54 protein-coding genes are annotated in these 46,549 nt (G+C 68.0%); 17 read left to right on the top strand and 37 right to left on the bottom strand.

The window, feature by feature from the left end; genetic code table 11:
• Both ABFS34_05220 and ABFS34_05215 read right to left on the bottom strand, forming a co-directional pair.
• Positions 1-389: hypothetical protein (locus tag ABFS34_05220; GenBank protein ID MEN8374830.1), on the bottom strand; the 389-nt coding region annotated here is incomplete at its 3' end.
• Entirely contained in the window at positions 386-781 is a 396-nt protein-coding gene (locus tag ABFS34_05215) for a hypothetical protein (GenBank protein MEN8374829.1), read from the bottom strand. The genes ABFS34_05220 and ABFS34_05215, both read right to left, overlap by 4 nt.
• A 28-nt stretch (positions 782-809) precedes the next feature.
• On the opposite strand from ABFS34_05215, the gene ABFS34_05210 reads away from it, so the two are divergent.
• Complete coding sequence (locus ABFS34_05210; GenBank protein MEN8374828.1) at positions 810-1,724, top strand: M23 family metallopeptidase; 915 nt, start codon at positions 810-812, stop codon at positions 1,722-1,724.
• Between the two features lie 36 nt (positions 1,725-1,760).
• On the opposite strand, the gene ABFS34_05205 is transcribed toward ABFS34_05210, so the two are convergent.
• The 3 genes from ABFS34_05205 to ABFS34_05195 all read right to left on the bottom strand — a co-directional run bounded on the left by ABFS34_05205 (position 1,761) and on the right by ABFS34_05195 (position 4,415).
• Positions 1,761-2,708, bottom strand: coding sequence for a glycoside hydrolase family 18 protein (locus tag ABFS34_05205; protein ID MEN8374827.1), 948 nt, complete (start codon positions 2,706-2,708; stop codon positions 1,761-1,763).
• A gap of 122 nt (positions 2,709-2,830) precedes the next feature.
• Complete coding sequence (locus ABFS34_05200) at positions 2,831-3,295, bottom strand: CAP domain-containing protein (protein MEN8374826.1); 465 nt, start codon at positions 3,293-3,295, stop codon at positions 2,831-2,833.
• Positions 3,296-3,452: 157 nt separating this feature from the next.
• A complete protein-coding gene (locus ABFS34_05195; protein ID MEN8374825.1) occupies positions 3,453-4,415 on the bottom strand; it encodes a 2-dehydropantoate 2-reductase in 963 nt (320 codons plus the stop codon).
• Between the two features lie 252 nt (positions 4,416-4,667).
• On the opposite strand from ABFS34_05195, the gene ABFS34_05190 reads away from it, so the two are divergent.
• From ABFS34_05190 to ABFS34_05165, 6 genes are all read left to right on the top strand, one after another.
• Entirely contained in the window at positions 4,668-5,054 is a 387-nt protein-coding gene (locus ABFS34_05190) for a BlaI/MecI/CopY family transcriptional regulator (GenBank protein ID MEN8374824.1), read from the top strand.
• The gene (locus ABFS34_05185) at positions 5,051-6,703 is read left to right on the top strand and encodes a M56 family metallopeptidase (GenBank protein MEN8374823.1); all 1,653 of its coding nucleotides are present in this window, start codon (positions 5,051-5,053) and stop codon (positions 6,701-6,703) included. Before ABFS34_05190 ends, ABFS34_05185 begins: the two co-directional genes overlap by 4 nt.
• 78 nt (positions 6,704-6,781) lie before the next feature.
• A complete protein-coding gene (locus ABFS34_05180) occupies positions 6,782-8,992 on the top strand; it encodes a prolyl oligopeptidase family serine peptidase (GenBank protein MEN8374822.1) in 2,211 nt (736 codons plus the stop codon).
• Positions 8,993-9,166: 174 nt separating this feature from the next.
• Positions 9,167-9,640: a nuclear transport factor 2 family protein gene (locus ABFS34_05175; protein MEN8374821.1), complete on the top strand. Its 474-nt coding sequence runs from the start codon at positions 9,167-9,169 to the stop codon at positions 9,638-9,640.
• 112 nt (positions 9,641-9,752) lie between these two features.
• On the top strand, positions 9,753-10,301 hold the full coding sequence (locus tag ABFS34_05170; GenBank protein MEN8374820.1) for a PadR family transcriptional regulator: 549 nt from the start codon (positions 9,753-9,755) through the stop codon (positions 10,299-10,301).
• A 101-nt stretch (positions 10,302-10,402) separates the two neighbouring features.
• Entirely contained in the window at positions 10,403-11,302 is a 900-nt protein-coding gene (locus tag ABFS34_05165) for a hypothetical protein (protein ID MEN8374819.1), read from the top strand.
• On the opposite strand, the gene ABFS34_05160 is transcribed toward ABFS34_05165, so the two are convergent.
• From ABFS34_05160 to ABFS34_05140, 5 genes are all read right to left on the bottom strand, one after another.
• Positions 11,235-12,635 carry a serine hydrolase domain-containing protein gene (locus ABFS34_05160; GenBank protein MEN8374818.1) on the bottom strand — a complete coding sequence of 467 codons (1,401 nt, stop codon included), beginning with the start codon at positions 12,633-12,635 and terminating at the stop codon, positions 11,235-11,237. The genes ABFS34_05165 and ABFS34_05160 overlap by 68 nt on opposite strands.
• A 180-nt stretch (positions 12,636-12,815) precedes the next feature.
• Entirely contained in the window at positions 12,816-13,859 is a 1,044-nt protein-coding gene (locus ABFS34_05155; protein MEN8374817.1) for an SMP-30/gluconolactonase/LRE family protein, read from the bottom strand.
• The gene (locus tag ABFS34_05150; protein MEN8374816.1) at positions 13,856-14,902 is read right to left on the bottom strand and encodes a GntR family transcriptional regulator; all 1,047 of its coding nucleotides are present in this window, start codon (positions 14,900-14,902) and stop codon (positions 13,856-13,858) included. Before ABFS34_05150 ends, ABFS34_05155 begins: the two co-directional genes overlap by 4 nt.
• Positions 14,903-15,039: 137 nt before the next feature.
• Positions 15,040-15,972, bottom strand: a complete 933-nt coding sequence (locus tag ABFS34_05145; protein MEN8374815.1) for a pyridoxamine 5'-phosphate oxidase family protein — start codon at positions 15,970-15,972, stop codon at positions 15,040-15,042.
• Positions 15,973-15,984: 12 nt separating this feature from the next.
• Positions 15,985-16,437, bottom strand: coding sequence for a VOC family protein (locus tag ABFS34_05140; protein MEN8374814.1), 453 nt, complete (start codon positions 16,435-16,437; stop codon positions 15,985-15,987).
• 124 nt (positions 16,438-16,561) lie between these two features.
• Between ABFS34_05140 and ABFS34_05135 the strand changes: the two genes are divergently transcribed.
• On the top strand, positions 16,562-17,164 hold the full coding sequence (locus ABFS34_05135; GenBank protein MEN8374813.1) for an ABATE domain-containing protein: 603 nt from the start codon (positions 16,562-16,564) through the stop codon (positions 17,162-17,164).
• A gap of 5 nt (positions 17,165-17,169) precedes the next feature.
• Here the strand turns inward: ABFS34_05135 and ABFS34_05130 are convergent, their stop codons facing one another.
• Both ABFS34_05130 and ABFS34_05125 read right to left on the bottom strand, forming a co-directional pair.
• Positions 17,170-17,871 (bottom strand): hypothetical protein, encoded by a 702-nt coding sequence (locus tag ABFS34_05130; protein MEN8374812.1) that lies wholly within the window; start codon positions 17,869-17,871, stop codon positions 17,170-17,172.
• Positions 17,872-17,892: 21 nt separating this feature from the next.
• Positions 17,893-18,444 carry a hypothetical protein gene (locus tag ABFS34_05125; protein MEN8374811.1) on the bottom strand — a complete coding sequence of 184 codons (552 nt, stop codon included), beginning with the start codon at positions 18,442-18,444 and terminating at the stop codon, positions 17,893-17,895.
• Positions 18,445-18,511: 67 nt separating this feature from the next.
• Between ABFS34_05125 and ABFS34_05120 the strand changes: the two genes are divergently transcribed.
• A complete protein-coding gene (locus tag ABFS34_05120) occupies positions 18,512-18,817 on the top strand; it encodes a hypothetical protein (protein ID MEN8374810.1) in 306 nt (101 codons plus the stop codon).
• Positions 18,818-18,824: 7 nt separating this feature from the next.
• Here ABFS34_05120 and ABFS34_05115 read toward each other — a convergent pair whose 3' ends face one another.
• Genes ABFS34_05115 through ABFS34_05045 form a run of 15 tightly spaced genes read right to left on the bottom strand, consistent with a single transcriptional unit; the run spans position 18,825 to position 27,779 of the window.
• A complete protein-coding gene (locus tag ABFS34_05115; GenBank protein ID MEN8374809.1) occupies positions 18,825-19,508 on the bottom strand; it encodes a hypothetical protein in 684 nt (227 codons plus the stop codon).
• A gap of 22 nt (positions 19,509-19,530) precedes the next feature.
• On the bottom strand, positions 19,531-20,256 hold the full coding sequence (locus ABFS34_05110) for an ATP-binding protein (GenBank protein ID MEN8374808.1): 726 nt from the start codon (positions 20,254-20,256) through the stop codon (positions 19,531-19,533).
• Between the two features lie 4 nt (positions 20,257-20,260).
• Positions 20,261-20,668, bottom strand: coding sequence for a nuclear transport factor 2 family protein (locus tag ABFS34_05105; GenBank protein MEN8374807.1), 408 nt, complete (start codon positions 20,666-20,668; stop codon positions 20,261-20,263).
• Entirely contained in the window at positions 20,665-20,976 is a 312-nt protein-coding gene (locus tag ABFS34_05100) for a hypothetical protein (GenBank protein MEN8374806.1), read from the bottom strand. Before ABFS34_05100 ends, ABFS34_05105 begins: the two co-directional genes overlap by 4 nt.
• Positions 20,977-21,023: 47 nt before the next feature.
• Positions 21,024-22,076: a hypothetical protein gene (locus tag ABFS34_05095; protein MEN8374805.1), complete on the bottom strand. Its 1,053-nt coding sequence runs from the start codon at positions 22,074-22,076 to the stop codon at positions 21,024-21,026.
• 31 nt (positions 22,077-22,107) lie between these two features.
• Complete coding sequence (locus ABFS34_05090; protein ID MEN8374804.1) at positions 22,108-22,350, bottom strand: hypothetical protein; 243 nt, start codon at positions 22,348-22,350, stop codon at positions 22,108-22,110.
• A gap of 9 nt (positions 22,351-22,359) precedes the next feature.
• Complete coding sequence (locus ABFS34_05085) at positions 22,360-22,860, bottom strand: hypothetical protein (protein ID MEN8374803.1); 501 nt, start codon at positions 22,858-22,860, stop codon at positions 22,360-22,362.
• Positions 22,853-23,350 (bottom strand): hypothetical protein, encoded by a 498-nt coding sequence (locus tag ABFS34_05080; GenBank protein ID MEN8374802.1) that lies wholly within the window; start codon positions 23,348-23,350, stop codon positions 22,853-22,855. Before ABFS34_05080 ends, ABFS34_05085 begins: the two co-directional genes overlap by 8 nt.
• A 10-nt stretch (positions 23,351-23,360) precedes the next feature.
• A complete protein-coding gene (locus tag ABFS34_05075) occupies positions 23,361-23,936 on the bottom strand; it encodes a hypothetical protein (protein MEN8374801.1) in 576 nt (191 codons plus the stop codon).
• Complete coding sequence (locus tag ABFS34_05070; protein ID MEN8374800.1) at positions 23,933-24,913, bottom strand: aminoglycoside phosphotransferase family protein; 981 nt, start codon at positions 24,911-24,913, stop codon at positions 23,933-23,935. Before ABFS34_05070 ends, ABFS34_05075 begins: the two co-directional genes overlap by 4 nt.
• On the bottom strand, positions 24,910-25,362 hold the full coding sequence (locus ABFS34_05065; GenBank protein ID MEN8374799.1) for a MaoC family dehydratase: 453 nt from the start codon (positions 25,360-25,362) through the stop codon (positions 24,910-24,912). Before ABFS34_05065 ends, ABFS34_05070 begins: the two co-directional genes overlap by 4 nt.
• The gene (locus tag ABFS34_05060) at positions 25,359-26,189 is read right to left on the bottom strand and encodes a prenyltransferase (GenBank protein ID MEN8374798.1); all 831 of its coding nucleotides are present in this window, start codon (positions 26,187-26,189) and stop codon (positions 25,359-25,361) included. Before ABFS34_05060 ends, ABFS34_05065 begins: the two co-directional genes overlap by 4 nt.
• 5 nt (positions 26,190-26,194) lie before the next feature.
• Positions 26,195-26,929 carry a class I SAM-dependent methyltransferase gene (locus tag ABFS34_05055; GenBank protein MEN8374797.1) on the bottom strand — a complete coding sequence of 245 codons (735 nt, stop codon included), beginning with the start codon at positions 26,927-26,929 and terminating at the stop codon, positions 26,195-26,197.
• Positions 26,922-27,413 (bottom strand): DUF3291 domain-containing protein, encoded by a 492-nt coding sequence (locus ABFS34_05050; protein MEN8374796.1) that lies wholly within the window; start codon positions 27,411-27,413, stop codon positions 26,922-26,924. The genes ABFS34_05055 and ABFS34_05050 overlap by 8 nt, the downstream gene beginning before the upstream one ends.
• Before the next feature lie 3 nt (positions 27,414-27,416).
• The gene (locus tag ABFS34_05045) at positions 27,417-27,779 is read right to left on the bottom strand and encodes a DUF805 domain-containing protein (protein ID MEN8374795.1); all 363 of its coding nucleotides are present in this window, start codon (positions 27,777-27,779) and stop codon (positions 27,417-27,419) included.
• Positions 27,780-27,949: 170 nt separating this feature from the next.
• Here ABFS34_05045 and ABFS34_05040 point away from each other — a divergent pair, with 170 nt between their 5' ends.
• Positions 27,950-28,537: an HD domain-containing protein gene (locus ABFS34_05040; protein MEN8374794.1), complete on the top strand. Its 588-nt coding sequence runs from the start codon at positions 27,950-27,952 to the stop codon at positions 28,535-28,537.
• On the opposite strand, the gene ABFS34_05035 is transcribed toward ABFS34_05040, so the two are convergent.
• Positions 28,521-29,237, bottom strand: coding sequence for a class I SAM-dependent methyltransferase (locus ABFS34_05035; protein MEN8374793.1), 717 nt, complete (start codon positions 29,235-29,237; stop codon positions 28,521-28,523). The two genes, ABFS34_05040 and ABFS34_05035, sit on opposite strands and share 17 nt — an antisense overlap.
• Before the next feature lie 347 nt (positions 29,238-29,584).
• A complete protein-coding gene (locus tag ABFS34_05030; protein MEN8374792.1) occupies positions 29,585-31,234 on the bottom strand; it encodes an aminotransferase class V-fold PLP-dependent enzyme in 1,650 nt (549 codons plus the stop codon).
• 140 nt (positions 31,235-31,374) lie between these two features.
• On the opposite strand from ABFS34_05030, the gene ABFS34_05025 reads away from it, so the two are divergent.
• Positions 31,375-31,956, top strand: a complete 582-nt coding sequence (locus ABFS34_05025; GenBank protein MEN8374791.1) for a TetR/AcrR family transcriptional regulator — start codon at positions 31,375-31,377, stop codon at positions 31,954-31,956.
• 72 nt (positions 31,957-32,028) lie between these two features.
• Positions 32,029-32,418 carry an SRPBCC family protein gene (locus tag ABFS34_05020; GenBank protein ID MEN8374790.1) on the top strand — a complete coding sequence of 130 codons (390 nt, stop codon included), beginning with the start codon at positions 32,029-32,031 and terminating at the stop codon, positions 32,416-32,418.
• 291 nt (positions 32,419-32,709) lie between these two features.
• Here ABFS34_05020 and ABFS34_05015 read toward each other — a convergent pair whose 3' ends face one another.
• Both ABFS34_05015 and ABFS34_05010 read right to left on the bottom strand, forming a co-directional pair.
• On the bottom strand, positions 32,710-33,315 hold the full coding sequence (locus tag ABFS34_05015) for a hypothetical protein (protein MEN8374789.1): 606 nt from the start codon (positions 33,313-33,315) through the stop codon (positions 32,710-32,712).
• Positions 33,316-33,384: 69 nt separating this feature from the next.
• Positions 33,385-34,503: a hypothetical protein gene (locus ABFS34_05010; protein ID MEN8374788.1), complete on the bottom strand. Its 1,119-nt coding sequence runs from the start codon at positions 34,501-34,503 to the stop codon at positions 33,385-33,387.
• Positions 34,504-34,512: 9 nt separating this feature from the next.
• Here ABFS34_05010 and ABFS34_05005 point away from each other — a divergent pair, with 9 nt between their 5' ends.
• From ABFS34_05005 to ABFS34_04995, 3 genes are read left to right on the top strand one after another with little or no spacing between them, the layout of a single operon-like run.
• Entirely contained in the window at positions 34,513-36,258 is a 1,746-nt protein-coding gene (locus ABFS34_05005; GenBank protein ID MEN8374787.1) for a M20/M25/M40 family metallo-hydrolase, read from the top strand.
• A gap of 32 nt (positions 36,259-36,290) precedes the next feature.
• Complete coding sequence (locus ABFS34_05000) at positions 36,291-37,490, top strand: alkaline phosphatase family protein (GenBank protein ID MEN8374786.1); 1,200 nt, start codon at positions 36,291-36,293, stop codon at positions 37,488-37,490.
• Positions 37,487-38,476 carry a lysylphosphatidylglycerol synthase transmembrane domain-containing protein gene (locus tag ABFS34_04995; GenBank protein MEN8374785.1) on the top strand — a complete coding sequence of 330 codons (990 nt, stop codon included), beginning with the start codon at positions 37,487-37,489 and terminating at the stop codon, positions 38,474-38,476. Before ABFS34_05000 ends, ABFS34_04995 begins: the two co-directional genes overlap by 4 nt.
• A gap of 145 nt (positions 38,477-38,621) precedes the next feature.
• Here ABFS34_04995 and ABFS34_04990 read toward each other — a convergent pair whose 3' ends face one another.
• Entirely contained in the window at positions 38,622-39,590 is a 969-nt protein-coding gene (locus ABFS34_04990; GenBank protein ID MEN8374784.1) for a hypothetical protein, read from the bottom strand.
• Positions 39,587-40,546, bottom strand: a complete 960-nt coding sequence (locus tag ABFS34_04985) for a homocysteine S-methyltransferase family protein (protein ID MEN8374783.1) — start codon at positions 40,544-40,546, stop codon at positions 39,587-39,589. The genes ABFS34_04990 and ABFS34_04985 overlap by 4 nt, the downstream gene beginning before the upstream one ends.
• Positions 40,547-40,730: 184 nt before the next feature.
• Here ABFS34_04985 and ABFS34_04980 point away from each other — a divergent pair, with 184 nt between their 5' ends.
• Entirely contained in the window at positions 40,731-43,328 is a 2,598-nt protein-coding gene (locus tag ABFS34_04980; protein MEN8374782.1) for a zinc-dependent metalloprotease, read from the top strand.
• Between the two features lie 70 nt (positions 43,329-43,398).
• On the opposite strand, the gene ABFS34_04975 is transcribed toward ABFS34_04980, so the two are convergent.
• The 4 genes from ABFS34_04975 to ABFS34_04960 all read right to left on the bottom strand — a co-directional run bounded on the left by ABFS34_04975 (position 43,399) and on the right by ABFS34_04960 (position 46,122).
• Entirely contained in the window at positions 43,399-43,665 is a 267-nt protein-coding gene (locus ABFS34_04975) for a hypothetical protein (protein MEN8374781.1), read from the bottom strand.
• A 3-nt stretch (positions 43,666-43,668) separates the two neighbouring features.
• Positions 43,669-44,139: a hypothetical protein gene (locus ABFS34_04970; protein ID MEN8374780.1), complete on the bottom strand. Its 471-nt coding sequence runs from the start codon at positions 44,137-44,139 to the stop codon at positions 43,669-43,671.
• A gap of 115 nt (positions 44,140-44,254) precedes the next feature.
• Complete coding sequence (locus ABFS34_04965) at positions 44,255-45,235, bottom strand: hypothetical protein (GenBank protein ID MEN8374779.1); 981 nt, start codon at positions 45,233-45,235, stop codon at positions 44,255-44,257.
• Positions 45,232-46,122: a VOC family protein gene (locus ABFS34_04960; GenBank protein ID MEN8374778.1), complete on the bottom strand. Its 891-nt coding sequence runs from the start codon at positions 46,120-46,122 to the stop codon at positions 45,232-45,234. Before ABFS34_04960 ends, ABFS34_04965 begins: the two co-directional genes overlap by 4 nt.
• Positions 46,123-46,337: 215 nt before the next feature.
• On the opposite strand from ABFS34_04960, the gene ABFS34_04955 reads away from it, so the two are divergent.
• Positions 46,338-46,549: hypothetical protein (locus ABFS34_04955; GenBank protein MEN8374777.1), on the top strand; the 212-nt coding region annotated here is incomplete at its 3' end.

Genomic DNA, 46,549 nt, shown 5'->3' with positions numbered 1-46,549 from the left:
ACCCGCAGGATGAGCTCTCCGGGATGATCGAGCTTCAAGCCGTCGGGGCCGGCCATTCCTTCGAACGCCTTGAGGTCGGCTGCGCGCAGAACGAGGCGTGGGCCGGAGAATGCCTGCCACCAGCGCCGGCGCACCTCTCCACCGGCCACCGATGCAAGCGGGATTTCCATCTCGCGGACGTCCTCGACCTCGCGGTCCGTGCGCACGCCCGTTGCGCCCAGGTGCTCGGTCTTGCGCGCCAGGCGCCACTGGAGGATCAGCGATGAGCGGTGCAGCCTGGCCACGCCGTGCACGGTCTCGGTGGTCGTGGACAGCGAAGCCGCCCCGAGTTCCTCGCTGCTCCGCTTGAAAATGAACGGGACCGCGGCGATCGGAGGCGCGCCCGTCATGAGACCGCCACCACCGCGTACGCGCTCGCGTCCAGCGTGGCGCGGCCCTCACGCACCGCGGCCAGGAACGGCGCGGTAGTCGGCATCTCGTCCCACCGGGGATCGTCGATGCACGCGTCGTAGGCGGCCTCGTCCCGCCAGCGCAGGTACTGCAGCAAGCGCCCGCCATCCCGCGTTACGTGCAGAGCTCCCCCCAGAAAGCCATCGCACTCGCGGAAGCGGGCGAGCCCGGCGCGCGCGTGCTCCGCCATCTCGCCCAGGAGCGCCTCCGGAGCGTCCACCGTCACGACCACGGTGTGCTCAGCGTTACTTGTCGTAACGATGAGAGTTTTCGGTTCGGCGGGCTCATTCGGACGCGTCCGCTCGATCGCCCCGGAATCGTCAGTAGCCATCGGTTTCTTCCACGCGAGGATGGATCCCATGCAGCGTGCCAAGGCGCCCGCCACCGCCTTGTGGGCATTTGCCGCGGCCACCGCCGTTGCCTGCGGGAGCGAAGCGACAGCCCCAGGCAATGACGAGGACAACCCCGGGCAGGCTCCCACGTTCACGTCAACGCCGGTGACCTTCGTCGACCACAACCGGGTCTACCTATACAACGTGACGGCCACGGGCGCCGACCAGCTATCGGCCACGACTCCGGCCTGGCTCAACTTCAACGCGGCCACGGGGGCCCTGACTGGCGCCGCGGGCTGGGACAACGCGGAGGCTTCCTTCGCCGTCGCGATAATCGCCACCAACTCGGTGGGCACCAACACGCAGAACTTCTCGGTCGGCGTCGGGCGCGGCGAGATCATCTGCGACGAAGGCTTCGACGACCAGGCCACGTCTCCGTACGTGCTGCCCTACGCCGTGGGCGAGTTGTTCGGCGTCATGCAGGGCAACTGCTTCGCCAACGGCGGCCACAACCTGACCTTCGCCTACGATTTCAACACGGCCATCGGCGATACGATCAGGGCCGCGCGCGCCGGCGTCGTGTTTTCCGTGCAGGAGAGCTTCGTGGACGGCGACAACGCGTCGGGGAACGAGAACAACGTGTTCATCGAGCACGCGGACGGCACCGCCGTGCGCTACACGCACCTGATGCTCAACGGGGCGCTCGTGCAGGTCGGGGACGTGGTCACGCAGGGCCAGCCCATCGCCCTCAGCGGCAACACCGGCGCGACCGGCGGCGTGCCCCACCTGCACTTCGCGGTGTACCGCGCTCCGGGCAACTACACGCGCAAGTTCTCTCTGCCGGTGAACTTCCGAAACGCCATCGGCAACCTCGGCGCTCGCGGCGAGCCGCTCGGGGGTCAGTCCTACGAGGCCGGGGCGTTCACGCCGGACGGCAGGTAAGCGGGCGAGCCACGTCGTTCGGGGCGCGGCCCCGCCTCAGGAGCCGTCCGCTCGGCCCACGAGTACCCCCAGGAGCGCGTCGACTCCGGTGGCGTCCGCCGTGAGGTCCCAGGCGATCAGCCCGCCGAGGCCTTCTTCGTCTACGAGGCGGGCCTTTCGCAGCAGCGTCTCGCGCCCGTTGTAGTAGAACATCCCGACGCTGTCGCGCGTCGCGGCGTCGGGTTCCTGGGCCAGGATCTCCCGATAGAGCATCGTCTCACCTGCGGAAGAGAGGCCGTAGAAAGGCACCCCGAGGAACAGCTTTTCCGCCGGAGCGCCCATGTCCAGGTAGAGGTCGATAGCGCTGCGCGCGTAGCGGAAGGACGAATGGTGCCGTCCGTAGCCGCCCGCGTACGCCATCACGTGCACGCGATCAACGTGGTCGAAGACCTCCGGCCGGACGCCGCCCCCGCCCCAGGCCCAGGATCCGGCCACGGCCACCGCGAGCCCGATGCCGGCCGGCCGCAGCGCCTCGTCCAGGGTCCGCACCAGCGCCAGGTAGTGCGCGGCAGACGGCCCCAGGTCGGGGTGCTCCCAGTCGATCTCCACGCCGGCGAGGCCGTAATCGCGGGCCGCGTCAGCCAGCGCGCGCGCGAATCTCTCCCGGGCCGCCGAGTCCGCGGCCAGAGTCTCGAACGCGGTGTCATCGCCGTCGTTCCAGCCGCCGACCGTCAGGTGCACGCCGAATCCCTCGTCGCCCCCGCGGGCCACCAGCGCGCGCAGGCGGTCCGGGCGCGGGATGGAGTCCAGGCCGCCGTCGGGGGTGGGCAGCGCGAAGGCGTAGAACACGTCGCTCACGCCGTCGAAGGCGACCGAGTCGGGGTGCGCGCGCCAGCTCGCGAACCAGCCGGAGACGGCGGGTCTATCGGCGGTCGGTGGCGCGCAGGCCGCGTGCGCGAGCGCGGACACCAGCGCGGCGCACAGGACCGGGCCCCGCGGATTCACGCGCTGGCGGCCAGCTTGTGCGGGTTGCGGTTCGGGCAGGATCGACAAGAGAAGCGCCTCGAATTCGGGTACCGTTTCCCGCTGCGAATCACGGATGCCCCCCGGGAGGTTTTAGTTGACCCCTACGGCCTCAGGAATACGTGCGTCCAGTGGGTGTCGACCAGGCCCACGCCGTGGTGCATGAGGGAGCAGTTTTCGATGTTGGCCCTGTGCCCCGAGCTGTTCAGCCAGGCGCCGAGCACGGACTCCCCGCTCGTGTACCCGGCCGCGATGTTCTCGGCCCAACCGCTGTAGTCGATCTCCGCTTGCGCCAGTCTATCGCCGGGACCGTCACCGTCGGGATTGGTGTGGGAGAAGAAGCTCCGGTCGACCATGTCCTGGCTGTGAGCCGTCGCCACCGCTTCCACGTCGACGTCCCACTCCAGCGCCGCGCATCCCTCTGCGATGCGGTGGCTGTTCATGGACGCGACGAAGGCGGCGACCTCCGGCGCGAGCTCGAGCTCGGCCGGCGCGCCGGGCCCCGTCGGGCCGTCGTCCCCACAGGCCACGACGAGGGCGAGCGCGCAAAGCAAGCCGATTCTGGGCATGACAGGCTCCTCACTCGTGCGCGGGGAGAGCCGCGTGCGGGAACGGGAGGGGCGAGCGCCTGCGGTGAAACGGGAAGGGAGTGCTGAGCCCATAGGTAGCAGCGGCATGGCCTACGGGGCAACGATTACGTGCGGGGGCGCATCGGCAACGAACCACTCATCCCCGCAGCCGCATTCGGGGGTGTGACGATTCGACCTCGCCGCGCGCCCTCCGCTCCATGGGAAGCAGCGCCGCGTAGAGGAGATCGTGCACCGGCGTGGGCACGCGGTGCTTTCGGCCCAGCCGCGTCATCGCGCCGGCCAGCGCGTCGAGCTCCGTCCTGCGGCCGGCGTCGAAGTCGCGCTGAAGCGAGCTGGTGCCGTCGTGAGGCAGCGTGTCGACGAACGCGTCGATGGTGTCGACCACGCCCTCCGGGAGGCCGATGCCGGCTGCGACGCTGACCGCGTAGACCTCATCGAAAGCCGCCCGGAGCATGGTGCGTGTTTCCGTCTGCTCCCTGATCGCGCCCACCGTGGCTCGCGTCACGGCCCCCACGCCGCTCATCGGCGCGAAGAACAGGAACTTCCGCCACAGCTCCGCGCGGATGTCGGCGGAGGCGATGAGCCGCGCCGCCGGGCCCAGGTCGAGCGCCGCCTCGAGCGCCCGAACGCGCCCCGAGTCCCCACCGTCCGGTTCGCCCACGAGCAGGGTAGGCTCGACCCCCACGTGCTTGATGACCCCCGGTTCGGCGATGAAGGCGATGATGCGGCAGGTGCCGCCGAGGACTCTCTCGCGACCGACGACAGCGGCCAACTGGTCGGGAGCCTCGACGCCGTTCTGGGCGCCGAACACGACCGTGTCTTGGCCGACCAGGGCGCGTAGATGACCGGCGGCGTCGGGGAGCTGCCAGGTCTTGGTGGCCACGAGCACGGCGTCGACCTGCCCGATGCCGCTCGTGTCCTCCACGGCCAACACCGGGACGACGGCATCGCCCGCCGGGCTGACCAGCCGGACCCCGCGCGCGCGGATCGCCTCCAGGTGATCGCCGCGCGCGATCAGCGTGACGTCGTGCCCAGCGGCCGCCCAGCGCGCGCCGAAGTAGCCACCGACGCCTCCCGCTCCGATGATCGCGATCGTCACTGCTTCAGCCTCCTGCCCTCGTACTGCCACGATTCGGCGATGAGGAGATCGTTCGAAACTCGAACGAGTTCTACAATGCCCTCGAGCGGCTACCGTTCCGTCGACGGGACAACATAACGGGCCATGGACGGGATGAGGCCGCACAGCTTGACCCGGCGGACGCCGCGCCGCGTGACCGGGCACGCCGCCGCTTGACCGACGCCCGGGTCCACACTAGGCTCAGGTTCAGAAATAAAAGCTTCAGCACAGCGCATGACCTACGACCCGACCCTACTCAGCCGCCTCGAGCGCAACCTCCTGGAGACGCTCTACCGCCTGGGCGAAGCCTCCGCCTCTGAGGTCGCGTCCGCGATGCCGCCGGGCACTTCCGAGGATTCGGTCCGGGTCACCCTCGGCAAGCTGGAGAAGAGGGGAATCCTCACCCACCGGAGCGATGGGCCGAGGCACATCTACCGGCCAACCGTTCCCGCGGACGCGGCGGCCGCAAAGGCGCTGCGCCACCTGCTGTCGACGTACTTCGCCGGAGCGTCGTCCAAGGCCGTGCTGACGCTTCTCGACCTGTCGTCGAACCAACTCGACGAGACAGAGCTGGACGAGATCGCGGATTGGATCGAGGCGGAGCGGGAGGACGACGAGTGAGCGCGCTCCTTGCGTGGATGACCGGCGGCGTCGTGCTGGAGCTCGGCGTGTGGATCTTCGTGCGCGGCACCGCGCTGGTGCTCGTCGCGTGGGCGCTCGCGCGGATGGCCACGGGCAGAGGTGCGTCGCTGCGTCACGTGGCGTGGGGCGGCCTGCTCGCCGGCCTCCTCATCCTGCCGGCGGCCTCGGCGCTGGTCCCCGACCGGAAGTTCGTGGCGGGGGTGATCCCCGCCGAGCTGTGGGAAGCGCCGGCCGCGCCCCTGAGGACCGCGGCTGAGCCCGTGCTGATGGACGCGCGTGGCCTCCGTTCGCCTCTCGCGCCCGCTCCGTTCCAGGCGGAGTCAGAAGCAACGTCGGTCGCGGGCGAGCGCGCCGAGGGCCCCGCGCTGCCGTGGGTCGCGCTGCTCTTGTTGGCTTGGGGAATCGGCGCGGGAATCCTGCTCGCCAGGCTGATCGGCAGGCTCGTGGCGCTCCGCATCACCGGCAGGCGGTCGCCCCCCTGGCGGCACGATGCGGCCCACCAGGTCGCTTCGGAAGTGGCCAAAGAGCTGGGCATCCGGCGAGCGGTCAGCCTGGTCGCGGTCGAGGCTGCTCCCGCGCCCGCGTGCTGGGGCATTCTGAGGCCCACGGTCGGGTTGCCGAAGGCGGCGGCCTCCTGGGACAGGGACAGGCTGCGCGCCGTTCTCCTTCACGAGCTCGCCCACGTGCGCAGGTGGGACTACGTCACGTACCTGGCCGGCGAGATCGCGTGCGCGCTCTACTGGCCCAACCCGGCCGTCCTGTGGGCCGCCCGCAGGGCGCGCGCGGAGGCGGAGACGGCGTGCGACGAGATCGTGCTGCGGCACGGCACCCGTCGTCGCGCATACGCCGAGGTGCTGCTCGAAGCCGCGCGGGAAGCGTTGCCGCGGCGGCTGCGGCCGGGCCCGGTGATGACGATGGCGTCGGGGTCGGCGCTGCGGGATCGCGTGCGCGGCGTGCTCCGCTTTCGCGGGTTGGAGCAGGCTTCCAGGGCGCTGCTCGTCCGCACCGGGGTCGTCGGCCTGGCCGGCGCGCTCGCCGTCGTCGCGTTCGGCCTCGGCTCTGACAGGGATGCCCGCCGTGCGCATGCCCTGGTCGGGGTGTCCGCACCGGAGGCGGAGGTCCGCGCCGGCTCCGCGCGGACGCTAGGCGAGCTTGCCGACGTCCGCGCGCTGTCCGCGGTGGTGAGGCTGCTGGGAGACGAGTCAGCCGAGGTGCGGGCCACCGCCGCGACCGCCGCGGTGGACGTGGGCTCGCGCATGGCCACCGTCCCCCTCATGCGCCTCCTCGACGACGAAGACGCACGCGTGCGCGAGGCGGTAATCCTGGCCCTGGGTCGGACCCGCGACCGGCGCGCCTTCTACGAGCTGGAAGAGCTGACCGGCTCCACCGACGCCCGGATCAGGCTGGCCGCCACCTGGGCGATCGGCGAGATCAAGTGCGTACCCGCGATCAAACGGCTCTCCGATCTGGTCGTGCGCAGCGCGGATCCGGACACGCGGCTCGTCGCCGTGCGCGGACTGCGTGGCACTAGCGGCTATCTGCCGGACCGCGCGCTGCGGGAGGCCCGGAATGACCCCGACGACCGGGTCCGCGCGGCCGCAGCCGAAAGCCTGAGCCTCCGCTCGTAGGACCACCAATGCAACCGATCAGAAGTCAGCGGCATCTATACTGAACGAAAAATTTCATCAAGAAGAACGGAGTTCCTGATGCGAGCGACGAATCTCTCCGCGGCTCGGACGACCCGGCGGATCTCCGGCCTCACGGCCGTGGCCGCGCTGGCTGTGATGCTCGTCTCCTGCGACACGGCCTTCGGGTCCGACGGCCCGGGCGAGGCGCCGAGCTTCGCGATGGCGTATCCGGACGCCAAGACCGTCGACCGGATCGACGACATGCACGGTACCGATGTCGCCGACCCCTACCGCTGGCTCGAGGAGTTCGACTCGGACGACGCACAGGCCTGGCTCCGCGAGCAGGATGGCCTACTGAAGGAGTTCGTCGCCGACGTGGAAGGCCACGCGGAGACCGAGCGGCGCATCCTCGACTACCAGACCTACGACCGCATCTCCGCGCCCATCCATCGCGGCGAACGCTCCTTCGTGACGATTCGGCCGGCGGGCAAGATCCTGCAGCAGATCTGGGTGGAGCGCGGCGGCGAGCGTGAGCTGCTGATCGACTTCCACGAAGCGCTTGTCGAAACACAGCGTATCAGGGGCACGACCCTGAGCCTGGACGGATCGAAGATGGTCGTTCAGGTGGCCGAGGCGCAGTCTCGCTGGCCCGAGCTTCGGGTGCTCGACACCACGACGGGCGAGTGGGGACCAGAAGCCCTGAACGGCTACCTGACCGGTAGGGGCGGTATTGCCTGGGACGCGACCGCGGACGGGTTCTTCTATACGCGCTTCGAGGTCCCCGAGGCCGCCGGCGGCCTGCGCACCGCAGTGTCCGACGTGAAGCTGTTCTACCATCGCCTGGGCACGGACCAGTCGAGCGATGTCCTCGTTTACGAGCGGCCCGATCAGCCGAGCTGGTTCTTCTTCCCTGCGATATCGCTGGATGGGCGCTACCTGACCCTTTCGCTCACCGATCCGGCTATGCCGGGCAACCGTCTCTACTACTTCCCGATGACGAAGGGAACGCGCCCGTGGGGCGACGTGGTCGAGCTGATCGACACCGACGACGCCATGTACACCTTCGAAGGAACCGCCGGCGACGAGCTGATCGTGCGCACCACGTTGGACGCGCCCAACCAACGCCTGGTCAAGATCGACCCGGCTAGACCGGATCCCTCGCAGTGGGTCGAGATCATCCCCGAGCGCGACTTCCCGATCGGCTGGGTGAGCCTGGCCAAGAACGCCTACCTCGTCCCCTACAGGGTGGACTCGCGCTCGACCCTGCGTATCCACGAGCTGGACGGCTCGCTGCGCCACGAGATCGACTTCACCGGCCAGGGCTTCCTGTTCGGCCTGCCGGACAGCCCCGACCGGACCACCGTCCACTTCGGGCTGAACATCCTGTACGATCCCGGCTCCGTCTACCAGCTCGATATCGAGAGCGGCGCCACCGAGCTGTACGAGCGTCCCGAACTGACCTACGATCCGGACCGTTACACGTTCGAGCAGGTGTTCTACGAGAGCTTCGACGGCACCCGGGTGCCGATGTTCCTGGTGCACCGAGCCGACATCGAGCCGGACAGCAACACGCCCGTCCTCATGTACGCCTACGGAGCCTCCGGCTGGTCCGCGTTTCCCTGGTATCAGCCCGAGTTCATCCCCTGGCTGGACCTGGGCGGCGTGTACGCCTTGCCCGGCATCCGCGGAGGCGGCGAGTACGGCAACGACTGGTGGGAGGCGGGCCGGATCCTCAACAAGGAGACGGTGATCGGCGACTACATCGCCGCCGCGGAGTTCCTCGTGGAGAGCGGCCGCACGTCGCCCCGCTACCTGGTGGGCAACGGCGGCAGCGCCAGCGGAGTGCTGCCGGCGATCAGCGCCATGCGCCGCCCCGAGCTGTTCGCCGCCACGCTGATCCAGTACCCGACCCTGGACATGCTGCGCTATCACCTGTTCGGCGGCTGGCCGAGCGAGTTCGGGACCGCCGATGACCCGGAGGAGTTCGAGGTGCTGAGGCGCATCTCTCCCTACCACGGTATCGATCCATCGGTGTGCTACCCGCCCATGATCGTCCAGGCCGGAGCGCTCGACGAAGTCACCTCACCGGTCCACGCCTACAAGTTCGCCGCCGCCATGCAGGGACCCGACGGAGCGGCGACGCGCGAGTGTGGGCACCCGCAGTTGCTCAAGGTGGCGTGGGAAGCGGGTCACTCGCCCGGCGGGACGCCTGAGGAACGGGCAGAGACCGGGGCCGACCAGATCGCCTTTCTGATCAAGGTGTTGGGGCTGGATCCCGAAGGGCCCTGAGCAGGCGCACGATCTCGGCGACACCGTCGGGCGGGGTCCCCACTTTTCCTGACAGAACTCACACGGATTCCCGTCGGGATCCGGACCACGGGAGTCCACCCGAACGACACCTTCGTTCCGATCGACGGGAGCCACGTTTCCGACCGCCGTTTACAAACCCAGGAGAAAGCAAAGATGAGACCGATTCACCGCCTGTCCGCCGCCGTGTTCATCCTCGCGGCCGTGCCCTCCCACGGGTCGGCGCAGGCCGCCTGGAACGCCGACCAGAAAGAGGTCCTGGCGTCCATCGACCGCCTGTCTGAGGCCACCGCGCCCGGCGGCGGCGGCCCGGAGGCATATGACGCCGTACTGGCCGATGACTTCAGTCGCTGGACTCTGGGCGGGGGTGTGCTGAACACCAAGGACACCTGGGTGGAGGGCGTACGCGAGTGGTACGGTGACGGCTGGCGCGTCGCCGACCGATCGGCCGAGATCCTCGAGGTTCGCGTGGTCGGCGATTTCGCCTTCACCCGCCGCATCGTGGAAGAGACCTACGAGGGACCGGACGGCGATCGTTCCACCTCGAAGGCGGCGCTGGCCGAGGTCTGGAGGAAGACCGATCGAGGCTGGCTCCTGCTCCGCGTCGACATCATCACGCTGGATAGCTAGGAATCCTACACGAAGGGGGCGGTCGCGACTGGTGGCCGCCCCCTTCCTTGTGGCACGTCCAATCAACTCGAGGCTTGCATAGTACGATTCGTACTAGTACGTTTCGTATCACATGAACAAGCCACCCACCACCACGCTGGGCTACGCGCTGCTCGGTCTCCTGCACCAGAGGGAGCAGACCGGCTACGCGCTGCGGAAGTTCTTCGCCGACTCACCGATGGGGAACTACAGCAGCAGCCCGGGTGCCATCTACCCGGCGCTTCGGAGGCTCGAAGAGCAGGGGCTCATCATCGGGTCCGTCCGCTCGGACGGGCCGCTCAAGCGATCGCGCACCTATCGACCCACGAAAGCGGGGCTCGAGGCCCTGAGGACCTGGCTGGGACAGGACATGACGAGGCGCGACATCGAAGTCCGCATGGACGAGTTGATGCTGCGCTTCGCCTTCCTCGGAGACTTCGGCGACGTCCCCGCCACGCGGGTCTTCCTGGCCAGCCTGCTGGATCAGATCGAGACCTACCTCGTCGAGCTGAAGCAGATCCTGGTGGAGGTGACCCAGAAAGCAGGCCGGCACGGCCGCCTGGCGTTGGAGGGTGGCATCGAGTCGTACGAGGCGCACGCGCGGTGGGCCAGGCGGGCGCTCAGTGAGTTCGAGGAGGAATGATGTCGGCAACAGAGACTGAAACGGGATTGGCGCGAGCCGATCGGAACATTGCGCGCGGGGCGACGTCGCCCGGCGGGCGCCTGCGCGTAGAGATGGTAGCTTTGAGGATAGGCGTCTCCGCCCTCGTCTATCTGGTCCTGACCGGCGTTATCGGCGCGCTGCTGGGGTTGTTCGTTCCATCGCTCGGCGACTGGCTACCCAGCGAGCTGGGCGATCCACGCGTGCTCGGGGCCAACGTGGCCGTCGCGCTGCTCTACTCGGCGGCGCTGGCTCACCCGGTGATGCGCTCACGCTGGCTAGGCAGGTCGCTGGCCGCCGCGACCTTCGTGGCGCTGGCCGGTATCATCGTCGTCTTGCCCTGGATCGAGCTCGTCATCTTCAACCTGCGCGAAGTGCCGGCGGACAGCATCGGACCGGTGTTCATCCTGCACCTGATCACTTTCGCGGCGTTCGCCCCCATAGTCGTGCGGATCTTCGGCAGGCACGACTCCAGCGGCGGTGCGCCCGCGGAGGAAGAGAACAGGCGTCTGCGGCTGACCCCGTGGTCGTGGACCTGGAGGTTGCCCGCGATCTCTTTCAGCTACGTCCTCCTCTACGTCCTGTTCGGTGTCTTCGTCGCGTGGCGCGCCCCCGCGATTCGGGAGTTCTACGAGAACGTCCAGATGCCGTCCATCGGCACCATCCTGCTGACCCAGGTTGGCCGGGGGCTGATCTGGGCGGCGATCGCCATGCCCATCGTTCGCATGATGAGGGGGCCCCGCTGGGAGACCGCGCTGACCCTCGGCGTGCTCTTCTCGGTGCTGATGAGCGCGGGCCTGCTGATGCCCAACCCCATACTTCCGGTAGACGTGAGGATGGTGCACCTGGTGGAGGTAAGCGCGTCGAATTTCCTCTTCGGGCTCGTCGTGGGGTGGCTGTTGACGCCCGGGTACACTATCGGCAGATCGAATCCGATCTCTCGGCCTGGAATGGACCAGCCACTCTCACGTACTGTCCGCTGACCGCGCCGGAAAGTGAGTCGTCAGCGCCCAAGACGACGTCGATGGCAAAGGCTCCAGCCGGGGTGATCACGGGGATGAACGCGGTGTTTCCAGCTTGGAGCATGGGGAGGACGGGAGCGCCTCCCTCGGGCAGCGGAGATCCCAGTCTCGCGGCCCACTGGCCGAGCTCGGGGTGTAGATCGATCCGGTCGTCGGCCTGGTCGGTACAGTAGCGCAGACTGCCAGCGTGCTCCGTGCCGCGGGCCATCCACGTGTACTCGAAACTCGCCACTGGGCGCATGCGGGTGAACCGCCGTCCCTCACGCCCCAGCAAGAAGGCTTCGGCGAGGACTTGGGCGGTGGACTCGATCATCAGCGGCGCGAGGGCCTGGTTGGACGTAATAGCTACGGACACGCCCTGCGCGGGATAGAGCAACACGACCGCACGGCCTCCGGAGATGTTCCCCGCATGGTGTATGAAAAGCCGGTCGCGAGAGTCCGTGCCCAGGCGCCAGCCGAGGCCTACCTCCGTGGACTCGCCGCTGCTGGTCGTCTGGGTCGTGGTAAGCAGCGCCAGGGCCGCGGGGGACAGGAAATCGGGTTCGAGCAGCGCCGACCCCAGTCGCGCCAGGTCGCGGACGCTCGAGTGTAGCCCGCCACCGGCCCACTTGTAGCTGAAATCCAGCGGCTCGGCGACCGATAAGCCGTCCTCCGAGCTGCGCTCGTAGGCCACGGCCCGGCCCGGGATGCCGGCGGAGTCGGCGCCGGTGTGTCCGAGGTCGAGCGGCTCGATAACGAGGTCATCGAGAAGCGACAGGAAGCGCTTCCGAGCTGCGCCCTCCATCGCCGCCGAGAGAAGCGTGTAGCCGAAGACGGAATAGTGGTAGCCGTGGCCTGGCGTGGCGACGAGCGGATCATCGGCAAAGATCGCCAGTGCATCGGCGGTCTCGGCGAAGTGGCGGCGGTCGATATGGCTCGAGTCGGCGAAGTCCTTCTGCTCGTAGTTGCGGATTCCGCCCAGATGACCCGCCAGAAGACGCGGCGTGATGACCGCGTCCTTGCCAGGGAACTCGGGCACGTACCTGCGCACGTCCGCATCGAGGTCGATCCGACCCTCCTGCCAGAGCCTGGACAAGGCGACGGTGGTGACCGCCTTCGATACGCTACCAATCCGGAATCTGGTCTCGGGGGTGACCGGGATCGCGGCCTCCACGTCGCTCAGGCCGAGGTACTCCTCCCAGACCACCTCACCATCCACCGACACCGCTGCCGCGATGCCCGGTACACCGCTGGACGCATACACCGCCGCCAGAGTGGCGGAAGCGTGCGCCGCCGAAGTAGCGTCGGCGGCCATCCCGTCAATCGCGACGGGCGGGCTGGTACTCCCGTATACCGCCGTGGTCGCCTGGCTGCCGGCGCGAAAACCCCAGAGAACCGTAAGCAAGGCGGCAGAGGCCACTACATATGTGCGACTTTGCCGCAAGAGTCCTAGATGCATATCGGTCGCCTCATGAGTCGTCCAAGGGGTTGACACCTACGACGCCGGCAACACCAGTCGCCGCACGATCACCCTGCCGGGCGCCTCGAACATCTTGCCGCGGTGGGTATTGAAGTAGACCACGTCCTTGGCGGCGTTCGTCGCGATACCGTTGGGCTCCTCGATCGTGGCCGTGCCGGTCGGGCCGTCCTCGTAGCCGGGGTGGCCGGTGCCCGTGACGATGCCGTAGGCGCCGGTCTCCAGGTCCACTCGGTAGATCACGTGGTCCCAGATCTTGTTCACGTACAGCGCGCCGCCCGCGTACACGTTGTGCGCGTTGCCCCCGCCCGGCAGCTCGGCGAGTTCGATGACATCGCCGTCCGGAGTCCACTTGAACACGATGCCACCGTCCAGATCGGCGACGTAGATGTTGCCGTCCGGGTCGATGGTGACGCCGTTGGGCTGGGTCATCTTTCCGTGTCGCAGCGCCACCTCTGCTTCGCCGCCCTCCGCGGGCACGCGGGCCAGGAAGGCGCCCCGCGAGTTGGCGACGATGAAGTCGCCCTGCGGCCGCTGCACGATTCCCACCGGGCCGTCCAGGCCGCCCTCGGCGAAGACCGAGCGGGTACCGTCGGGGTCGATCCGGTAGATCCGGTTCTCCCTCCATTCGCCCTGCATCAGGTCACCGTTGGCCAGCGCGAAGTTCCCCGAAGCGGCGGTGAACTCATCGTTCAGGACCGTCGTGGTGCCATCGGGAGCCGTGCGCCAGATGGTGTTGCGAAAGTTGGTGTTGTAGACGTTGCCGTCGGCGTCGATTGACATCCCCCCGATCAGCCCGTCTGACACCAGCTCGATGCCGGTGGCCACCGTCTCCGTGGTGTGGGGCGCAACGGGCGATCCGTCCGACATGGTGCCGGGCGCGGCCAGGATGCGCTCGTCCTGGCTGGACGCGGTGGCCTCCACGGGCGGCATTTCGGCCGCCTGCTGATCGGCCTCGGCGCAGGCCGTCCCCGCGCCGGCCACCAGCGCCACGAGCAACGCGGGGGTGCGTCGCCACGCGAACGGCCCGAGCGGGCCGGCGGTCATGAAATCTTCCGTCATGTTTGTCCCTGGTTGAGTGTCGCCCGCCTGGCCATGGCCGGGCCCACGGGTCCATCGATCTGACTGCTTCCCTGAGCTGCTCGTCCGCCGAGCACGATGGGGCGACGCGCCTCGGGGCTCGGAGAGTCGGCCAACGCCCAGTCCAACTCGTCCGCCAGCCGCCCCAGATCTCTGGATTCCCACCGGTAGCGGACTTCGAACGCGCGCGCGTCGGACCGCATAGCGTCATCGAGGGATCCCCAGATCCGGGGAGCAAATAGCAGGAAGTCGTACTCGGAGTCGAACGCCTCCGCAGGGCCCTCGACCACGTGCGTCTCGATCAGGAACCGCTTCGACGGCAGGATCGCGCCGAGGTCGGCGGCGATGTTGGTCGCCATCTGCGCGTCGCGCTCCACCACCGCCACGCGAAACGCCGCCTTGAGCGCCGCGGGCAGTTGATCGGCCAGATCCGGGTCGGGGTGGATGGCGACGAAGCGAGCCTCGGAGAAGCGGGATGGCCACCTGGAGCGGACGTCGTTGGTGTGGAACAGCGACACCAGGAGGAGCCCCTCGGGAGGCTCCCCGGGCTGGTCCAGGCTCCAGGGTCTGGCGTCGACCGCCCACCGCTCGACGAGCTGATCGGCGAGGTCGGCCGCCTGGGATGCGCTGCACTCCACCACCCAGACCGGCTCGCCGGGACTCGCCCGCCTGGTTTGACGCAGCAGGTTGATCAACTCCTGCGAGGTGAGCCCCCACTCCTCGCGCGCTTCGGCCAGGGTGCGGTTGAGAAACCCCTGGAGGGAAGTGGCCCGATCGGCCTCCGTCTCCGATTGCGGCCGCACGACGGTGCCTCGTCGCGTGTGCGTCGCGACCAACCGGAGCCGCTCCAGCTCCGCGTACGCCTTGCGTACGGTGTGCAGGTTCAACCCCCAAAGGGCCGACGCGCGTCGAAGAGAGGGCAGGGTCGCGCGCGGCTGGATGACGCCGGTCGCGATCCGGTAGCGGAGAGCCTCCGCGAGTTGGTGATAGAGGGGCACCGGCGAGTGCCGATCGAGCGCGGTCATCCGTGTTATATAGTTGCATAACAGAGGCTCGAACAGTCGAACAGGAGAGGTTCTGTTAGGCGAGCAGCCAGACTCCACCCGAGGGGCACCACGTACTGCGGCGGATAAAGTTTCAGTGCTGCCGGAGCACGTTCTCGCTAGCCCAGCGCGGGATTGTGCGGCGAGTACTCGAGCAGCTCGAAGGCCAGCGGCAGCTCTCCGGCCGTCTCGATAACCCTCTCCACGGATAGCGTCACGCGGCGGCCGATCCGACCGGCGTCGGCGTCACCCGGCGCGTTCCAGGCGATTCGCGTGGTGCCCGTAACGCGCAGCGTGTCGCCCGTCTCGAAATCCAGGAAGAGGAGTCCGGCCCGCGGATGGGCCGCGAGGTTGCCCAGGGTGTTGAACATCCGGTTGCCGGGGTAGTCGGGCCAGGAGATCTCGGCCTCAGTGGCGCTGACGAAGCCCGGTAGCCCTCCCCTGTGCGAAGCGTCCGCGCCCAGGTCGGGGTGGGCCGAGGCGATGAAGAACGTGTCGGCCGCCTCGATGCGCCTCCGCTGGTCGGCGAATAGCGTTGCGCCTCCAGCCGGTCGGGCACCTCCGGCACTTCCCCGGGTGATGGAATGGCCGCCATCGGTCGATGGTCGCACGGCGACTACCCGCTTCTGGATGTACTTCGGGCAGTTGGCGTAAGCCTGCTCCACCGCGACGACGACCTCTCCGGCCACAGCCGACGCGACCCTCCCGTTGATCCGAACACGCCTGCGCGTGGCCGGCTCCAACGCGATGACGCCGATCACGTCTCCGGGCGCCGGGGAGCCCTCGGGCAGCAAGGCCGAGACCGCGTCCGGTCGCAGGACCAGCGTGCGCTCGTCCGGCACATCCACGGCGCCGGGGAGGCCGGCGATGGGCGCCGCCCACGGCCGGCCCCGGGGGTCCAGCAGTCCCGTCACGATCAGCGGCGCGGTGCGAAGAAAGTCCGCCGCGACCTCGGGAAGGCCGTCGTGAATGGAGTTGCCGACGCGGTCCGCTTGGTGGCGCACCCCGACGCGCTCCTGGACCTCAAGCTCTCCGTCGTGGAACGGGCCCATCTCAGCCGCGCCTCAGAAGAACCCGCACGTCGGCGCCCCCGGTGTCGGCGCCACGGCCCCGTCCGCCAACTGCCCCGTGAACACCTCGAGGCGCACGCCGTCCGGGTCCTCGAAGAAGAGGCCGCCCGACGCCGCGCCCTCCTGGTGCGCCACGACGCCGCCGTGGTGGATCTTCGAGCCGGCGGCGTCGGCGCGCGCCTGCACGGCCTCGACTTGCTCCACCGAATCGACCTGAAACGACAGGTGATGGAGTCCCGGCCTGTCCTTGGCGAAGCGGCCGTCGCCCTGCTCCCACAACGTCAGCACGAGCTCGCCCTCCTGCGCCAGGAAGGCGTAGCGGCGGCCGGGGTCATCGGAGCGTCCGACGGTCTCGAAGCCGAAGACCGCGCGATAGAAATCCAGCGACCGGTCGAGGTCGGTCACGTTGATGCCGACGTGACCGGTCTGAAAGCGGATCGCGCTCATGCGCTCATCTCGGGATTGAATTGTGTGTCTAACCTACTATCGATATCTTAGACAGTAAGTCATCGTGACAAACCTGTCAACCAATTTATGACCGGTTAGTCTTTCGATTCTCGCGGAAGCGGAAATGGCACCGAGCTTCGTCTTCGACGGCAACCTTCTCTGCCTGGACTTCCTGAACACGCGGCTCATCCGCGAGGGCGTCGAGGCCGACCTGCTGGACGGACCCGCGGCGCTGGTTGCATGGGTCGATGCGGCGCAGTACGCGGGGCTGATGGGAGCGGGGGGCGCCATGGAATCTGGGGCGCGCGCCGGAAACGCCGACTACGAACGCGCGCTACGATTGCGGCGGGCGATTCGCGCGGTTGCGGATGCGGCGCTCGCCGGAGAGGACGCGCCGGAACAGTCCGTAGCGGAGATCAACGCGGCCGCCGCCCGGACCCCGGTCGTGATCCAGGCCGAGCCAATGGCCGGAGGTTGGGCGCAGGTCCGGGTGCCGCTGAAGGGAGGGGCCGATGGCGCGCTGAGCGAGGTCGCGCGCTCGGCGCTGGAGCTGCTCACCGATCTCGACGCTGGCCGGGTAGGCCGCTGCGCCCACACCGACTGCGTGCTCTACTTCTACGACACCACCCGCAACCGCAGCCGGCGCTGGTGCAGCATGGAGCGCTGCGGCAACCGCGCCAAGGTCGCCGCGCACTACCGGCGTCAGCGGGCGGGCACGGCCGACTGAGTCGGCTAGCGGATGGCATCGTCCGCTGCCGCGCTTTGCTCCTGCTGTCCGTCGGAACGGTCCAGGTGGTCGCCGATCACGTCGGCGATTCCAGCGACCTTCGCCCGCATCGCAGCCGAAACCCTCCCCCAATACAAACGCCAGGAGGCGAGTCCGACGCCGACGCCGCCCACCAGGCCCAGTATCACCTGTTCCCCCTCCAAACCCAGCGATCTCAACGCTATGGTGCCCAAGAGCCCCCCGAACACGCCGAACAGCGAGGCGCTCGACTGAGCCAGGGAGGTGCGTGAGGCCGTGACGGTCACGCCGACGCCGACATCGCTCTTGGCGACCGTCGCCTGGATTCCCTCTGCATCTCGCCATTCGAAGAAATCCGGCCTGAGCGAGGCCGTGCCGGCCACGCCTCGAACGGCCCGCAGCCGATCGGCGAGGAGTTCCAGATCCGTCGACGACGGAAGCGTCCGCGAATCCCTGCGTTCGGCCCAGCGAAATCTGAGACCGAAGCTATCGCGCGAGGCTGCCAGGGCCTTGGTATGCCCCTCACGCAAAGCCCTGAGCACGGCCGCGCCATCGATATGTGCCTCCTCGGCGATCGCGAGCACGTCCTCCTCGGACCACAGCCGGGCCTCTTCTTCCAACTGAATGGCTCGTCCGATGACACGCCGCACTTCGTCATCGGTAAACTGCTTCGTCCGATCACCGGCCATGGCGTACGTATCCTCTGATGGTCACCCCTCGTCGGGGTGGTCGCGCTCGAGCTCGAAGAACACGCCCTCCCACACGGTGAACGCGCCTTCGTCTCCCACGCGGGTCAGGGAAGCGCCGGGTGCGTCCCACGCCCTGCCCTCGCACGTCACGTTCATCACCTCCACCCGACCCGCGATCACGGGCAAGCTGAAGTCCGGCGGCCACCTCCGGAAGCGCGCCGCGTAGGTCGCGGTGGGCACCAGGTGCGTCGAGTACGCCGGCTCGGAGCAGCGGTTTTCGAGAGCGACCGCTTCCCGCTCGGCCAGGCGGATGGTGGAGCCGTGCCAGGAGCGAGCCTGCTCCTCGGGCATCGACGTGGGGCCCGCGAACCGGTGCGCGACGATCGTCCAGTCGCCCATGAGGTCGACATGTGCGTGCCCGGCGGGCCGATCGAAGTCCCCGGGAGACACCGCACCAGCCAGCGAGCTTTCGCCCCGTACTTCGGGCCGCCGCGCATCGCCCCCGCATGCGCTGAACGCGCACGGCGCGAGCGCGGAGGCCAGCACGGCGAGGTGGCGTGCGGATCGTCGCATGGACCCAAGATACCATCGGCGGAAGGTTGGAACCGAAACGGCGCGCGCGGCTCTCGCGTAGACAGACTTGCGCCGCGCCGCCACGCCCGGACGGGATTCGCACCATGGACCAAAGCGAGCTGTCCACCAGTTCGATTTCCACGACGGCACCCTCGCGCACACCGACACGTTCAGTTGGGAGGAGAACGGACAGACTCGGGAACTCACCAAGTCGCACCGGATGGCGCTCGTGGCGTACCCGGAGATGGCGGGGCTGCTGGAACTCACCGGCTTCACAGACGTGCGCACCTTCGGCGCATACGACGCCCGAAGCCCCGGGCGCCTGGACGGCAAGCGCATGATCGTGACCGCGCGTGCGGGACCGGCCGCCTGAATCCGAGCTAGCCTCCGTCGAACTCCAGCGTTGCCAGTACGTTGCCTATTGCCGCGTCGACGATGTCCGAGAAGCCCACGGCGTTCTCGGTGTGAAAGATCCGGTAGTAGAGGATGGAGCCGAATTCCGGGTCGGAGAGCATGGCCCTGAAGCGATCCAGCTCGCCGGCCACGCGAGGCGCGTCGGCGCCGTCCGCGAACAGCACGCCCAGGTCGACGCGGCCCGCCAGGTAGTCGGTCAGCGAGCCCTGGGCGTAGTCGCGCTCCTGTTCGTCGATCACCGCGATGCGGTCGCGCTCCTGGATGTAAGTCATGAGCGCGCGGCGCACGTCATCGGACCTGATGCGGTCCATCCTGCCGGAGGACACGATCTCGTCGAGGACGGGATGGGTCGGGGTGTAGAAGCGCCAGTCGAGGAGGTTCTCGATCATCGTGCGAAGCGAGTCTCCGGCCGGGAGCGGGTTGCCGTCCAGCCGGGCCTCGGCGAATCGGCGCGAGTCCCTCAGGATCTCCTCGCGCACCTCGATGTCCCTTCGGATCTCGTCCCGCGCCTCGAGGAACTCGACGCGCAGGCCCGCGAGGATCTCCCGTTCGTCCACGCGCTCGCCCCGGTACTCCCACGCAGCTTCGGCCGCGAGCGCCAGGAGGATGGCGACGATGATCGCCACGACCTCCGAGCCGCGGGACTTCATCAGCTCACCAACTGCCCTCGAGTCAGCCACGTCCCCAGGCTCCATCCCGGGAAGCATCCAGTCGACCGGGTCGCTCCGCCGCCGCCTCCCCGGGGACGAGGTCGGCGTACACGAAGCCCTCTCGCTCCACGACCTCCCCCGAAACGGCGGGAATCGCCTGCTTCAGCATCGGGCCCTCCAGCACGCAGGTGTGGAACTCACCGCCCTCTCCGCACGGATCGACGTCGGCCGGCAGCCGATCGAGAAGATCGTGGTCGAGGCGGCGGCCCGCGAGGTCGCGCGGGACGCGCTGCGGATCGAGGCACGTGATGCGGGCGTCCACGCCCCCGTCTATCATCTCCCGCGCCAGCTCGGCGGTGTCCCGGGCCCAGATCGGGAACGTCGGCCGGACGCCTGACCCCTCGAGCAGCCGCTCGCGATACTCGCGCACGTCCTCGAGGAAGAGGTCGCCGAAGGCCATCGCCTCGACCCCAGCGCGGCGGGCAGCAGCCAGCGTCGGCACGACCGCGGCCTCGTACTGCTGGTTGGTGCAGGGATAGGGAAGCTCGATCGTGCGCAGGGGGAGCCCCGCCGCGGCCGCCTGAGCCTCCAGGATCGCCATGCGGGTGCCGTGGATTGCCACCCGCCCGAACCTGGGGGTCACCGTGGTGACGAGCGCGGTGATCTCGAACTCCGTCGACGACTCGAGGACGTGCAGCGCCCAGGCGCTGTCCTTGCCGGTGCTCCACCAGAGCCAGGTGCGTCGCAATCGGCTAGCCGTCCGGGGCTATCGAGCAGCAGTGCTCCAGTGCCACCCGCCACCCCGAGTCCAGCCGCACGAAGATCGTTGTGACGCGGTGGTCGTCCCGGAAGGAGGTTCCCTCGTAGGCGCCCTCGCCGCGCCAGCGGCTGATCACGGCGGCGGCCCGGGCCCCGATCGCCAGGATCGACACCTCCGTTCTCGAGCCGGAGTCCAGTCGGTACCCGGGCGATCGGATGATCCGCATCATCATCCCCCGATCCAGCACCTGGCCGTTGGGCGCGACGTAAGTGAAGTCGTGCGTCATCGCCCCATCGACGTACTCCGCATCGCGATCGATCCACGCCTGCGACCAAGCCTGGTTGAGCGCCGCGAGCTGGTCGAAGCCGTCAACCGCCGGCGTGGTCTCGTCGGTCGTCACTGGGCCGCCGGGGAGTCGCCCAGCTTCCGGCGCAGATAGTCGACCGTGGGCTGGAGCTCGTCGGCGCGTAGGGGCTCACTGAAAATCCACAGCGGGGTCGCGAATGCCTCGTCCAGCACCGCGAACCCCGTGCCGTAGGGCCAGTCGTGATCGGACGCCTGGCAGCCGAAGTCGGTGACCGACAGCCCGTCGGTCGATTCGGAGTCTCGGTCGGTGAGTGTCACCTCCAGCCCCGGAAGCAGCTCCGCGATCCTGTCGATGGGCGCGTCGGCTGTCTGCGCCGAGCCGGAGCACGCGAGGGCCGCCATGGGCAGCGTCGCCCCGAGAGCGCGTCGTAGCCCCGCCGCGCGCACCGCTAGTGACCCTTCGGAGGCGGCTGGTACAACTCCAGCCGGACCTGCATCCACTCGATCAGGCCGGCCTCGCCATCGGCCGCCTCCCTCACCGATCCCTCCTCGATCCACAGGAGCGCGCGCCTGGTGTAGATCGAGGCGTGCGTGGCGCGGGCGCGCTGAACCTCCTCCTCGGTGTGCTCGCCCTGCCAGAGCAGCACGCCCAGGGCTCCCTGGGCGCGCTCGTAGTCGGCCCGATTGGTGACGAACCGGAATTCACGCGGCGACCACGCCAGCGCCGCCTCGGGCGTGAGGCCGTAGCCGGTGTCGACGTAGCGCGGATTGGAAAAGCGGTACGGGGGCGTCGCGACCAGTGAGTAGTCATCGTCCGGCGCGTCCGGGTCGACGACCTCGATCCTCCATCCCTGCGGATTCTGCGGGTGGCTCGCGGGCCTCAAGCGGAAGACCAGCCCATCGGGCAGCGGCGCCTCGAATGTCTCTCCGTGCCGGACCCGCGCTGCGCCCACGGTCTCCGCCCCGTTGCACTCCTCATCCCAGCCGAATTGCAGGTCGAAGCGGATGCCGCGGTTGCTGATGTTGCGAAGCGCGATCCAGCGCAGGTCATCGGGCTCCCCGAAACGGACCCAGTAGCTGAACCGCGGGATGGACATCGTCTGCGCGGCGACGCTGGTCCCCGGCTCCCGAGGCCAGGCGCGGTCGATGTTGCGCACCTCGCCGTCGTGCCACACCGCGTAGTAGCCTTCGCCGGCGTAGCTGAGGACGTGCAGCGTGTCGCCCGGCTCGAAGCCGTCGAACGCGCGTCGCACCACGACCAGGCCGGGCTCGTCCACGACCATGTCGGCCCCAAGGGTCTGGATGCACGCGCCGGGCGGGAGGACGTCGATCCGGCTGTCGCGATCGCCGCGCTCGGCGTACACGGGCATGGAATCGCCCGCCACCCAGCCGCCGAAATCGCAGCCGTACTCGAACGGGCAGAAGTCTTCCAGCACGGAGGGCGGCGCGGCGGGATCCTGAGCCACGCCCGGGCTCTGTGCGCACGACAGCAGGGCGAACATCACCGGAACCTGTCGAAGTCGCCGGGCCATCCTACCTGAACCCGTGCCCGCGCCGGACGCCACCACCGCTCCGTTCGGGCGCCTCGTATCGGCCCGATTCCTGGTCGTACCAGCGCTGATTCAGGGCGTCGTCGTAGGCGTCGAAGATTGCCTCTCCATCCCCATGCTCGCCGATCACGCCGCCGAGCAGGTCTACGTGGCCGACGGTGGCCAGCCCTTCCAACTCCGTCATCCCCTCATACGCCTCACGCAGGTCGTCCGTGACGAAGGTCACGGTATCATCCTACGGGCGTCGATTGGACACGTTGCCGACGATCTTCCACTCGCCGGCCCGCTTTTCGTACAGCTCTATCCATGCCGCGATCATTTCGATCGGTGTCTCCGCGCCGTCCGTCGCGGTCGAGACTCCCCGCACCTGAACTTCGGCTATCAGCCAGCCAAGTGATCCGTCGTCGGAAATCCGCACGACGGGTGGGCGCAGGTCTTCATACTGCGTGAAAGACGCGGACATCAGGTACGGTTCACGCCTTGCCCGCCGCTCGGCGGCATCCGCAAAGCTCACCTCGCCAGCGTTCGCCGACACGTACGGGTCCTCCTCCAGGGCCATCCAGTCGTCTACGCTCCCGTCCAGGTGAGCCTGGATGACTGCCTGGTGCATTTGCAACAACGTCGCTTCGTCTGCGGCGCGGTCGACGGCTGGCGGTGCGTCGACAGACGGGGCACAGCCCGAGCCCAGGAAGACCCAGGCTGCGAGGATGCCAGCTGCCTGCTGCGTCTCATTCATCGTTCGCTTCCAAGTCCTCACTGACGCTGTTAGCTCGTACTTCCTCGACCCACGCCACGAAGTCCGCGTCGTAGTCCTCCGTGTTCTCCCTCCACCACGCATATACGCCCGGGACGGCGAGGCGGCGCGCAAGGATCGACTCCAGCACGGCCAGATCCCTGGACACCCGGAACTTCACGACCAGGTCCCGGAACGCCTCGACGCTGTCGAAAAACGACTGCACGAACGCGCCGTAGCGCAGCTTCTCGGCCTCGGTGAGGGCCTCGTACGAGTCGCTCCCTTTTGCTACCACCTCGGCCAGACCAGGCGAGGTGGCGAGCATCTCGCTCCAGCGGTGCCAGAACGATGTGGTGTCCCGCAGCGCCCCGATCTCCACCGAGCGCGAGCTCTGCCGGATTTGCTTTGCGAGGTAGAGGAGGGTGAGGACGACGGCGACGGCTCCTACTATTTCCCCGACAGCCCCGATCGCTTCCCAGTTCTGCACGTTCATTTCAGGCGGTTCAGGTGCCTTCCCGGCGCCACACGCGCATGACGTGATAGTCGCCCGGCTCGACCCGGCTCTCCTCGGCGACCGACGCCAGCCGCAGCGCTTCGTCCAGGTCGTCGATGAGACAGTACGCGTTCGCGCCGACTTCCGCCGCCCAGTTGTTGCAGGAGAGAGGGGAGCACTCGAAGAAATCGCTGGTTCCGCGGCTCACCACGTCGTAGCCGAGCGGATGGCAGGAGGGGTCGAGCGGCGCCGTCGCACCTGCTCGCACATCGAGCGGTTCGGCCTTTCCGCCCACGAACCGAACCGGAAGCAACTCGTAGGCGAAGAGGTCGAAGTCGGGCCGCTGGGTCTCCGGGACCGCGTTCCAAGCCCCTTCGGGCGAGTCGAAGAAGCCCCACACGTTGTGCGCCCACGTCTGGATCCAGTCCTCCGCCCCGGGGGCCATGCACTCGGAGACGCTGCAGATCTCCTCCACGAAGGGACACTCGAGCCAGTCGGGGCGTGGCGTGCGCTTCTTGGCGAAGTAGCCGACCAGGACCGCGTCGCCCGAGCCCGCCACCGGTGTGGCCTTACCTGCGTCACTCAAGGGTAACGCTCCCGATACAGGTCCAGCGCCCGTTCGTGCACCCGTCGATTCGCCGCCCGCACTTCCTCACGGTGCTCCGGCATGCGATCCGCTTCGACCCAGTCCGCCAGCGGGTCCAGCAGCCAATCGAACAGGGACGCGCGCGCGTAGAGTGCCAGGCGCTCGCGTTCCGCTGCGGCAAGACCGAGCCGATCAGCTGCGTCTTCCGCCCGGGGCAGGAGATCGGTGCGCGACGGCCCGAACAGCATCGCCCAGTCCATGACCGGATCGCCGAGCGACACATCATCCCAGTCGCAAACGCACACCTCACCGTCGGGCTGCACGATCAGATTGTTGAGCCAGAGATCACCGTGGCTTGGCGATACGGCTTGCTCCTGGAAGGCCGCACTGTTGGAAGCCATGACCGCAAGCGCCTTGGTCTCCTCCTCCATCCAGGCGATTGTCTCCCGGCTCAAGAAGGGCGGCGGTGACTCGCCTACGCCTTCCAGATCCCCAACAAAGCGTTCGTCGTAGGTGGCGCTGTACGCATCGAAGCAGGTCCGCGGAGCGTCGCCCAGGCCGCGCAATGCATCCGCCAGTTCCTCATCGCGGTGAAGAGCATCGATCGAAGCGGCGGTTTGCTTCCGCACGCTCGGGGAGAGCGCAGCCGGCGTTTCGCCCTCGATCCACTCGCTGACCAAGCCGGCGTAGGGCGTCCCCTCGATGTCGACCCAAGCCAGCACGAGCGGCGCACGGTACCGCTCGTTCAGGAGCGCCGACACGGCGTGCCAGCGACGCAGCTCACGCCGGTTTTCGCTGTACTCGGCGAGCTTCACGTGCAGCCGGGCGCGTCCGTCCGTGGCGGCGAACGATCGATTGACGAAGCCGCCCCAGTTCAGGATGGGCGTGACCGCCGGAAGCGCCGCCGCCTTTCCGCTCAGATGCCCGGCTCGGACGAGAGCGGCGCCAACCCTTTCGGCCAGATCGTCCGTGCTCACGATTCGGGAGGCGGACCCGAGCCGGGGGCGCCCGCGGGGATGAACCGGTAGCACCACGCCTCTCCCTCCAGCGCGACCTCTCCATCCTGCCGCAGCACTTTCACCGCGAGGCGGCACACCGGCTTGCTCTCGTGCACGCTCAGCACCTCGGCGTGCGCCGTGATGGTGTCTCCCACTAAAACCGGCGCCGTGAACTTCCAGTTCTGGCTCAGGAACACCGTGCCGGGGCCCGGCATGTCCATCGCCACCAGTGCGTGCAGCAGGCCAGTGGTCAGGCCACCCTGTACGACCAGTCGGCCGAACTTCGTGCGGGACGCGAAGTCCTCGTCGAAGTGTAGCGGGTTGTAGTCCCCCGATAGCTCGGCGAACGCCGCCACGTGGCCCGCCGTGAGTGTCAGGCTGCGGCTGGCGCTCTCGCCGACGCGCGGCATCGCTTCCGCTGCGTTCACGATTCCATCCGTTCGCCGATTTCCAGGTAGCGCCGAGTCGCGACCGCCGACGGCGCACCCTTTTCGCAGAAGGCCAGCCCCTTCAGCCCCCGGTGGGGGCGCTCCACGACGATTCGGCCCTCGGCGTCCAGCCTGGACGACAACTCCGCGAGCGCCGACCGGAAGCGGGCGTCGGCGCGCGCGCGCTCGAAGTGCGAGAGCACGTACACGTAATAGAAGAGGTTGTAGCGCAGGAACGGGAACTCGACCTGCATGAAGAGGCTCCCGATGCCCCAGTGGCAGGGCCCCAGCGGGCTGCGCACGTCCCAGTGATCGAGCAGCGACTCGATCGCGCGATCGACCACGTCGGCTTCGTCAACGCGCTCGGGATAGAAGCGGAGGACGTCGAGGACGTACAGGGTGGCGCCCGGATTGGCGCACTCCGTCTCCGGCCCCCGTCCGAACCTGCTGAAATCGCAGCGCCAGCCGCCCGTTTCATGCGCGCTCTCGAGCAGGTGGGACACGGTGCGCCGCACGCGCTCGTCTCCGGCCAGGCCGAATCGGCACAACACCCGCGCGGCTTCCGCCGTGTAGCAGGGGTAGAGGGGGGCCTTGGGAGCCAGACGAATGCGGCCGTCTTCGCGCCAACGGGCCAGGACCGCGTCGAGAGCCCCGCGCACCGCTTCGTGGTCGACCGACACGTCCAACTCGTGCAGCATGAGCAGACTGGAGATCGTGCTGTACGGATTCCCCACGTACACGCGGCCGTCGGGCGTGGCCCAGAAGTCGCCCCCATTGTCGTGGCGGCGCGCTAGGATGGCCTCGACATCGGCGGCGTGCGCTACCACTGCCCTCAGACCTTGCGCCCTACGAATACGTCGGCCGGCGCGTCCATGCCGGTGTGCTGAAACGCCACCCGCTCGGCCTCGAAGCCGATGTCGTGAAGGAGGCTCAGCCACTCGGCGCGAGAGAATAGGCCCTCCACGTGCCGGTCCCGCACCACGCGCGGCTCGCCATCGCCCTCCCGCAACAGGTAGGCGTAGTCGACCAGATAGGTCGTGTCGGAGGGGTCCGGATCCCACGTCCACTCCAGGTAGCGCAGGCTCCGCGACTCCTCGTCGTGGCCGCCGTGGCTGGTAGACGGGGCGAAGGACTCGCGCACGTGATCGGGCGCGAAGAGCGCCGCGCCGCCCGGCTGGCAGTGCACGTAGGCGGTCGCCATCGCCTGGCGCAACTCATCCTCAGTGGTCATGTAGCACACGGCGTCGTGCACGAAGACGCAGTCGAACAACCTGCCCAGTCTGGCCGTACGCATGTCCCCTTCCAGGTGCTCGCACTCCGGGTTCAGGCGCCGGCTCACGTCAAGCATTGCCGGAGACAAATCGACCAGGGTGACCTCGGCGAACGCCGTCTTCATGTGGGAAGCGTTGTTGCCGCCCCCGCTCCCCAGCTCGAGCAGCAACCTGGGAGGACGGGTGCAGGCCTCCCGCAGCGTGCGCGCGTAGAAGGCGGCCTCCTCGGCGTAGTCCGCCGGCGCGGACAGTACGGGCCACCACTCGGCCAGCTCCGAGTACAGCAGCTCAGACACCGCACTCCCGGTCGCGCCGGGCCGCACGCTCGAGCGGCCTCCCTTCTGGATCGAACGCCTTGGCCAGCGTAAAGGCCTCGGGCGCGGGACCGTTCTTTTCGAGGAGGTCGAGCCGGCGCTTCAGGTCGGCGACGTCCGGGGTGGTGCCGGCCCGAATCCACCACATGACCGCATGCGGCCCATCGAGTTTGCTGAACCAACGACGCCGGTCCTTCAGTGGCCCCGCGTGGTCAGAACGGAACACGTAGTCGTAGAACGCGTCGATCGACTCCCACACCGACATGTTGACCAATATGAGCGGGTCATCGAACGGCTGGAGAGACGTGGCGTCTCCCTCCTCCGTCTGTAGCCGCCACACGAAGCCCGGGGACCGATCCGCGACCGAGTTGATGTAATCGAGCTGATCGACGAACCCCTTCATGAGAGGGTCCGTCACAGAGGCGATGCCCTGCGCGATATTCGCCTGGGCGAGGTGAAACTCCACCGTCTATGCGCCTTTCGGATTGGGGCCGAAGCGATTGTCACCGGGCTGGCCGTCCAGCAGCGCCAAGACGAGGATCGCCAGGGCCCCCAGGATCGGCACGAACAGGATGAGCAGCCACAGGCCGGACCGGCCGGTGTCGTGCAGGCGCCTGACACTGACGGACAGCAAGGGGACGAACATGGCTAGCGAAAACAGTCCGCTGAATAGCCCATACCCTGTTTCCGAACCGGTCCCCAGCGTCAGGTCAACGAAGAACAGCACGATCGCGAGGACCCAAACCATCAGGATGAACCACCAGTACTCCCTGCGGCGCGACCTGCCGCTGAAGTCTCCGAAGCGCTTGAGGGCCGTGAGGTACCAGTTCATGCCGCCTCCTTGGCGAAGATTGGGTGGTAGGAGCCGGGCGACTCCATGACCCGGCCGGTCCCAGTCTGCGACTCGCCCGGGCGCAGCGGCAAGGGCCGCGCTCACCTCGCTTTGCCAGGATCGTCGGTTCGTGGCAGCTTCGGCGCCCGAACTCTTTCGCCGAGGGACCCATGGACTCGAACGCAGACGCCCGTCTGGACCGCCAGCTTTCCTTCATCGGCCAGTTGGACAGGCTCAAGGGCGTGGTGCGGATGACGAGCCTCATGGATGGGTCTCGGCGAGAGAACAGCGCCGAGCATTCCTGGCACCTCGCCGTGATGGCGCCGCTGTTGGCCGAGCACGCGCCGGACGCGGTAGACGTGAGCCGCGTCGTGATGATGCTCGCGATCCACGACGTCGTCGAGATCGACGCCGGCGACACGTTCGCCTTCGACAAGACGGCCAACCTGGACAAGGAAGAGCGCGAGCGGGCGGCCGCCGACCACCTGTACGGGCTCCTGCCCGAGGATCAGGGATCCGCGCTTCGGCGCCTCTGGGACGAGTTCGAAGAGGGCCAGACGCCGGACGCCCGCTTCGCGGTGGCGCTGGACCGCTTCCAGGGACTCCTGCAGAACTACGCCAACGGCGGTGGCACCTGGTTCGAGCATGGCGTGACGCGAGAGCGCGTGCTGGAGCGGATGGCGCCCATCGAGAAGGGGGCACCGGGACTGTGGGCGATCGTGCTGCGGGTGCTGGACGAGGTCATGGCATCCGACTAGCCACGATGCGCCGGCCTATCAGAGTCAGGTCACCCTCCTCCCCAAGGCTCACCTCCTCCGCCAGAACATCGCGCACGAGGGCGGTCGCCGCCTCGGTGTTCGGCAGCACCGGCACGAGGTACCGGTACAAGTAAGGGGCCGGCCGTACATGACCTACCTCGAACTCTCGGCCGATGGCCGCGATCATCGCGTCTGCCGAATGCAGGTCGTGGTCGTGCCCCGCGCTCCAAGCCGCAACGGGGTCGCTCGACCGAAGCAAAGTCGTGGCGAACTCGTCGGGCACTACGCGCAGCAGTTCTGCTGCCGGTGGCGAACGAAGGACCGCGACGAGCCAACGGATCGTTCGCTCGTTCGCGCCGCCAAAGTCGAAGTCCTCTACGAGAATGAGGCCATCGGGGCCGAGGACCTCACGCGCACGTTGGACCGCCCCGTCGAGGTCGTGCAAGTGGTGCAGCGATCGCGTGAATGCGATGGCATCGACGTCCGGTGTATCGACGCCCGGCCAGGAACCGTGACGAACGGGGGCGCCCCCGTCCTGCGCCTGCTTGACGGCGTCGGCATCCGGCTCGATCCCTGTTACCCGAAAGCCGCGTCGGGCCAGCTCCAACGCCACGTGTCCTGCCCCACTGCCGACTTCCAGGATCGAACCACCCGCCGGCACATGCGCGGCCAGAAAGTCTGCCGTGGCTTGGGTGGGCACATCGATCGGCGAGCTCGGACCACTCCCCGGGCTTCGCGAAGCGCCTTCAGTTTTTCCGGCAATCAAGCGCACCGACGCCACTCCGCCGCAGGTCCTCGCGTGACGGAAGCTTCAGCAAGAGTTCATCGCCCCCCCTGCGGAATACAAACTCGTTCAAAATTCGAACGGGTTGCGAATCGCGACAGAAGGACGCAGGAGTCCAGCGCGATCCTGGGCAACCGAGGGTGCTCGACACCGAGCCGTCTGTGGCCATCGAGTAGAGCTCCAACGTCGGCGGAATCGACGAGCCCGCCGATCAATCGACGTCGCCGGCGGGGGCGCAACTCGCGAGTACGGTGGACTCTCCATCACCTGCCAATCTCTACGGGCGTCGCGAACCAGCGCAGACTCTCGGCCTCGGCCCCGAGATTCTGGCTTTCCCCACGCTTGGTAGGCGTCTCGGCCAGAATCCGGCGACCCTCCTCCAGGTAGTCCGACAGCCGTTCGATCGGCGCCGTCACCAGCGGCTTCGCCGGGCTTTCAAAGTCGACATCGCGAAGGCTTACCGGCGGCCTGGGACGGCCGCGCTCATGGCTCCACACGGCCGTCTCCGGATCGAACCGATACCGCGAGAGAAGTCGCCACCCATCTTCCGCGATGAGGTGGACGGCGTCCACGATGTACTCGAACACCTCTTCCCGGATGAAATAGTTGAAGTTGAGCCGGACCCAGCCGGGCTTCATGACCTCGCAACCCGTCGCGATCACCTCCTCGAAACGGCTGCTGGACTCGAGGTCGATGCCGAGCAACCGATGGCCGTATGGCCCGGCACAGGAGCACCCGCCACGGGCCTGGATCCCGAACAGATCGTTGAGGAGGGCGACGACGTAGTTGTGGTGGAGAACCTTCTCGCCGTAGCGGATCACGAAACTGGCGATGGACAGCCGCTCCGCGTCGTGATTCCCGAGGATATCGATGTTGGCGTTCTCCGACCACGAGGCGATCGCTCTCCGAATGAAACCGTGCTCGAGTTCGCGGATGCGGTCGATTCCCACCTGGTTCTTCAGCTTGAAGACGAGCCCGGCCTTGATCGAGCCGATGATCGCCGGCGTACCGCCTTCTTCGCGATGCTCGGGGTCGGCCAGGTAGGTATGGTCAACGGGGGATACGTATTGAACCGTTCCGCCACCCGGCACGGCCGGGACCTCATTGTCGAGCAAGTCCTTCCGCGCCACCAGGACGCCAGGAGTGCCTGGGCCCCCGATGAACTTGTGGGGTGAGATGAAGACGGCGTCCTTGTAGTCCCCGTCCTCCTCCGAACCCATGTCAATGTCCACGTAGGGGGCGGCTGCACCGAAGTCCCAGAAGGAAAGCGCCCCGTGCTCGTGGAGTTTCCCGGCGATGGCCTTCGTGTCCGATATGATGCCCGTAACGTTGGACCCCGCCGAGAACGAACCGATCTTGAGCGGCCGCCCGGCGAACTCGACGAGTCTATCCTCCAACTCGGCCAGGTCGATGTGGCCATCATCGCTCTCGTTGATCTCGATTACGTCGGCGATCGTCTCCCGCCAGGGCAATTCGTTCGAGTGGTGCTCATAGGGGCCTACGAAGACGACTGGCCGCTGCGCGATCGGGATCCGGGAAAGAAGATCGAAACGGTCGTCGAGTACTTTCGGAATCCGGAGACCGAGGATGGCGATCAGGCGGTCGATCGTCCCGGTGGCACCGTTTCCGGCAAAAATCACCGCGTGTTCCCGCTCGTTCGCACCGACGCACTTCCGGATGATTGCCCGGGCGTCCTCGCGCAACCGGGTCGTCTGAAGTCCCGTGCCCGAGGCCTCGGTATGTGTGTTGGCGTACAGGGGGAGAACCTGGTCGTGGATGAACTCCTCGATGAACGACAGGCACCTTCCAGATGCGCCATAGTCAGCATAGGTCAGCCGGCGCAGCCCGAAGGGAGTCTGCACGGCCGTGTCCCTGCCGACAACGGCTTCTCGAATTCTCTCGACGAGGTCCACCAGACCGACTCCTTCGACTAGACCGCACCGTTGCCTCCGCCGCCGGTGCGGTTCATCAACACCCCTCGAATCAATAATACCTGTCTTGACGTCCCTCCGCAGTCGTGGTATCGTTCCAGAACGATCATTTGGAAACGGTCATGCCACGCAATCGAGAATTCGATCCGCAGCAGGCCCTCGAGGACGCGATGGGCGTCTTCTGGGAGAAGGGTTGGTCGGCCACCTCGGTGGAAGACCTGGTTCGAGCGACGGGCGTCAATCGGTATGGGCTGTACGATGTGTATGGATCCAAGCGAGGCCTCTTTCTGGCCGCGCTGCGACACTACCACCGTACGGTGATCACCGAGGCCATCCGTGAGCTCGAGGAGCCCGCTGCGGGGCTGGAGGCCATCCAGGCCGTGTTCGCCCGGATAGTCGGGCGCGCTCGATCGGGTGAGGGACGCTTCGGCTGCCTGCTGTGCAACTCGGCCGAAGAGGTCGCGCCCTTCGACGAGGACGTAGCGGCCGAGGTGGCGGCTTACCAGCAGCGGCTCGCAACGAACTTCGCCAGCGCGGTCCGCGTGGCGCGCGCGGCTGGTGCGGTGGGAGGCGACCTGGACCCGGACGAAACCGGCCGATTCCTGGCCGGGCTGATCCAGGGGGCGAGCTATCTGATTCGCTCTCCGGCTTCGGCAGGCGAGGTCGAGGATTTCGTGCGGGTGGGACTTCGCATCCTGGGTTAGGTGCGACTTTTTTGGTCCTGTTTCTGAACGATCGTTCGGATATGATCACCACATACGATAAGGAGGATGGAAATGGCCATGATTCTTCGTGAGTTCGATATCGATGCTTCGCCGGACGATGCCTGGGCCGCGCTGCGCGAGGTCGGACGGGTAAACGAGCTCATCACCTTCCTGGGTGAGGTCTCGATCGACGGCGACACCCGTACCTGCGAGCTCGGCGATCAGGGCCAGCTCGAGGAGCTGATCGTATCGGCCGCAGACGAGCACCGTCGCCTGGCCTACTCGATCACGGCGTCTCCGTTCGAGTTCGAGCATCACCACGCGTCCATGCAGATCCTGCCCAACGGAGGGCAAGGCTCGCGCTTCGTCTGGTTCTCGGACGTGAAGCCCGACGGCGTGGCGCCCGCGCTGGAGCAGGCCGTCGACGCCGCCGTCGAGAGCTTCAAGCAGACGCTGAGGTAGGCGCTTTTCGGCCATGGGGCGCGGCGGTCGGTCGTACGCCGCGCTCCAGCCGGCGCAACTTTGGCGCATACCCGCCAAGTCCGGCGCAACTTTGGCGCATACCCGCCAAGTCCGGCGCAACTATGGCGGATGCCCGCCAAGTCCGGCGGGACGGAAGCTTCAGTAAGGGTTTAACCCCCTTTGAGCGAAATGCGAACTAGTTCGAACTTCGAACTAGTTGCGAATCGCGAAAAACGGACACACAGGTCCATCGAGACGAAGTCCCCGCAGAGGTGATTCGCTCCCGGAGCGTCACATATCGAAATCCGCTTCCTCGCACGTGGGGTGGACGTCGTAGCCAAGAAAGAAGTACGAGTGCCAGAGACGTTCTCCCACCAGCGGCCTGCCGGACCAAAGGGTGAGGTGTATCCCCTCGCGGCTCGTGCAGGCGCGGAAGACGTCCGGTGCCCCGTCTTGGTCGAAATCCACCGATACGCCCGTGGGGCCAAGCGCCACCAGAGGCGCTCCCCCAGATACGACGACCAGCGGACCGGAATCCGGCAGACCGTCGTCGCCCGTCTCTCCGTCCGCTCGTTCGAGGCGAAGCGCCATATCGCCGAATTCGCCCCACTCCGGGCAGCTGCCTGATTCTTGGCCGACGACGATGAACGCGCCACGGAAGGACGCTCTCGCGCTTCCGACTAATGGTATCGACGCCGCTTGCACCGTGTCGCCGATCTGGAGCGCGGAGTCAGGAGTGGCGAGGCACCAGCCGTCCGCCATGCCCGCCACGCCAATAACCGGCTTCGCCTGGCGGGCGTTGGCGGATTCCTCCTGGGCCGCGGCATCGTCCCGCCGATCCGGCTTGCAGGCGCCCGCGGCGATCAGCGTGAAAAGGACTCCAGCAATCAAACGCACCGACGCCACTCCCTTTTCCGGCTTGCCATAGCCTTGGGCGGCAGCGGACCGCCTGTTCCGGCTCTCGTTCTAATCCACCCACTCCGCGATGAACACGTTGGTGTTCCCAGCGTGCGCCGGATTGCGGTTGGAGCCCCACACCAGAAACCGCCCGTCCGGGCTGAACACCGGGAAGCCGTCGAAGCCCTCCGAGTACGTCAGGCGCTCCAGCTCGCCGCCGTCCAGGCGGATGCCGTAGAGCTCGAAGTCGCGGCCGGCGGGGTCGTGCGTGTTCGAGCTGAACACGATCCAGTCGCCCGATGGGTGCCAGTAGGGTCCGAAATTGGCCGCGCCGTTGGCCGTGAGCTGGCGAGCGTTCGCACCGTCGGCGTCGGCTACCCAGAGCTCCAGCCGCGACGGCCGGATCAGTCCGTCCTCGAGCAGCGCGAAGTAGTCGGCGAGCCCCTCCTCGCTCTCCGGATAGTGGGCACGCCACACGATCTTGCTGCCATCGGGGGAGAAGAACGCGCCGCCGTCGTACCCGTCTCGATGCGTCAGCCGCGTCACGTCCGACCCATCTGGAGCCATCGAGTACAGCTCCAGGTCGCCATCGCGCAGACTCGTGAAGACGATGCGGTCGCCGGTCGGCGAGAACGTGGCCTCGGCGTCGTAGCCGGGGGTGTCGGTCAAGCGCACCAGCGGACTCGAGCCGTCCGTCACGAAGATGTCGTAGGCCTCATTGAGGGGCCACACGTAGCCCCTGCTGTAGTCGGGCGGGGCCGGGCAGAAGTCACCGGCGAGGTGCGTGGAGGAGTAGAGTATTCTTTCGCCGTCGGGATAGAAGTAGGAGCACGTCGTACGACCCCCGCCGGTGCTGACCAGGGCCTGAGCACCCGTAGCCAGGTCCAGCGAGTAGATCTGGTCGCACCCTCCCTCCGGCGGAGTACGCTGGTAGACCAGGCTGCCGCCGTCGAAGGCGAAGTAAGCCTCCGCGTTCTCCCCGTCGAAGGTGAGCTGGCGGGCCGAGCGCAGGTGGCTCTCCTCGGGCAGGTCGGGGTACGGTTGGCCCGCGCCCACGACGAACGCGGCACCGGGGCCGTGAGCGAGCACGGTCGCGCCAGGCGTCTCCTGCGCCGTAGCCGGGTCGTCTACGCCGGTGCAGCTCGTCAGCAGCACGGAAGCGGCTACAAAGATGACAATCTTCTTCATCGATCGATCATGAACGGTTCGGACATCAGCATTCGCGGGGCCGCGGCGACGCTCGTCGGCGGACTTCTCCTGGCGCTCACGCCGCACGCAGCGCTACCCCAGCAAAGTTGTCCCGATCCGGATGGGTTCGCCGACGTCGCGAAAGGCGCCCTGGCTCACGTGCGATACCTGGCCGACGACGCGCTGGAGGGTCGCGCCGCGGCGAGCGAGGGGGAGCGGTGCGCGGCGGCCTATCTGGCCGATCGGCTGGGGGCGCTGGGGCTGGTTCCGGCCGGCGACCACGGCGCCTGGCTCCAGTCGTTTTCGGTGCGCACCGGCACCGCGGTCGAAGAGGCCCGGCTGGTCATATCCGGCGCGGACGCGGGAGCGGCGGGCGCGGGCTGGGCCCCCTTCGGATTCAGCGCATCGGGCAGCGTCACGGCTCCGCTGCGCGTGGTGAGTCCGCCCGATCCGCACGCCGCCCACGACGTCGCGCTCGGAGAGGCCCACGGGCGGATCGCCGTGATCAGCGTGGACGGGAGCGTCCAGGTCGACGCCCACTTTCTGGCGGCGTCCCTGGCGCGAGCGGGAGCCGCGGGCATGATCCTGCTGTACCCGGACGCCATCCCTCTGCCCGACCCCGGCAGCGAGATCCGTCCGGCGGTGGGCGTTCCGTCCGCCGCGGCCACGGGTAGGCTGGCCGAGAGCGTTCGCCGGGCCGCCGCGGCCCGCGCCGAAGCGTCCATCGCGGTTGCCGCCGCACCATCGATGTCGGAGGCGAGGAACGTCGTGGCTCTGCTGCCGGGAGACGACCCCGATCGGGCGAGCGAGCCGATCATCGTCGGCGCCCACTACGATCACCTGGGACGCGGCGGCCCGGGCTCGCTGGCGCCCGATTCCCGGGAAATCCACAACGGCGCGGATGACAACGCGAGCGGCACCGCCGCCCTGCTCGAAGTCGCCCGGCGGCTGAGCGAGGGTCCGGGGCTGGATCGGCCGGTGCTGTTCGTCGCCTTCAGCGGCGAGGAGCGCGGGCTCCTCGGCTCGGCCCACTTCGTGTCGCACCCCACGCGTCCGATCGACGGCGCCGTGGCGATGCTCAACATGGACATGGTCGGCAGACTCCGGGACGAGGCGCTTGCGGTTCACGGGCTGGGCACCGCGCAGGAGTGGGACGCGATACTGGATGCGGCCAACTCGGCAACGGACAGGCCTCTATCCATCACCCGTGTCGCCGACGGGTTTGGGCCCTCCGACCACTCCTCCTTCTACGGCGCCGGCGTCCCAGTGCTCTTCTTCTTCACCAACACGCACGCCGACTACCACCGTCCCTCGGACGACTGGGACTCGGTCAACGGCGAGGGCATCGAGCGAGTGGCAGGGCTGGTAGCCGAGGTCGTCCGCCGTTTGGCGGGCGATGAGGCTGCGCCGGCGCCCGCGATTACCCTGGTGCGGGGCGCGGGCAACCCGCACGGCGCTGCCTCCGGCGACGAGCCTGCGCCCAGCGGCTATGGACCGTACCTGGGTTCGATCCCCGACATGACCCCGATCGAGGGCGGAGTCCGCCTTACCGGTGTGCGCGAGGGCAGTCCCGCGGAGAAGGCCGGGCTGAGGGAGGGCGACGTGATCGTGAGCTTCGCGGGGCGAGACATCGACGACCTGTACGCCTTCACGTACGCCCTGCGGGAGAGTGAGCCGGGCGATGCGGTGGATATCGTCGTACTCAGAGACGGAGAGCCGGTGAGCCTTCGTGCGGTTCTGGAGCGTCGACGCTGATCCGCAACGGTCCACGTCTCCTCGTCCTGTACGTGCCCGGCCTCGACTTGCGGCGCGTGACGCCGGAGGCCACTCCCTTCCTGCAGAGCTTTGTCCGACAGTATCCAGCGGTCGATCTACGCACGCTGCCGTCGACCGAGTTGGTCCCCACGCTGATCACGGGGGTGTGGCCCCACGAGCACGGCGTGTGGCAGGTGAGCCTCGATTCCGGTGTGTCGCGTAACGCAGCGACCCGCCTCCTGGGGGCGGTGCCTGACGTGGTGAGTACGACGATCCAATGTGTTCGTCACCTGCTCGACAGCAGCTACGATCTCGCGGCCATCCCCTGGCGCCGCCGCCGCCACTTCCGGCAGCATCGATTCAAGTACACTAGGCGTCAGTCAGGTGATCTGAGCGGTCCCGAATCGGGCACGCTGTTCGACTGGGTGGGGGAGCGCTCGCGCTACCAGTTCACGCGGCACTGGAGCGACATGCCGCGACTCCTCGACTCGCTTCCCCAGGAAGGCCTGGACCTGGATTTCCTGGAGTTCTACGCGCTGGACCTGCTCTCCCATTGGCACCTGGATCAGCCGGACATCATGGCCGAGCACCTGCGCCGGCTGGACGATTTCGCGGGCGAGCTACTCGGTCGCTGTCGACACGAGGCCGTGACGCTCGTGCTCCTGGTCGATCATGGGCAGGAGCTGATCCGTAGTACGATCGACCTCACCGAGCCGCTGCGGGAATCGGGGGCGCGATCCACCGACTACCACTACTTCATCGAGGTCGGACAGGCGCGCCTGTGGTTCGAGACGGACGAGGCGCGCGCTGCGGTCACGACGAAGCTGAGCGGCGTCCCCGGTTTGAATCTGTTCACTTGGGAGGAGATGGCACGCTTCGACGTGCGCTTTCCCGACGCCAGCTTTGGCGAGCTCTACGCGATCGCCGACAACGGCGTGGCGTTCTTCCCGCACGACTTTTACCAGCCGCTGGCGAACCTCTACCTGGGTCTGACGAGTCCCGAGCAGCGTCCGCGCCGCCGGGATCCCCGCCACCGAGCGAACCACGGTCAGCTTCCGGATCACCCCTCCGAACGTGGCACGGTGGTGGTGGCTGACGGCGCGTGGCTGCCGACCACCGACGTGGGCCGGCTGATCGACTTTGCGCCCACGGTCCTGTCGATGCTGGGGCGCGCTGCCCCGGACCACCTGGAGGGAAAGCCGATGTTCGCGGCGCGCGCGCGGGGCGAGTGACGACCACGTCCTTCCTGCCGGGGCGTGGGCCCGGGCGTGGGCGCTTGCTTCTGCTTCTGCGTTGGGGAGCAGCAGCGCTGATCCTCTTCCTGCTGCTGCGCGCGGTCTCCGTGTCCGCGATCGTGGACGCCACGAGGGCGATCGAGCTGCGTTGGGCCGCCGCGGCGCTGGCGTTCAGCCTGGCCGCGCAGCTCGCGGTGGCCGGTCGCCTCAAGCTGCTCTCGGACGCGTTCGGGCTCGGGGCATCGCTTGCGGCGATGTTCCGGATCAACCTGGCGGCGCTGTTCTACGGGATGTTTCTGCCGGCCGGCAACGTCGCCGCCGCGGCCGTCCGCTACTACCGCATCGCGCGCCCGCGCGAAGAGTATTCTGCCGGGGCGGTCGTGCTCGTCCTGGACAGGTTGGCGGCCGCCGCGGCGCTGTGCGCGGTGGGGGTGGCCGCCTGGCTGCTGGCGGACCCGATCGACGGCCGCGCCGCGCTCGCCGTGATGGCCGCGGCGCTCGTCATCCTGCTGCTCGCCCACGTCGTGCTGCTGAGCAGGCGAGCGTCCAAGGCGGCGGAGTGGCTCGCACCGCGCCTGCCCGAAAGGCTCGCCCTGGCGAGCGTGGCGGCGCGCTCGCGGCGGGTGCCCGGTCGCGTTCTGCTCGGCGTCGCGGTCGCGTCGCTGGTGGCCCACGCGTTCGGGGTATTCGCCTATCAAGCGCTGGCGTGGGCGCTCGGCCTGGACGTTTCCCTGCTGACCATCGCCTGGGTTCGCTCCGCCGCCATGCTGGCCGCCATGCTGCCCATAGCCGTCGCGGGTCTGGGCGTGCGCGATGCGACCTTGTTCGCCCTGCTCGCACCCTACGGGGTGTCGGGAGGCCAGGCGCTCGCTTTTTCCCTGTCGGTGTTCGCGTGGACGATCGTGGCCGTCGGAGCGGTCGGTGGGGCGTTGGAGGGGTTTCGCGCGCTGGCTCACCGCTCCAATGAGGTTGCGGGTGTGTAGCTTCAAGGCGCTCGCACCTCCCAAATAGGCAGATGCGAACTCGTTCGAATTTCGAACGAGTTGCGAATCGCGAAAAAGGGGGGTCTAGTCGAATAGGATCAGGCGCCGCCGCCTGCCGACCCAGATCGCCCCAGCGCCTCCCGGTCTACGCGCGGGCTCTCAACCCGCGTCCGTACCACACGGCGACCAGGGTCAGGAACGCTACCTGGAGCGCCACCGCGACGCCCTGCGGCAGTCCCGCGAAGTCAGCCAGCGAGGGCGCCGCGAACCAGTAGTAGAGCGCGGCCGCCGCGGCCGCGAGCGCGGGCATCATTCTGTCCGAGCCCACACCGAAGAGGCGCACGATCAGCACCGTCAGGATGTAGCTCGCGGCCATCCAGGCGAAGACCTCCAGGTACACGGCCCCGGCGCTGGACAGCGGTCCGTCCACGGCGCGGAAGTACCCCAGCACAAAGCCCGGAAAGCCGGCTGCGAACGCCCCGAAGGGGGTGATGAGCCAGCCGTGTGATCGCCCCTTCCGACCCAGCGCGGCCTGCACCGCCTTCTGGGGCGACAGATCGATGCAGCCCTTCACCGAGCACAGCGTGCAGCGGGGACAGCGCGGGTTGCCGAGCTGCAGCAGCGGGCGTTGACCGTACAGCCGTTCGACCGGAAGCACCGGGCAGACCGCGTTGCAGAACCCGGCCTTGGCGTCGAACACGGCGCCGAGCACGAGAGCGGCGACGACCACCGCCACGACGGTGAGCGCCAGCGCGGGGCCGTTCGTGTTGAATACGAACCTGCGCGCCGGTACCAGAACGAGCAGCAGAACCATGCCGCCGCTGGCGGCGACTCGCATGGCCTTCTCGGACGGGATTCGGTTTCCGACCAGGCCGTTGGTCGCCATGTTGGCGGTCGCGAGCGGACACACGTTGCGCCACAACTGGGGCGAGATCAGCAGGGACGCGGGCACCAGGGGAATCAGGACGTTCCAGAGAACGCCGAGCGCCGTGTCGGGCGTCCGCAGCATGCCGAGCAGCAGCACCAAGGTGGCGGCGAACGCGACCACCTGGGCCACGGTCCACAGTCGGTCGGAGCGCGTGGCGGCGGCGCCGGGCATGGCCGCGCCGGTCACGGAGACACCCGAAACAGCGGAACGCAGCGCTCGGCGATACTTCCGACGTGACGGTGGTCTGTCCCGCAGCACCCTCCCATCACGGTCAGCGCCGGCAGCAGCCCCTTGAGGCGCGCGTAGTTCTCGCCCAGCTCGACGGGATCGCCCGAGTCGAGCTCCTCCGCTTCGTCCAGTTCCGCGTGGCTCAAACGCGATGCGTTCGCTCGCAGCCCCCCCAGGCGGCCCACCCAGGCGCCGCCCTCCGCCACGACATGCTCGAAGTGGGATGGATGCGCGCAGTTGATCATGAAGTAGGAAGCGTACCCGGAGGTCTCTGAGTCCACCTGCTCGATCGCTCCCTTCAAGGATTGGCCCGTCGGCAGGCGGCCGTCGGTCTCGACGGTAAATGCGATGACCACAGGCATGACCGCTTCCCGGGCGGCGCGCACGACCCCGATCGCCTCCTCCACGTAGTTCATGGTAAGGGCGGTGACCAGATCGGCCGCGGTATCGGCGAACGTGTCTATCTGCTCACGGTGGTACGCGTGCGCCTCCTCTTCCGACATGGTGCTTCCCGGCGAGTAGCCGTCTCCGCGGGGGCCGACGCAGCCGCTGATGACCACCGGCGTCTCTTCCGACTCGTATTCGTCCCGGATCTCCTCCAGCAGGCCGATCGCTCCGCGGTTGGCCTCGGCCAGCGCCGCCGCGTCGTAGCCCAGCCGCGCCGCCCAGTCCGGGTTGGCCCTCCAGGTGGCGCTTTCCAGGACCACGCCGACGCCGAATCGCCTGGCGATGTCTCCGTACGCCCGGAAGTACTTGCGCAGGGCGTCGCGGCCTTCGGCCGTCCCGAGGAGAGGGAACGTCGCAAAATCCGGCAGCTCCAGACCTTCGTGGAAGATCAGGGTCGTCTCGATGCCGCCGTCGGTCAGAAACAGATCACTCCCGAGTTGCGGGAGTGCGCTTCGATATCTTGCCATCGTCTCCTCCCAGGGTGTGGCGATCCGCGGACCAACGTGTCGCACCGCCGACCATGACTGCAACCCAAACCCCCGCGCCGTCATCGGTATTAGTGCATCCAGAGAGGCGGACGCCTGCCGACTTGTCCCGCCCGGCACCTCGTCCAAGACTGTGACGATCTCAGCGCTGAGACCGGAGGAAGAAATGACCCGTAGGACAGGCATCAATTGGTGGATGCGCCAGGCGACCCTGGCGTTGGCCGTCATGCTGGCGGCGCCCGCCGTCGCGGTCGCCCAAAAGGATGGCGACGGCGAGGAAGAGAAGGACCCGTTCGAGAAGCTCGTGGACGGTGCGGAGCACATCGAGGGCTACTTCGACATGTACCGCAAGGACGGCAAGCTGTACCTGGCGGTCATGCCCGAGCAGCTCGATCAGGATTTCCTGATGGACATGCGCGTCGCCCAGGGCATCGGCGCCGGCGGCCTGTTCGGCGGGACCACGCTGTCGTTTTTCGAGATGGACCTGATGGCGCTGGAACGGCACGGGGAAAAGCTCTACCTCATGCAGCGGCCGCACCGTTTCGGCGCCCCGGACGACGCGCGGGCACAGGACGCGGTGGACATCACGCTGGGATCCTCGGTCGTGCAGAGCGCGAAGGTGGAGGCCACGCGGCCCGACTCGGCGGCGGTCATCGACGTGACCGAATGGTTCGTGTCCGATCTTTCGGGGGTGAGCCGCAGGCTGCGCTTCGTCGCGCGGACGCGCACGGGTCAGCCCGGTAGCGTCTCCTTCGACAAGGGCCGCAGCTTCCTGGAGGAGACCAAGGGCTTCGAGAACAACGTCGGCATCCGCACGCGCCTGACGTTCAAGCCCGGTCAGCCGGTCGGGCTGCCGTCTGTTCCCGACGGCCGCTACATTTCGCTGTCGGTCCACTACACGCTCGCGCGCCTGCCCGAGTTGCCCATGGAGCGCAGGCTCGCCGACGAGCGGCTCGGCAACTTCACCACGGTGCACAAGGACTTCAGCCTGGAAGACAGCACGTTCTTCCGGCGCTACGTGAACCGCTGGCGGCTCGAGCGCGGCGAGCAGGTGGGCGATCGCTGGAGGCCGGTCCAGCCCATCGTCTACTACATCGACCACAACGTGCCCGACGAGTACCGAGGCTGGTTCAAGGAGGGCGTGGAGCGCTGGAATCGGGCGTTCGAGGCCGCCGGCTGGGAGGGCGCCCTGGAAGCGCGCGACCTGCCGGAGGGCGCCGACCCGGACGACATGCAGTACTCCACTTTGCGCTGGAATACGTCCGACCGGCCCGGATACGGCGCGATCGGACCGTCGAAGGTCGATCCCCGCACCGGCGAGACGCTCGACGCGGACATCCTGTTCGAGGCCAACATGTTCAGGGGCTTCCGCAACACGTGGCGCAACCTGGTGAACCCCATGACCGCGGCCGAGGCCTTCGACCAGGCGCTGGGAGTTGGCGCGTTCGAGGCCCCGGAGGGCGAGGCGCCGGGCGTGGAGCTGCCCGGCTTCGGCACGGCGCTGGAGGCGCAGGGCTCGCTGGCCGGGCTTCTCCTCGCGGCGAAGGGCGAGGCGGACCCGGGCGCCCCGCTGCCCGACGAGATCCTGGAGGCGTTCACCATCTGGGTGGTGATGCACGAGGTGGGGCACACGCTGGGACTCCAGCACAACTTCCGCTCGTCGGCGAGCACGCCCAACGAGCTGCTTCACGACACCGACTTCACGAGCCGCAACGGCGTGTTCAGCTCGGTGATGGAGTACCCGACGATCAACCTCAGCGCGAACGGCGCCAACGGGCACTGGTACACTTCCGCTCCGGGCTCCTACGACCGCTGGGTGATCACGTACGGATACGCGAACGACCAGGAAGAGGCGGACGCGGCGGCGCGCGACGTCTCCAAGCTGGAGCACATGTTCGGTACCGAGGCCGGCGGGCCGGGCGCGCTGGATCCGACGATCAACGTGTACGACCTGGGCGCCGACCCGTTGGCCTGGGGCGCGGAGCGCAGCGAGCTGATCCGCGGGATGTGGGAGCGGCTGCCGGAGTACGTCCTGGAGGACAACACGCCCTACGCCGAAATGCGGGGCGCGTTGGGGCAGCTCATGAACGAGTACGCGCGCGCGGTGGCCCCGGCGGTCAAGTACATCGGCGGGCAGTACATGAACCGCGACCGGTTCGGCGACGGCCGCCAGCCGTTCGTCAACGTCCCCAAGACGGAGCAGGAGAAGGCGCTCGCGCTGCTGGTCGACAGGGTGTTCGCCGTTGACGCGCTGACTCTGAGTGAGGAGATGCTGCAGAGCATCGGACCGGAACGGCGGTCCGGCTGGGGACAGGCGAACACGATCAACGGTCGCTACGACTTCCCCTATCACTCCCTCACGCTGAACCTCCAGTCCAACGTGCTGAACCAGCTCCTGGGCGCGGCCCGGCTGGCGCGGATCCGGGACAGCGAGACCAAGTTCGGCTACACCAACGTGGTCACGATTCCCGAGCTGTTCGGCGCGCTCACGGACGCAATCTGGAGCGACCTGTCGGCGCGGACGATCTCCGCGTCGCGGCGCGATCTGCAGCGCGCCTATCTGGACGCCATGACGAACCTCATCGTGGAGCCGGCCCAGGGCACGCCGGCAGACGCGCGCTCGGTCGCGAGGGCGCAGTTGACGCAGCTGCGCGGCAGTATCCGCAACGCTGCGGCGGGCGGCGCGTACACGCGGGCTCACCTGGCCGAGTCCCTCGCGCGTATCGAGAAGGCACTGGACGCGGGCCTGGAAGCGGAAGGCTAGGGCAAGGGGCTACGGGGCGCGGCGCCGGGCCGCGCACCGCAGCGACCTACGTGGAGGGGTCCCGTCGGCGTTAGCCGGCGGGGCCCTTTCCTTGCAGCAGGAGGACGACTCCGACCACGATCGCGATCACCATTCCCACCACCCAGACGAACCGGCCCGGCGTGCTGTTCAGCTCGATCCCGAAGAACTCCAGCTCGACCCGGTCGCTCAGGCCTAGCAGGCCGATCAAGCCGATCGCCAGGCCCGGCAGGCCCATGACCAGCAAGCCGCAGCCGAGGCCTTCCCGGAAGGTGTGTGGGCGGGGCGAGCCGGTCGCATCAGGTGGGGAAGTCGGCACCGGTCAGCGGATCGTGTACTCGGTGCGGGGCAGCTCGTCGACGAAGGTGCGGAAGGCCTCGTTGTAGAAATTCTTGCGCAAGCGCCAGACCATCTGGAATCCGGGAGCGGCCAGGTACGACGCGTACTGCCGGAGCATGGCCTCCCATATGTCCGGGGCCAGCCTGCCGTGGACGTAGTGTCCATGGGCCTCTTCCCAAACACGGAAGACCCGCTGAATCCCAACGATCAGCTGGAGTGTCTCGGCATCCGTGAGCGAGTCGTCGCCGCGGTTTGTTCTCGTGAAAAGGTCTGCCATTCGGGCGTCCGTGAACGTGCAGATGCTCTCTCGGAAGCCGACCGAGATTTCGTGCATCGCCGCGCGTCGGGACTCGTCGTTCTGCGTGCGAATCTGCACGGCCAGGTAGGCAAGTGAGATTACGACGGCCACCGCGCCGAGGCTCTCGCCGATCGCACCAATCGCTTCCCAGTTCACAGAGGGTGCCTCTCCATGCACAAGAACGCAGCTTTTCGGGGTGGGCGCGCCAAGGATGTCGGCCGCGCCGAAGGCGACGCAAGTCCGGCGGCGACTGGGCCCGGCTGGTGACCTCTCATTTCACCAGCCCCAGGGACTGGAACGTCGCCCTGCCCGCACCGGGCTCGACTCCGGAGGCGTACACCGCCCGTGCGGCCGCCGCATCGTAGGGGCTGAGGCGCGGGAACAGAGCCCCGGCGAAGACCGGCGGCGGCCCACCCATCAGCGACGCGATCGGCCCCTCGATGTGGTTCATGCCCAGGATGCCGTGCCCGACGATGTCGTGCGGGAAGGCCTGGATGCTGGAGATTTTCTGTACCGCGCGGCTCGACGCCAGGACAGGGAACGTGCGGAACTGGTGGATCGTGCAGCCGCGCTCGAACGGACAGCCGACGGACTGCGGATCCGGGTGTCGGGTGCCGGTCACCTCGTCGAGGCCGGGGATCGGGTCTGGATCCTCGGTGACGCTCCACTCGACCGTCACCTGGCCGAGAGTCGCGTCCTCCACCTGTTCCAGCGACTCGACGACGGCGGCGATCGCTTCGTCGCCCAGGGTGGTAGAGATCCGAACCGTGACGTGGGTCCCAAGCGGGAAGCCCTTGAAGCGACCGCCGCTGAAGGTCACGCAAGCGCCGTCGGCCATCTCGCACAGCGGGCCGCTGCCCAGGTACAGGGCCTGGACGACATCCCTGAGGTCGAGCGAGTGAACGACGACGGGCGCGGACGCCGGGCCGGAGCCGAACTCGTTGTCCGCGCCCACCTGGATGAACGCCTCGCCAACGACGAGATCCATCTCGGCGGTCGGTTCCGCGACGTCCCCCAGGGAGCCGAGGTCCGAGAGGCCGGGTGCCGAGCCGACATCGACCCGGTAGGATGTCGCCCCCGGAACGGCCTCCCAGGCGATCGTCACCCGGTTGCCCGCAAGCGACGGCAGGATCTCAGCGCTCACGCCGCGGGGGGCGGCCGGCACGCCCTCGGGCTCGATAGCGCCGTCGCACGCGGCCACCGAGACAGCCAGCAAGAGCAGGGTCGACAGCCTGCGAGAGGTTTTGCTCACACCGGGCCAATCGGGACGAACCTCACCCGCGTTCCCCAGAGGTCGGTCGCGATCGCCTCCGTCTCATCCTCTTCTACCGCGTAACCCGCCTCCTCGATGGCCCGCGCGGCGGCGCTCACGTCCTCGGACGTCGGCAACTCGACGGTCCACTCCAGCAGCCGCGCGTCGTCCTCGGTCTGCGGCACCGGAGGCGCCCAGGTGTTCAAGCCCAGGTGGTGATGGTAGCCGCCGGCGGACAGGAACAATGCGCCCGGATACGACCAGGTCGTCTTGTCGAAGCCGATGGCTTCGTGGTAGAACGCCGCCGCCTCGACCAGGTCCCCCACGTGAAGGTGGACGTGGCCGATGACGGCGCCTGCGGGAAGTCCGCTCCACGGAGCGCCGGCGCTCGCGCCAATGAGCCCGTCGCGGTCGAGGGCTACCGTCGTCATGGCCAGCTCACGCCCCCGGCGACGCCAGCTCTCTCTAGGCCGATCGGCATAGACCTCGATCCCAAGGCCGTCGGGGTCGCTCAGATAGAGCGCCTCGCTGACCAGATGATCGGCCGAGCCGGGCGCAACGCCGATGTTCTCCAGGTGGCCCACAACCCGCCCCAACGCAGCCCGGTCCGGGAGCAGGATCGCGAAGTGATAGAGCCCCAGCCTCCCGCGCGGAGGAACGGGCCGCGCCCCGGGCCTCTCCCGCAACTCCACGAGCGGCGTGCCGTGGCCGTGCGCGCCGAGCAAGACGGAGTTGCCTTCGTCGGCCAGGGCCTTCATGCCGATGACGGCTTCGTAGTACTCGACGGATCGGCCCAGGTCGGACACCTGGAGGCGCACGGTACCGAGCCGCGTCTCGGCTGGTAGCTGGTTGGGCGACGCGATGCCCCATTCGGAGTCGTTTGTCATGGCGTCAGCTCATCGCCTTGGTTCGCCGCCTCCAAGCCCGAGCAATCTGCGCGCGGGCCAGCTCGGGGCGCGAATGCTTGCCCAACTTTGACATCGGCCAGGTTGTCCGTGGAGGCAGGCGATGGGTAGGATCGGGGCACGAAGCCTGACACCAGAAGGGATGATCGATGAGAACTCCCGGGTCTGCGGGGCTCCTGGCAGCATTTGCATGTGCGTTGACTCCAACGGCGACCATCGCGCAGCAGGCGGCGCCAGTCCCGACGGTCGCGTCGGTGCACACCCTCCAGCTCCAGGACACCATTCGCTCATGGGGCCGCCTGGGTGGGATGGCCTCCGACCGCCTGGGCTTCCTCTACATCTCCAGCTTCGGCGAGGCGGTCTGGCGGGTGACACCCGACGGCGTGGTGACCAGGATCGCCGACGGCCT

This window comes from Gemmatimonadota bacterium (genome assembly GCA_039715185.1).
Classification (GTDB): Bacteria; Gemmatimonadota; Gemmatimonadetes; order Longimicrobiales; family RSA9; genus DATHRK01.
This window is presented reverse-complemented; position numbering and strand designations above follow the sequence as displayed.

Bases quoted from the DNA above. Each gene is read 5' to 3' on its own strand.
- ABFS34_05215 (MEN8374829.1), bottom strand. From the start codon at position 781: ATGGCTACTGACGATTCCGGGGCGATCGAGCGGACGCGTCCGAATGAG.
- ABFS34_05210 (MEN8374828.1), top strand. From the start codon at position 810: ATGCAGCGTGCCAAGGCGCCCGCCACCGCCTTGTGGGCATTTGCCGCG.
- ABFS34_05200 (MEN8374826.1), bottom strand. From the start codon at position 3,295: ATGCCCAGAATCGGCTTGCTTTGCGCGCTCGCCCTCGTCGTGGCCTGT.
- ABFS34_05190 (MEN8374824.1), top strand. From the start codon at position 4,668: ATGACCTACGACCCGACCCTACTCAGCCGCCTCGAGCGCAACCTCCTG.
- ABFS34_05180 (MEN8374822.1), top strand. From the start codon at position 6,782: ATGCGAGCGACGAATCTCTCCGCGGCTCGGACGACCCGGCGGATCTCC.
- ABFS34_05175 (MEN8374821.1), top strand. From the start codon at position 9,167: ATGAGACCGATTCACCGCCTGTCCGCCGCCGTGTTCATCCTCGCGGCC.
- ABFS34_05170 (MEN8374820.1), top strand. From the start codon at position 9,753: ATGAACAAGCCACCCACCACCACGCTGGGCTACGCGCTGCTCGGTCTC.
- ABFS34_05160 (MEN8374818.1), bottom strand. From the start codon at position 12,635: ATGGCCGCCGACGCTACTTCGGCGGCGCACGCTTCCGCCACTCTGGCG.
- ABFS34_05155 (MEN8374817.1), bottom strand. From the start codon at position 13,859: ATGACGGAAGATTTCATGACCGCCGGCCCGCTCGGGCCGTTCGCGTGG.
- ABFS34_05150 (MEN8374816.1), bottom strand. From the start codon at position 14,902: ATGACCGCGCTCGATCGGCACTCGCCGGTGCCCCTCTATCACCAACTC.
- ABFS34_05145 (MEN8374815.1), bottom strand. From the start codon at position 15,972: ATGGGCCCGTTCCACGACGGAGAGCTTGAGGTCCAGGAGCGCGTCGGG.
- ABFS34_05140 (MEN8374814.1), bottom strand. From the start codon at position 16,437: ATGAGCGCGATCCGCTTTCAGACCGGTCACGTCGGCATCAACGTGACC.
- ABFS34_05135 (MEN8374813.1), top strand. From the start codon at position 16,562: ATGGCACCGAGCTTCGTCTTCGACGGCAACCTTCTCTGCCTGGACTTC.
- ABFS34_05130 (MEN8374812.1), bottom strand. From the start codon at position 17,871: ATGGCCGGTGATCGGACGAAGCAGTTTACCGATGACGAAGTGCGGCGT.
- ABFS34_05125 (MEN8374811.1), bottom strand. From the start codon at position 18,444: ATGCGACGATCCGCACGCCACCTCGCCGTGCTGGCCTCCGCGCTCGCG.
- ABFS34_05115 (MEN8374809.1), bottom strand. From the start codon at position 19,508: ATGAAGTCCCGCGGCTCGGAGGTCGTGGCGATCATCGTCGCCATCCTC.
- ABFS34_05100 (MEN8374806.1), bottom strand. From the start codon at position 20,976: ATGGCGGCCCTCGCGTGCTCCGGCTCGGCGCAGACAGCCGACGCGCCC.
- ABFS34_05095 (MEN8374805.1), bottom strand. From the start codon at position 22,076: ATGTTCGCCCTGCTGTCGTGCGCACAGAGCCCGGGCGTGGCTCAGGAT.
- ABFS34_05085 (MEN8374803.1), bottom strand. From the start codon at position 22,860: ATGAATGAGACGCAGCAGGCAGCTGGCATCCTCGCAGCCTGGGTCTTC.
- ABFS34_05080 (MEN8374802.1), bottom strand. From the start codon at position 23,350: ATGAACGTGCAGAACTGGGAAGCGATCGGGGCTGTCGGGGAAATAGTA.
- ABFS34_05045 (MEN8374795.1), bottom strand. From the start codon at position 27,779: ATGAACTGGTACCTCACGGCCCTCAAGCGCTTCGGAGACTTCAGCGGC.
- ABFS34_05040 (MEN8374794.1), top strand. From the start codon at position 27,950: ATGGACTCGAACGCAGACGCCCGTCTGGACCGCCAGCTTTCCTTCATC.
- ABFS34_05025 (MEN8374791.1), top strand. From the start codon at position 31,375: ATGCCACGCAATCGAGAATTCGATCCGCAGCAGGCCCTCGAGGACGCG.
- ABFS34_05020 (MEN8374790.1), top strand. From the start codon at position 32,029: ATGGCCATGATTCTTCGTGAGTTCGATATCGATGCTTCGCCGGACGAT.
- ABFS34_05010 (MEN8374788.1), bottom strand. From the start codon at position 34,503: ATGAAGAAGATTGTCATCTTTGTAGCCGCTTCCGTGCTGCTGACGAGC.
- ABFS34_05005 (MEN8374787.1), top strand. From the start codon at position 34,513: ATGAACGGTTCGGACATCAGCATTCGCGGGGCCGCGGCGACGCTCGTC.
- ABFS34_04985 (MEN8374783.1), bottom strand. From the start codon at position 40,546: ATGGCAAGATATCGAAGCGCACTCCCGCAACTCGGGAGTGATCTGTTT.
- ABFS34_04980 (MEN8374782.1), top strand. From the start codon at position 40,731: ATGACCCGTAGGACAGGCATCAATTGGTGGATGCGCCAGGCGACCCTG.
- ABFS34_04960 (MEN8374778.1), bottom strand. From the start codon at position 46,122: ATGACAAACGACTCCGAATGGGGCATCGCGTCGCCCAACCAGCTACCA.